Below are 56,086 nucleotides of genomic sequence, written 5' to 3'. Positions count from 1 at the left end.
CCATCTCAACTTCGCGCAGGGCGAGATGGCGATGTTCTCGACCTTCATCTCCTGGCAGCTGATGCAGTGGGGCATCCCCTACTGGGCCGCTTTCGTCATCACGCTGGCGCTCTCCTTCGTCGGCGGCATCGCGATCGAACGCATCCTGTTCAAGCCGCTGGCGAAGGCGCCGGTGCTGACCAACGTCGCCGGCTTCATCGCGCTGTTCGCGATCATCAACTCCTCGGCCGGCCTGATCTGGGACTTCACCATCAAGCAATATCCGACCCCGTTCGGCTCCTCGCCGTTCCTCGGCAGCCAGCTGATCTCGACCCACCAGGCCGGCATGATCGGCGTCACCGTGCTGCTGCTGCTCGGCCTGTATTTCTTCTTCCAGTACACGCGGATCGGCCTTGCCATGCGTGCGGCCGCCTCGGTGCCTGAATCGGCGCGCCTGGTCGGCATCAACACGAGCTGGATGATCGCGCTGGGCTGGGGCATGGCGTCCGCGATCGGCTCGATCGCCGGCATGCTGATCGCGCCCGTGGTGTTCCTGGAGCCCAACATGATGGGCGGCGTGCTGATCTACGGCTTCGCCGCGGCGGTGCTGGGCGGACTGACCAGCCCGTTCGGCGCCGTGGTCGGCGGCTTCCTGGTCGGCGTCTTCGAGAACCTCGCCGGCACCTACATCCCCGGCGTCGGCAATGAGCTGAAACTCCCGATCGCGCTCGCGCTGATCATCTCCGTCCTGGTCGTCAAACCCGCTGGTCTGTTCGGCCGGCACATCGTCAAGCGAGTTTGATCATGAGCGCAGCAGAAGAAGTCGTCGCCGAAGGCCACCAGGCGGTCGAGGCCGTTCCGAAGCGGGCCATGACGCTGGGCACCGGCACCTCGCTGGTGGTGCTGGCCGCGCTGCTGATCGCACCCGTCTTCGTCAAGAACTTCATCATCTTCCAGATGACGATGCTCCTGATCTACGGGCTCGCGGTGCTGGCGCTGAACATCCTGACCGGCGGCTCGGGCCAGTTCTCGCTCGGCCAGAGCGCCTTCTACGCCGTCGGCGCCTATACGACCGCGGTGCTGATGGAGCACTTCAACATCAACTACGCACTGACGCTGCCGGTCGCCGGCGTGGTCTGTTTCGGCTTCGGCTTCCTGTTCGGCCAGCCGGCGCTGCGGCTCTCCGGCGTCTATCTGGCGCTCGCGACCTTTGCGCTCGCCACCGCCATGCCACAGCTGTTGAAGCTGAACTTCCTCGAGCACTGGACCGGCGGCGTGCAGGGCCTCGTCGTCACCAAGCCCGATGCGCCGTTCGGCCTGCCGATGTCGCAGGACATGTGGCTGTACTACTTCACGCTCATCGTCGTGATCGCGATCTACATCTTCTCGGTGAACCTGCTGCGCTCCCGCTCGGGCCGCGCCTTCATGGCGATCCGCGACAACGAGATCGCGGCCTCCGCCATGGGCGTCGACGTCGCGCTGTACAAGACCCTGGCCTTCGGCGTGTCCGCCGCCATCACCGGCGTCGCCGGCTCGCTCGGCGCCATCGCGGTGCAGTTCGTGGCGCCGGACAGCTACACCATCACGCTGGCGATCTCGCTGTTCCTCGGCATGGTCGTCGGCGGCGTGGGCTGGCTGCCCGGCTCGATCGTCGGCGCCGCCTTCATCATCTTCGTGCCGAACATCGCGGAGGGCATCTCCAAGGGCCTCTCCGGCGCCGTGTTCGGCGTGCTCCTGTTCGCCGTCATCTACCTCGTGCCGCACGGCGCAAGGCAAGTCGCAATCCTGGGCCAGCAGCTCGCCGGAAGGCTCAGGAAGAACTGAAAACCCTCATAAGGTAAGGAGACCAAATTGTTTCTTGGAAGAATACTGCGAACCACCGCACTCGTAACGGCGGTCGCGACCCTCAGCTCCGGCGCAGCACTCGCTCAGAAGAAATACGACGCCGGCGCGTCCGATACCGAGATCAAGATCGGCAACATCATGCCGTACAGCGGTCCGGCGTCGGCCTATGGCATCATCGGCAAGACCGAAGAAGCCTATTTCAAGATGATCAACGACAAGGGCGGCATCAACGGCCGCAAGATCAACTTCGTCACCTATGACGACGGCTATTCGCCGCCGAAGGCCGTTGAGCAGGTCCGCAAGCTGGTCGAGAGCGACGAAGTGCTGGCCGTGTTCAACCCGCTCGGCACGCCTTCGAACAGCGCGATCCAGAAATACCTGAACGCCAAGAAGATCCCGCAGCTCTTCGTCGCGACCGGCGCCACCAAGTGGAACGACCCGAAGAACTTCCCCTGGACCATGGGCTGGCAGCCCTCCTACCAGAGCGAAGCGCAGATCTATGCGAAATGGCTGACGAAGGAAAAGCCTGACGCCAAGGTCGCGATCCTCTACCAGAACGACGATTTCGGCAAAGACTACCTCAAGGGCACCAAGGACGGGCTCGGCGCCAAGGCGGCGTCGACCATCATCATGGAGGAGAGCTACGAGGTGTCCGAGCCGTCGATCGACGGCCACATCGTCAAGATCAAGGCCGCCAATCCCGACGTGCTGCTGATCTATGCGACCCCGAAGTTCGCGGCCCAGACCATCAAGAAGACCGCCGAGCTCAGCTGGAAGCCGCTCCAGATCCTCACCAACGTGTCGATCTCGGTCGGCAGCGTGATGAAGCCGGCCGGCTTCGAGAATGCGCAGGGCGTGCTGTCGGCAGCCTATGCCAAGGACTCGACGGATCCGCAGTGGAGCAACGACCCCGGCATGAAGAAGTGGAACGAGTTCGTCGACAAGTACATGCCGGGGGCCGACAAGTCCGACACCAGCATGGTCTACGGCTATGGCGCCGCGTCGACGCTCGCCAAGGCGCTGGAAATGTGCGGTGACGATCTCACCCGCGCCAACCTGATGAAGCAGGCGGCGAGCCTGAAGGATTTTGTACCGGACACGCTGTTGCCCGGTGTCAAGATCAACACCGGCGCCACCGATTTCGCCCCGATCGCGCAGCTTCAGATGCAGCGCTTCAAGGGCGAGAGGTGGGAACTGTTCGGCGAGATCATCAGCGGCGACGTCGCCTCCGAGTGACACGCTGACGCAATAGTCCAGCCGCAAAGAAGCCCCCGCGATCGCTCGCGGGGGCTTTTTGTTGACGTCGGGCGTCAATCTTGTTCAATGCGGCGCCAATCCAGCCCGGGGTAGGAGAGCAATGACTGCCGTTCGTTTTCAGGTTGCGGCCATTTCGGCCGCACTCGCGTTGTGCACTGCGATGGCTGGCCCGGTGCTGGCGCAAAAGAAATACGACAGCGGCGCTTCCGATACCGAGATCAAGATCGGCAACATCATGCCCTATAGCGGGCCGGCCTCCGCCTATGCCGTGATCGGCAAGACCGAGGAAGCCTATTTCAACAAGATCAACGCCGAGGGCGGCGTCAACGGCCGCAAGATCAAGTTCATCTCCTACGACGACGGCTATTCGCCGCCGAAGACGGTGGAGCAGGCGCGCAGGCTGGTCGAGAGCGACGGGGTGCTCTTGATCTTCGGCTCGCTCGGCACCTCGACCAACGGCGCGATCCGCAAATACATGAACGAGAAGAAGGTGCCGCAATTGTTCGTGGCGAGCGGCGCCTCGAAGTGGAATGACCCCAGGCAATATCCCTGGACCATGGGCTGGCAGCCGAGCTACGCGAGCGAGGCGCGCATCTATGCCAAATACATCATGAAGGAGAAGCCGGACGCGAAGATCGGCGTGCTCTATCAGAACGACGATTTCGGCAAGGACTATCTGAAGGGGCTGAAGGGCGGCTTGGGGGCCAACGCGTCGATGATCGTGCTGGAAGAGGCCTACGACACCTCGGAGCCGGCGGTCGACGAGCATGTGGTGAAGCTGAAGGCCTCGGGCGCCGACGTCTTGATCAGCATCACCACGCCGAAATTCGCCGCCCAGGCGATCAAGAAAGCGGCCGAGATCAGCTGGCATCCGATCCACATCCTCTCCAACGTCGCGGCCTCGGTCGGCGGGGTGCTGGAGCCGGCGGGACTCGAAATCTCGCAAGGCATCCTGTCGGCCAGCTACACCAAGGACGGCTCGGACCCGCAATGGAACGCCGATGACGGCATGAAGAAGTTCTATGACTTCCTCGCGCAATACGATCCCAAGGCGAACAAGCTCGATGCCGGCGTGGTGTTCGGCTACGCCGCGGCCCAGACCATGGTGAAGGTGCTGCACATGTGCGGCGACGACCTCACCCGCGAGAACGTCATGAAGCAGGCCGCCAGCCTGAAGGATTTCGCGCCCGACACGCTGCTGCCCGGCATCAGGATCAACACCGCACCGGACAATTTCGCCCCGATCGAACAGCTCCAGATGATGCGGTTCAAGGGCAGGAAATGGGAGCTGTTCGGCGGCATCATCTCGAGCGAACTCGGGCAATGAAGCAGAACAATTCAAGATAGCTTCTTCTGCGCTAGGCAACTTCAGCGTAATTGGTTAACGGCGCGCGAAGTCTCACGCGCCGGAATATTCCGCACCGCTTCAAATAGATTGCGCGTCCTGCGACAGTTGTGCGGGGCGTTTTTCTTGCTGGCGGCGACGGATGGGTATTGAATGTACGACGGAGCGGCGCGCAACGATCGCTCCCAATCAAAAACAATCGACACATTCAAACCTGTTCTAGGGAGATCAAGATGCTTGCAATGCATGTGCGGTTGGGGGCCTTCTCGGCTGCCCTCCTGCTTGCTGCCGCCTTGTCCACGGCAGCATCGGCACAGAAGAAATACGACACCGGCGCATCCGACACCGAGATCAAGATCGGCAACATCATGCCCTACAGCGGACCGGCCTCCGCCTACGGCGTGATCGGCAGGACCGAGGAAGCCTATTTCCGCAAGATCAACGCGGAAGGCGGCATCAACGGCCGCAAGATCAACTTTATCAGCTATGACGACGCCTATTCGCCGCCGAAGGCGGTCGAGCAGGCGCGCAAGCTCGTCGAGAGCGACGAGGTGCTGTTGATCTTCCAGTCGCTGGGCACGCCGTCGAATTCCGCGATCCAGAAATACATGAACTCGAAGAAGGTGCCGCAGCTCTTCGTCGCTACCGGCGCCACCAAGTGGAACGATTCGCAGAACTTCCCCTGGACCATGGGTTGGCAGCCCAACTACCAGAGCGAGGCACGCATCTACGCCAAGTATATCCTGCAGAAGATGCCGAACGCCAAGATTGCCATCCTCTATCAGAACGACGATTACGGCAAAGACTACCTGAAGGGCATAAAGGAAGGGCTTGGCGCCAAGGCGGCTTCGATGATCGTCGCCGAAGAGAGCTACGAGACATCCGAGCCAACCATCGACTCCCACATCGTGACGCTGAAGGCAACCGGCGCCGATGTCTTCTTCAACATCACCACGCCAAAATTCGCCGCCCAGGCGATCAAGAAGAACGCCGAGATCGGCTGGCATCCGACGCACTTTCTCAACAACGTCTCGGTTTCGATCGGCAGCGTGATGAAGCCGGCCGGCTTCGAGGCCTCGCAGGGCATCGTCTCCTCGAACTACTACAAGGATCCGACCGATCCGCAGTGGAAGGACGATCCGGCGATGAAGGCCTGGAACGAGTTCCTCGACAAATACTATCCCGAAGCCAACCGCGCGGATTCGGCGGTGATGTACGGTTACATCGTCGCCCAGGGCCTTGTGCACGTGCTCAAGGCGTGCGGTGACGATCTGACGCGTGCGAACGTCATGAAGCAGGCGGCCAGCATCAAGGACTTCGAACCCGCCGGCGTCTTGCCGGGCATCAAGGCCAATACGGGCCCCACCGACTTTGCTCCGCTGTCCCAGTTGCAGCTCATGCGCTTCAAGGGAGAAAGCTGGGAGCTGTTCGGCGACGTCCTCAGCGGTGACGTCAGCGGCTGAGGACGACTACCAAAAGAGATGACTACTAAAGAAGCAGTCCCTGCGACGTCGTCGCAGGGGCTTTTTCTTGATGCTGCAACGCAAATCGTATTCAATTGCTGCCGCGTCGCCAAGAAATCCAAAAAAAGAATGACGCACACACATCAAGAAAATAGGGAGATTGGAATGCCCGCTGTCACCGGCAAATTTGCGGCCGCGTCCATTGCGCTCGCAGTCTTCGCAGCCTCGACCAGTGCCGCACTTGCCCAGAAAAAATACGATACCGGCGCGACCGACACCGAGATCAAGATCGGCAACATCATGCCCTACAGCGGACCGGCCTCCGCCTACGGCATCATCGGGCGGACCGAAGCCGCCTATTTCAAGAAGATCAACGAAGAGGGCGGCATCAACGGCCGCAAGATCAACTACATCAGCTACGACGACGCGTATTCGCCGCCGAAGACGGTCGAGCAGGCGCGCAAGCTGGTCGAGAGCGACGAGGTCCTGTTCGTCTTCAACTCGCTCGGCACGCCGCCGAACACGGCGATCCAGAAATACATGAACTCGAAGAAGGTGCCGCAACTGTTCGTCGCCACCGGCGCCACCAAGTGGAACGATCCGCAGAACTTCCCCTGGACGATGGGCTGGCAGCCCAACTACCAGAGCGAGACGCAGATCTATGCGAAGTGGCTCATGAAGAACAAGCCGGACGCCAAGATCGCCGTGCTCTACCAGAACGACGATTACGGCAAGGACTACCTCAAGGGCCTGAAGGACGGCCTGGGCGCGAAGGCCGCCTCGATGATCGTGATCGAGGAGAGCTATGAGACCTCCGAGCCGACCATCGACAACCACATCGTCAAGCTGAAATCGACCGGCGCCGACGTGTTCATGAACATCACGACGCCGAAATTCGCCGCGCAGGCGATCAAGAAGAACGCCGAGATCGGCTGGAAGCCGCTGCACTTCCTCAACAACGTCTCCGCCTCCGTCGGCAGCGTGATGAAGCCCGCCGGCTTCGAGAACGGCCAGGACATCATCTCGGCCGACTATCTCAAGGACGTATCCGATCCGGCATGGACCAATGACGCCGGCATGAAGGAATTTCTCGCCTTCATGACCAAGTACTTCCCGGAAGGCGACAAGCTCGACAAGGGCACCATCGTCGGCTTCGCCGTGGCGCAGACGGTGGTTCAGGTCCTGAAGCAGTGCGGTGACGATCTCACGCGCGAGAACATCATGAAGCAGGCCGCCAGCCTGAAGAACTTCCGCACCGAAGCGCTTCTGCCCGGCATCCAGATCAACACCGGTCCGAACGACTTCGCGCCGATCAGCCAGCTCCAGCTCGAAAGGTTCAAGGGCGAACGCTGGGAGCTGTTCGGTGACGTGATCAGCGCCGACGCCGGCGGCTAGCCGCCAGCAGGATCCAATTGCGCTAAGCCCCCCGCGAGCCGCTCGCGGGGGGCTTTTTGCTGCATGGCGATTATGATCACGCGATTGCACAATCGAATGATGGTAAACCCTGCTTACGCTTTCGCGCATGATACGGTAGGCAGGTGAACGGCGAATTCGCCGCCATCGCTTCAGTCTGCTCAAGGCCATCGTCATGACCGACCGACGTCCCCTGCTCCGCGCGCTCTACGACGCCGCCGTTGCCGCCGCGCATCCGAATACAATTCTGGCGCCGCATCTGCGGCCGGCGCCCAAAGGACGCGTGATCTGCCTCGCCGCCGGCAAGGGCGCCGGCGCGATGGCCGCGGCCGCCGAGCGGCATTATCTCGACGCGCTGAAGCTCGCGCCGGAGCGCCTCGTCGGCATCGCCACCACGCGCCACGGCTACGGCGTGCCGACCCGCCGCATCCGCGTGGTCGAAGCCGGTCATCCCGTGCCCGATGAAGCCGGCCTCAAGGGCGCGGCCGACACGCTCGCGCTCGCGGGCGAGGCCGGGCCCGACGATTTGCTTCTGGTGCTGCTCACCGGCGGCGGCTCGGCGAACTGGATCGCGCCGGTGGACGGCATCAGCTTTGCGCAGAAGCAGGCGGTCAACAAGGCGCTGCTGCGCTCGGGCGCGCCGATCGGCGAGATGAACGTCGTGCGCAAGCATCTGTCGCGCATCAAGGGCGGCCGGCTGGCGCGCGCCGGCAGGAACGCCGCCGAGATCGTGACGCTCGCGATCTCCGACGTGCCGCATGACGATCCCTCCGCGATCGCCTCCGGCCCCACCGTGCCCGATCCGACCACGCTGGCGGATGCGCGCGCGATCGTGGCCAGGTACAAGCTCGATATCGACGATGCCGTGCGCCGCGCGCTCGACGATCCCAACAACGAAAGCTGCAAGCCTGGTGATGCCGCCTTTGCGCGCGCGTCGTTCGAATTGATCGCGCGGCCCAAGCAGTCGCTCGACGCCGCGGTGAAGCTCGCGAAAGAGGCCGGCTACGAGACGATCGATCTCGGCGCCGATCTCGAAGGCGAGGCGCGCGAGGTCGCGGCCAGTCATGCCGAACTCGCGTTGCAGGCGCGCGCGCAGGGCAAGCGCATTGCGATCCTCTCCGGCGGCGAGCTCACGGTCACCGTGCGCGGCCAGGGGCGCGGCGGTCCGAACCAGGAATACGCGCTGGCGCTCGCCGCCCTGCTGAAGGACACGGCCGGCATCTCCGCGCTCGCGGGCGACACCGACGGCGCCGATGGCGGCGCCGGCCACCCCACCGATCCCGCAGGCGCGCTGATCGACGCGGCCACGTTTGCGAAGATGAAGGCGCTGGCGCTCCAGCCGCAGGCCTATCTCGACAACAACGACGCGACGACGTTCTTCGAGGCGACCGGCGATCTGCTGATGCCCGGCCCGACGCTGACCAACGTCAACGACATCAGGGTGATCCTGGTCGATTGAGGCGCCTGCCCCAACATCACTGTCATTCCCCGCGAAGGCGGGGAATCCAGCAGGCCGCGGCCTGTCGGTTCGATCACAAACGTCTCGGAGTACTGGATCGCCCGCCTTCGCGGGCGATGACAGCGGAGAATGAGGCCAGCCCCCTCAAAACTCGTTGGCGATCTTCGCGAGCATCCCGATCAGGGCTTCGCGGTTGGCCTGGCCGAGCAGGTCGTTGAGCCGCGCCTCGTGCTTGGTGGCGACGAGCTTTTTCGCCCGCGTCAGCACGGCCTTGCCCTTGTCGGTCAGAACCAGGATATGCGAGCGGCGGTCGTTGGTGGAGCGGATCCGCGCGCAAAGGTCGCGGCTTTCGAGATTGTCGAGCATGGCCACGAAATTCGGGCGCAGGATGCCGAGGGTGGAGGCGATCTCGGTCTGGTTACGCCCCGGGTTCTTCTCGACCAGCAGCAGCACGGAGAACTGCGCGGGCGTGAGCTGGAGCGAGGCCATGCAGCGCAAAAAGTTCTCGAACACCTTGAGCTGCGCCCGCTTCAGGACGTAGCCGAGCTGTTCGGAGAGCTCCCCGAGCTGGAGGGCTTCGGCCGCCCCCTGGGCCTCGGCCGCGTCCTTGCGGCCCTTGGCCGTGTCGGCAGGCTTTTCGGAGGACTTTTCAGCGGTTTTGGAAACGGTCATCGCCTCGTGCTCGTAATCCCGCTAAATTCGGGACGGGTCGCCCGCCACCCTTGAAGTTATATTTGATAATTGTTATGGACCATATCAAATATCGTCAGCGCATTTCAATGGCTGTGAGCGGACCATCCACCGCAATTGCGGAGACCGGTCCTTAATCTTTGAGGGGGAGCGTCCGGTCTTGAACACCACTATCATGCTGTTCCTGCTGCAGGACGGCATCACCAATGGCGCGATCTATGCGCTGCTCGGCCTCGCGCTGGTGCTGGTGTTCGCCGTCACCCGCGTGATCCTCATTCCCCAGGGCGAGTTCGTCACCTATGGCGCGCTGACCTATGCCTCGCTGGCCGCCGGCCAGATGCCGGGCACGGCCAAACTCGCGCTCGCCCTCGGCATCGGCGCCTTCGCCTTCGACCTGTTCGTGGCCCGCAAGGCGCTGCATGGCCGGCTGATCCTGCGCAGCGTCCTCACCAATATCGTGCTGCCCGGCATCGTGCTGGCGCTCACCGTTCATTTCGCCGCCCAGAAGCCGCCGGTGGCGATCTGCATCGCGCTGTCGCTGGTGATCGTGGCGATGATCGGTCTGTATCTCTACCGCATCGCGTTCCAGCCGCTGGCGCACACCTCCGTGCTGGTGCTGCTGATCGCGTCGGTGGGCGTCCACCTCGCGCTGCAGGGACTGGGCCTCCTGTTCTTCGGCGCCGAAGGCCAGCGCGGACCTGCCGTGCTGTCCGGCTCTTTCACCGCCGGCGCGCTGCGCTTCACCGGCCAGAGCATCACCGTCTACGGCATCACCATCGCCTTCATCGTCGGGCTCTGGCTGTTTTTCGGCCTGACGCTCTACGGCAAGGCGCTGCGCGCGACCGCCGTGAACCGGCTCGGCGCGCGGCTGGCGGGCATCCGCACCACGCTGTCCGGGCAGATCGCCTTCCTGCTGGCATCCGTCATCGGCGCGCTGTCGGGCATCATGATCGTGCCGATCACGACGCTCTATTACGACAGCGGATTCCTGATCGGGCTGAAGGGTTTCGTCGCCGCGATCATCGGCGGCCTCGTCAGCTACCCCCTCACCGCCGTCGCGGCGCTGGTCGTCGGCATCGTCGAGGCGTTCTCGTCCTTCTACGCCTCCAACTACAAGGAAGTGATCGTCTTCATGCTGCTGATTCCCGTGCTGCTGCTGCGCTCGCTCGCCGCGCCCGCGGTCGAGGAAGAGAAGGACTGACGCTAAGATGCAGAGCCGGATTCCCATCCTCGTCTTCGCGCTTGTCATGGCGGCGATCCCGTTTGTACCTGGCATGCCGCCGTTCTGGATCGTGCTGCTCGACAATATCGGCCTTGCCGCCCTGGTCGCGATGGGCCTCGTGCTGCTGACGGGCGTCGGCGGCCTCACCTCGTTCGGCCAGGCCGCCTTCGTCGGCTTCGGCGCCTACACCACCGCGGTGCTGTCGACGGGCTACGGGCTGTCGCCCTGGCTGACGCTGCCGTTGTCGCTCGTGGTCAGCGGATCGCTGGCGGTGCTGCTTGGCCTCGTCACCGTCCGCCTCTCCGGCCACTATCTGCCGCTCGGCACGCTGGCCTGGGGGCTCGGCCTGTTCTATCTCTTCAGCAAGCTGGAGTTCTTGGGCCGCAACGACGGCATCTCGGCGATCCCGCCGCTGTCGATCGGCTCGTACAAGATGCTCTCGCCCGGCTCGATCTATTACGCGATCTGGGTCGCCGTGATCCTCTCGGCCCTGCTCACGATGAACCTGCTGGACTCCCGCACCGGCCGCGCCATCCGGGCGCTGCGGCGCGGCCATGTCGCGGCCGAGGCGTTCGGCGTGCACACGCCGCGGGCAAAGCTGCTGGTGTTCATCCACGCCGCGGTGCTGGCCGGCCTCTCCGGCTGGCTCTACGCGCACCTCCAGCGCGCGGTGAACCCGACGCCGTTCGGCGCGCAGGCCGGCATCGAATATCTCTTCATCGCGGTGGTCGGCGGCGCCGGCTATGTCTGGGGCGGCGTGCTGGGCGCGGCGATCGTCGTGGTCCTGAAAGAGGTGCTGCAAAGCTATCTGCCGCTGATCCTGCCGGGCTCCGGCCAGGTCGAGACCATCGTGTTCGGCATCATGCTGGTGGCACTGCTCCAGCTCGCGCCCGGCGGCCTCTGGCCGTGGCTGATGGCGTTCCTGCCCGAGCCTACCCGTGGCAGGAAGCCGGACACCTCGCTGAAACTGGAGCAGCGCACCCGCTCGGCCGGCGAGGCCAGCGTCCTGCTCCAGGTCGAAAAGGCGCGCAAGCAATTCGGCGGCGTGATCGCGGTCAACAACGCCTCCTTCGACGTCCAGGCCCGCGAGATCGTCGCGCTGATCGGGCCGAACGGCGCCGGCAAGAGCACGACGTTCAACCTGATCACCGGCGTGCTATCGGCGACCTCAGGCTCGATCTCGGTGCTCGGCAAGAAGGTCGACAACGCGCCGCCGCAGGAGATCGTCAAGCTCGGCATCTCCCGCACCTTCCAGCATGTGAAGCTGGTTCCCGACATGACCGTGCTGGAGAACGTCGCGATCGGCGCGCATCTGCGCGGCCATTCTGGCCCGATCGCCTCGATGCTGCGGCTCGACCGTGCTGACGAGGCAAAGCTGCTCGCCGAGGCCGCCCGCCAGATCGAGCGCGTCGGCCTCACCGAGCAGATGCACCAGCTTGCAGGTTCGCTCTCGCTCGGCCAGCAGCGCATCGTCGAGATCGCGCGCGCGCTCTGTGTCGATCCGATGCTGCTGCTGCTCGACGAGCCCGCCGCGGGCCTCCGCCACATGGAGAAGCAGCAGCTTGCCAGGCTGCTGCGCGAATTGCGCGACGGCGGCATGAGCGTGCTGCTGGTCGAGCACGACATGGGCTTCGTGATGAACCTCGCCGACCGCATCGTCGTGCTCGATTTCGGCACCAAGATCGCGGAGGGCACGCCCGCCACGATCAAGACCAATCCCGAAGTGATCAAGGCCTATCTCGGAGTGGCGGCATGAGCGCGCTGTTGTCCGTCACCGACGCGCATGTCGCCTATGGCAAGGTCGAGGCGGTGCGCTCGGTCTCGCTCGAGGTCGGGGCGAACCAGATCGTCACCATCGTCGGCGCCAACGGCGCCGGCAAGACCACGCTGCTGTCCGCCATCATGGGCATCTTGCCGCTGAAGGGCCGCGTCGCCTTTGCCGGGCAGGATCTCGCGCGGCTCGACATCGAGGACCGCGTCGCGATGGGGCTCGGCCTCGTCCCGGAGCACCGCGAATTGTTCGTGACCATGAATGTCGAGGACAATCTCGAGCTCGGTGCCTTTCGCATCGAGCGGAGCAAGGCGAAAGCCTCGATGGAGCGGGTCTACACGCTGTTCCCGCGGCTGAAGGAGCGGCGCAAGCAGCTCGCCGGCACGCTCTCCGGCGGCGAGCAGCAGATGCTCGCGATGGGCCGCGCGCTGATGGGCGAGCCGAAGCTCTTGATGCTGGACGAACCGAGCCTCGGCCTCGCCCCGATCATCGTCGCCGATATTTTCCGCATCGTCACCGAGCTCCGCGCCAGCGGCGTCTCGGTGCTGCTGGTCGAGCAGAACGCGCAGGCCGCGCTCAAGATCGCGGACCAGGCCTATGTGATGGAGCTCGGCGAGTTCGTGCTCAGCGGCAAGGCCAGCGACATCGCCGCGAACGAACGCGTTGCGGCGAGCTATCTCGGCTTCCAGCACGAAGGCGCGAGCGTGCCGTAGATATCTCCTCTCCCTCTCCCCGTCCTTACGGGGTCGCGACGAGCTTCGCTCGCGCTGAGAGGGTTGGGGTGAGGGGCGGCATCCGCGCAGACGGTGATAGCCGAACTCGCGATCTCTCCTCCTCGTCATTGCGAGCGCAGCGAAGCAATCCAGAATTTTTCCGCGGAGGGACTCTGGATTGCTTCGCTGCGCTCGCAATGACGGTTTGGACGGAGCGGCCTTTAAATCGACAAAGGGCGACTCGCGGAGACTCCCCCTCACCCGGATCGCATCTTCGATGCGCTCCGGCCTCTCCCCGCACGCGGGGAGAGGCGAAGGGAAGCGCTCACCCTGCCGTCTCACCCTTCAACGCCGCCACCTCCGCTTCCAGCTCGGCGATCCGCTGATCCCTCGCCGCCAGCGCAGCCGCGACATCCGCCGCATCGAATTTCTGCGGAATGTGCTGCAGGCAGTTGGTGTCCCAGGCCGCGATCTTGAACAGGATCACCTGCTCGGGCCGCGCGCGGTATCCTTTGGGCATCAGCGACGTCGTCAGCGCATCATCGTCCTCGACCACGCGCGCCTCGCCCCAGATCTTCACCCGGCGGCGATGGGCGTAGTCCATCACGAAGATGTAGGCCTTGGGATTTTCGGACAGGTTTCCCTGCGTGATGTATTGCCGGTTGCCGGCATAGTCCGTGAAAGCCAGCGTCTGTTTGTCCAGCACCTTCAAAAAGCCCTTCGGGCCGCCGCGGTGCTGGATGTAAGGCTGGCCGTCCGCCGAGGCGGTGGCGAAATAGAAGCTGTTGGCTTCAGCGAGGAACGTTGCGAGGTTCTCGTCGACCTCGGTGCGCCAGCCGCGCTGTTCGGCCTGCGCATAGCCTTCGCGTGATCCCTTTCGGGTCTGGATCGATTTCACCGCCGGCGTGAACGCCACGTCGCTGGCGTAGGTGTGTGTTGCCGTCATCGGAAGTTCTCCTGGAATTCCGGCGCAAATCTGCGTCTTTCGAGCGTTAAGATGGCGACCTTCGGCTTTTAAAACAATCAGCCGGCTTGACACTTCATCATTGCAATATATGCAATAATGTCCATGGACCGCCTGGACGCCATGCACGTCTTCGTCACCGTCGCCGACCTGCGCGGCTTTGCGCCGGCGGCGCGCAAGCTGCACCTGTCGCCCTCGGCGGTGACGCGGCTGATCGCGGCACTGGAAGAGCATCTCGGCGCCCGGCTGTTGCAGCGGACCACGCGGCAGGTGACCCTGACCGACGTCGGCACGCGCTACCTGGAACGCGCCCGGCGCATCCTCGCCGATGTCGAGGAGGCTGACGGCTCGGCGCGTGAAGAGCGTAACCGGCCGAGCGGGCGGCTGGTGGTGTCGGCGCCGGTCGGCTTCGGCCGGCTGCATGTCGGGCCGGTCATGACCGCCTATCTCAAGCGCTATCCCGAGGTCGCCGGCGAATTGCGGCTGTCCGACCATCTCGTCAATCTCGTGGAAGACGCCGTCGACGTGGCGGTGCGGATCGGCCATCTCGCCGATTCCACGCTGGTGGCCCGCCAAGTCGGCGAGATGCGGCGCATCGTGGTGGCCGCGCCCAGCTATCTGAAGCGCCATGGCGAGCCGAAGACGCCGGAAGCGCTCGCCTCACACCAGACCATCCAGTTCGGCTCCGCCACCGGGTGGCGCTTCCCTCACGACGGCCGCGACATCGAGGTGACGCCATCGCCCCGTTTCATCAGCAACAGCGCGGACGCAGCGCTGCAATATGCCGAGGCCGGCGGCGGCGTGACGCGGGTGCTGGCCTACCAGGCCGCCGAGGGGCTCAAGCGCGGACGGCTGAAAATCGTGCTGGCGAAATACGAGCAGCCGGCACTGCCGATCCATGTCGTCTATCCGACCTCGCGCCTGCTCTCGGCCAAGGTGCGCGCGTTCATCGATCTCGTCGTGGAGACGGCGGAGTGGCGGTTCGGGTAAGCTCTCGTGTCCCGGACGCGCCGCGAAGCGGCGCAGAGCGGGACCCAGAAAGCCAGAGAGTAACTTGCGGATGGATGGGCCCCGGCTCTGCAGCGCACCGCTGAAGAAGCGTTGCGCTGCGTCCGGGGCACGAGACATCACCCCTTCTTCGGCACCACCCGAAACGTCCCGCTGGCGCGCGCGATCACGGTGTCGTCGGCCTTGATCAGGCACTGCGCGAAACAGATCGTGCTGCCGGTCTTGATCGCCTCGCCCTCGACTGCGAGCCATTGGCCGATCTCGGCGGCGCCGACAAAGTCGACCGACAACGAGATCGTCACGAAGGACGTCGTCCAGCCGGTCGCCTGTGCGCAGCTGTAACCCATGGCGGCATCGGCGAGCGCCGCGATCAGCCCGCCATGGATCAATCCGCGCGCGTTGGTGTGCGGCTTGGCTAGGCGCAGGCCGATGATCACGGCCTTGTCGGTCTTCTTCGAATAGAGCGGCTCCCAGGGATCGGTGAGGGGCGCTTTACGGAAATGCGGCTCGAAGCCGGCGGGAATGTCGGTGGAGGTCATGGCTGTCTCGCGTTGCTGGTTGCCAGCATTGAACGCGATGTTGATGACGGTTTCACCGCCTACAAAGTTTTAAACGGAATTTGCGCGGGTGTTTGAAATGGCCTCCGCTGTCATTGCGAGGAGCTCTTGCGACGAAGCAATCCAGACTGTCTCCTCGGAGGGTCTCTGGATTGCTTCGCTACGCTCGCAATGACGGAGTGTGCGGGGCCGCCACGTTCCCTAGAACGGCAGCCCCACATATTCTCCGAGAGCGAGGTCATCGCGGCCTGTGACTGCGTGACGTAGTCCAGCTCGGCGAGCTGGATGCGGGCGCCGATGGTGCCGGTATCAGGGAATTTGTGCAGCATCGAGGTCATCCACCAGGAGAAGCGCACGGCTTTCCAGACGCGCGCCAGCGCCTTGGCGGAATAGGCATCGATTCCGGCGCTGGACTTCTCGTCGTAGAATTCGCGCAGCGCGCTTGACAGATAATGCGCGTCGCTGGCCGCCAGGTTCAATCCCTTGGCGCCGGTCGGCGGCACGATGTGGGCGGCATCGCCGCACAGGAACATCCTGCCGAAGCGCATCGGCTCGGCGACGAAGCTGCGCAACGGGGCGATGCTCTTCTCGATCGAGGGACCGGTGACGAGGCTGTCGGCGGCCTCCTGGTCGAGCCGGCGCTTCAATTCGTCCCAGAAGCGGTCGTCCGGCCATTGGTCGACATGGTCGTCCAGCGAGCACTGCACATAGTAGCGGCTGCGCTTCATCGAGCGCATGGTGCAGAGCGCAAGGCCGCGGGCGTGGTTGGAGTAGATCAGTTCGGGGCTGACCGGCGGCGTCTCGGAGAGGATGCCGAGCCAGCCGAACGGATAGACCCGCTCGAACTCCTCGATCGCCGGAGCCGGGACACTGGCGCGGCTGACGCCGTGGAAACCGTCGCAACCGGCGATGAAGTCGCAATCGAGCGCGTGGGTGGCGCCGTCCTTGACCCAGGTTACGCGCGGGTGAGTGCCGTCGAAATCGTGCGGCTGCACGTCCTTGGCCTCGTAGACCGTATCGAGGCCGGCCGCCTTGCGCGCGTTCATCAGGTCGAGCGTGACTTCGGTCTGGCCGTAGATCATCACCGTCTTGCCGGTCGCGGCCTTCATGTCGATGCGATGACGGCGGCCGGAAAAGGCGAGCTCGATGCCCTCATGCACCAGGCCTTCGGCATGCGCCCGCACGCCGGCGCCGACCTGGTCGAGCAGCGCGACGGTTCCCTCCTCCAGGAGGCCGGCGCGGATGCGGCCGAGCACGTAGTCCGGGCTCTGCCGCTCCAGGATGACGTTGTCGATGCCGTAATCGTGCAGCAGTTGCCCAAGCAACAATCCAGCCGGCCCGGCCCCGATGATTGCGACTTTTGTCCGCAATACTTGCCCCTCCCGATCCTGTAGGCTTTCGTCGCGGCTCGCTTGTCGCGTCACGACGCGCAGGATAATTATACCATATAACGGTTGGGCAAAAGGGGACTGCCGGGCGCCGCCGACGGCGACAAATCGATGCAACATGGCTGACGTACAGGACGCGACAAGGCGCGCGCCAATTCCGGCTTGAACGCACCGGCCAATTAGATAACATGTTAATTAATGAGACCGGGCCATCGAAGCCCGCCGTCGAAAACCAGGGAGAGACGTGTGATGAGGAAAGCCTGTCTGGCTTTGTTGCTCGCAGCAAGCGTGACGCCCGCGTTCGCGCAGGACAAGACCTTCGATTTGAAGATCTCGCACTGGGTGCCGGCTTCGCATCCCCTCCAGAAATCGCTGGAAGACTGGGCGGCCGCGGTCGAGAAGGATTCCGGCGGCACCATCAAGGGCAAGGTGTTTCCGGCCCAGCAGCTCGGCAAGGCGTTCGATCATTTCGACATGGCGCGCGACGGCATCGCCGACGTCACCTACGTTAATCCCGGCTACCAACCCGGCCGCTTCCCGATCATCGGCGCCGGCGAATTGCCGTTCCTGATCTCGGATGCCAAGGGCGGCTCGATGGGGCTGGACGCCTGGTATCGCAAATATGCCGAGAAGGAGATGAAGGACGTCAAATACTGCCTCGCCTTCGTCCACTCGCCCTCGTCCTTCCACTCCCGCACCAAGAAGATCGTGGCGCCGGAAGACGTGAAGGGCCTGAAGATCCGCCCGGCGCACGCCACCATGGCGAACTTCGTCACCTCGCTCGGCGGCACCAATGTGCAGTCCTCCGCGCCCGAAGTGCGCGACATCATCGAGCGCGGCGTCGCCGACGGCGTCACCTTCCCCTGGGGCTCCCTCGTGTTGTTCGGCATCGACAAGGTGACCAAGTACGACATGGAGGCGCCGCTCTACACCACGACCTTCGTGTTCGTGATCAACAAGGACAAGTACAACGCGATGTCCGACAAGCAGAAGGCCGCGATCGACAAGAACTGCTCGGTCGAGATGGCCGGCGTGGTCGGCGAGCACTGGGGCAAGTTCGAGGATGCCGGCGTCGCCAAGGTGAAGGCGGAGTCGGACCACGAAGTCTACAAGCTGAACCCCGAGCAGACCGCCGCCTGGAAGAAGGCCGCCGAGCCGCTGGTCAAGACCTGGAGCGACGGCGCCAAGAAGGCCGGCGCCGATCCGGACGCGGCGCTGGCGGACCTGAAGGCCTCGCTGAAGAAGTACAACGCGCTGGCGGAGTAGCGCGTTGGCGGTCTCTTCTTCCCCCTCTCCCCGTTCTTACGGGGAGAGGGTTGGGGTGAGGGGCTGCTTCCGCAAAAATGGTGACAGTTGGACTCGCGGAGAGTCCCCCTCACCCGGAATCCGCGCTTACGCGCGCATTCCGGCCTCTCCCCGCACGCGGGGAGAGGCGAACGACCGCCTTTTGAGCCGAGAGCAGAATGACATCACGTAGGACACACCCATGAAGCGCGCCTGGATGGATCGCTTTATCGACACCATCGAATGGATCGCGGCCGGCTTCGTCGGCCTCGTCGCGCTCGACATCTTCGTGTCGGTGCTGCTGCGCAACACGCTGAACTATTCGATCCCCGACAGCTTCGACATCGGCCGCATGCTGCTCGGCATCCTGATTTTCTGGGGCATCGCCGCGACCTCCTATCGCGGCACCCACATCACGGTCGATCTGGTCTGGGGCAATGTCGGGCCGCGCTACCAGCGCTGGATCGACGTGTTCGCGACCCTGGTGCTGCTGTTCGTCGTCACGGTGCAGACCTGGACCCTGTTCGACAAGGTGCGCGGCACCTACAACGACAACGTCCAGACCTTCGACATGCACATGCCGACCTGGCCGTTCTTCGCGGTCGCCTGGATCGGCGACGTCTCGGCCGTGCTGCTGATCGCGATCCGCACCTACCGGCTGATCTTCCATCCCGAAGAAATGCACGATCCCAAGCTGAAGGCGACGGAGTAATCATGAGCACCGATGCCGTCGCCGTAATCGGCTTCGTTTCCCTGTTTGCGTTGATGCTGCTGCGCGTGCCCGTCGGCATGGCGATGGGCCTCGTCGGCGTCTGCGGCTTCTCTTACCTTGTCAGCGGAACGGCGGCGCTGAAGCTGGTCGGCCAGACCTCGATGCGCACGGTCACCGACTACACGTTCGGCGTCATCCCGATGTTCCTGCTGATGGGCTCCTTCGTCAGCAATTCCGGCATGAGCCGCGAGCTGTTCCGCGCCGCCAACGGCTTTGTCGGGCATTTGCGCGGCGGGCTCGGCATCGCCACCGTCGGCGCCTGCGGCGGCTTTGCCGCGATCTGTGGCTCCTCGGTAGCGACCGCCGCGACTTTCTCCGCCGTCGCCTACCCCGAAATGCGCCGCTTCGGCTATCCGCAGTCGTTCGCCACCGGCGTGATCGCGGCCGGCGGCACGCTCGGCGCGATGCTGCCGCCCTCCACCGTGCTGGCGGTCTACGGCATCATCACCGAGCAGGACATCGGAAAACTCTTCATCGCCGGCATCATTCCGGGCCTGCTGGCGATGACCATGTACATGATCACGATCGGCCTGATCGGATATTTCCGGCCGGACTTCCTGCCCAAGGGCAAGGTGCTGCCGTGGCGCGAGCGCTTTGCCGGGTTGAAGGAGATCTGGGCGCCGGTCCTGCTGTTCGTCTTCGTCATCGGCGGCCTTTACGGCCTGCCCTTCCTGCCGCGCTTCACGCCGACGGAAGCCGGCGGCGTCGGCGCCACCGGTGCCTTCATCATCGGCGTCGTGACCGGCCGGCTCGACCGCGAGAAGATTCTGGCCTCGCTGCTCCAGGCGACGCGGACCGCGGCCGCCGTGTTCACCGTGCTGATCGGCGCGCTGATCTTCGGCTATTTCCTCACGGTGACGCAGACCCCGCAGAAGGTGACGGAATTCCTCACCGGCCTTGGCCTTGGCCCCTACGGCGTGCTGGCGCTGATCATGGTGATGTATCTCGTGCTCGGCTGCCTGATGGACGCCATGGCGATGATCATCCTCACCGTGCCGATCATCTTCCCCGTCATCATGCATCTCGGCTTCGACCCGATCTGGTTCGGCGTCATCATCGTGATGACGGTCGAACTCGGCCTGATCCATCCGCCGGTCGGCATGAACGTCTTTGTCATCAAGAGCGTGGTGAAGGACGTCTCCTTCTCCACCATCTTCAAGGGCGTGATCCCGTTCGTGGCGACGGATCTGGTGCGGCTGGTGATCCTGATCGCCTTCCCGCTGCTGGCGACGTGGCTGCCGACGCGGATGATGGCGCATTGACGAGGTGAACTGATTGTCAGACGCGCGACGAGCTGCATTCCCCCTCTCCCCTTGTGGGAGAGGGTGGCTCGCCGCGCAGCGGCGAGACGGGTGAGGGGTCTGTCTCCGCATGCACACCTGCATTTGCGGAGCCAACCCCTCATCCGGCGCTTCGCGCCACCTTCTCCCACAAGGGGAGAAGGGAAAGCAGCGGCGTACTGCGAGAGATTGGAGATGACGTGATGACTACCCCCACCCTCGAAACCAAATACGTCTTCACCATCACCGCCCGCATCGGCGACGTCGTCACCGCCGGCGAGACCGGGATCGGCGTGCGCCGCATCATCCCGATCGTCGGCGGCGAGGTGAAGGGGGCTGTCAACGGCAAGGTTCTCCCCTTCGGCGCCGACTTCCAGACCATCCGCCCCAACGAGCTGATCGACCTCGAGGCGAAATACGCCTTCGAGGCCGACGACGGCGCCGTCGTCTATGTCGAGAACAAGGGCATCCGCTTCGGCCCGGTCGAGCTGTTGCAGAAGCTCAAGCGCGGCGAGGCAGTCGACCCGAAACTGATCTATTTCCGCACCGTGCCGAAGTTCGAGACGGGGCACGAGAAGTACCGCTGGCTGATGCAGCACATTTTCGTCGCTTCAGCCGCGCGCCACGCGGACCGCGTGGTGATCGACGTGCATCAGGTGATGTGAGCCGCTTGCTTTGCTCGTCGTCCCGGCGAAGGCCGGGACCCATACCGCGGAATCTATCGATTGCGGTTAGTAGGGGTACCGAACGACCAATCTTCGCCAAACCGCTCCCTGTGGTTATGGGTCCCGGCCTGCGCCGGGACGACATAGGGTATGGAGCGCCAGCTTCCGCACCTGATCGCTCCTTTCGGACCTCTCTGGCGGACATCCGGAGGCGCCCTAAACCCGCCCCCACCTTGACTCGCGCGAAATTCGTTATACAACATAACTATTCTGATAAGGACGCAAATGACACAGGGAAACGCCGAGACCGCTGACGCGGGCGCCTCCGGGCTGTTGAGGATCGAGAGGGCGGACCGGGTTCTGACCGTGGGCCTGAACCGGCCGGCCAAGCGCAATGCGCTCAATGACGGCATCATCCTGGAAATCGGCGAGTGTTTTGCGTCCCTGCCCGAGGATATCGGCGCGGTCGTCATCCACGGCATCGGCGACCATTTCTCCAGCGGTCTCGACCTGTCCGAACTGACGGATCACGACGCGACCGGCGGCCTGCTCCATTCGCAGATGTGGCACCGGGTGTTCGACCGCATCCAGTACAGCCGAGTGCCCGTGATCGCCGCGCTCAGGGGCGCCGTGATCGGCGGCGGGCTGGAACTCGCCTGCGCAGCCCATATCCGCGTCGCCGAGCCCTCGACCTATTTCGCGCTGCCGGAGGGGCAGCGCGGCATCTTCGTCGGCGGCGGCGGCTCGGTGCGGCTGCCGCGGCTGATCGGCGTTGCCAGGATGATGGACATGATGCTGACCGGCCGCGTCTATAGCGCGACCGAAGGCGCCTCCTACGGCTTTGCGCAATATCTCACGGAAGCCGGCAACGGGCTCGGCAAGGCGCTGGAGCTTGCGACCAAGATCGCCTCCAACGCGCTGCTGACGAATTTCGCCGTGCTCCAGGCACTGCCGATGATCGCGGAGGCCAATCCGCAGACCGGCCTGTTGATGGAATCGCTGATGGCGACGGTCGCGCAGAGCGACAAGGAAGCCAAGCGCAGGATCCGCGAATTCCTCGAGCACAAGACCGCCAAGGTGAAGCCAAAGTCATGAATGCACAGCCGTCCTCTTCCAGCACGGAGCGCGGCGCAAGCACTTTCCCGCTGCGGCCCATTTCGTTCGGCGATCCCGTCGTCAATATCGAACGGCGCGAGGACGGGACGATCTACCTGCGGCCGAAGCAGCCGCTGGGCGACTATCCCGTCCGCATCACCGACCGCCTGCATCATTGGGCGGCGACGACGCCGGACCGCGTCTTCATGGCCGAGCGCGAAGGCGGCCGCGGCTGGCGCAAGATCACCTATGCCGAGCTGCTCACCGCGAGCCGGCACATCGCCTCCGGGCTGATCCAGCGCGGCCTGTCGACGGAGCGGCCGGTGGTCATCCTCTCCGGCAATTCGATCGACCATGCGCTTCTGGCTTTCGGCGCGTTCTATGCCGGCGTTCCGTTCTGCCCGGTGTCGCCGGCCTATTCGCTGGTGTCGAAGGATTACGGCAAGCTGTCCTATCTGATGAAGCTCTTGACGCCCGGCCTCGTCTTCGCCGAGGACGCCGACAAGTTCGCCGACGCGCTTGCCGCCAATGTCTCGCTCGGCACCGAGATCGCAGCGTCCTGGGGCACCGTGCCGGGCCGCGACGTCACCCTGCTCGCCGATCTCATGGCGACGCCGATCCGCGGCGATCTCGACGAGGTCCACGGCAGGATCGGTCCTGACACGATCGCGAAGTTCCTGCTGACGTCGGGCTCGACCGGCAATCCCAAGGCCGTCATCAACACCCAGCGCATGATCTGCGCCAATCAGGTGATGCTGCGCGAGACGCTTGCCTTCCTCAAGGACGAGCCGCCCGTCATCATCGACTGGCTGCCCTGGAATCACACCTTCGGCGGCAACCACAATATCGGCCTGACGCTCTACAATGGCGGCTCGATGTATCTGGACGCCGGCAAGCCGATGCCCGGCGGCATCGAGGAGACCGTGCGCAATCTCCAGGAGATTTCGCCGACGGTCTATTTCAACGTGCCCAAGGGCTACGAATCGCTGCTGCCATACCTGCGCGACGACCAGGGCCTGCGCGCAAAATTCTTCGACCGGCTGCACGCGATGTTCTTCTCGGGTGCGGCGCTGTCGCCGTTCGTCTGGAACAGCCTCGACGAGCTCGCGGTGAAAGAAAAGGGATATCGCGTGCCGATGCTGACCGGCCTTGGCGCGACCGAGACCGCACCGTTCTTCATGTCGGTCAATCCGCGCACCAGCCGCTCCGGCCATGTCGGCCTCCCCGTGTCCGGCAACGACGCCAAGTTGGTGCCGAACAACGGTAAGCTTGAGGTCCGCGCCAAGGGACCGAACGTGATGCCCGGCTACTGGCGCCAGGCGGACATCACCGCAAAATCCTTCGACGAGGAAGGATTTTACAAGATGGGCGACGCGCTCAAGCCCGCCGATCCCGATGATCTCAACGCCGGCTTCGATTTCGACGGCCGCGTCAGCGAGGATTTCAAGCTCGGCAGCGGCACCTGGGTCAGCGTCGGCCCCCTGCGCGCGCGCTTCGTCGCGGCCTGCGCACCGCTGGTGCGCGACGTCGTCATCGCCGGCATCAACCGCGACGAGGTCTCCGCGCTGGTCGTGCTCGACCTCGACGGCTGCCGGCTGGTCAACCCGACGCTGCCGGCCGACGATCTCGTCGTCGCGACGCGCGACCGGCTGGTGCGCGAGGCCTTTCGCGAGCGCCTGACCAGTTTCCTCGGCTCGGCCACCGGCTCCTCGACGCGGATCACGCGCGCGATCCTGATGGACACGCCGCTCTCGATCGACAAGGGCGAGGTCACCGACAAGGGTTCGATCAACCAGCGTGCGGTGCTGGAACATCGCGGCGACCTGATCGAGGAGCTCTACGCTGCCAATCCATCGGACCGTGTGATATCGGTCGCCTGAGATGACAATTGGAATGAACCAGTCGGTGCTTCCTTCACCTCTCCCCGCTTGCGGGGAGAGGTCGAATTTGCGCAAAGCGCAAATTCGGGTGAGGGGGACTCTCCGCGAGTCTCACTCTCACGGTATTCGCGGAAGCAGCCCCTCACCCCAACCCTCTCCCCGTAAGAACAGGGCGAGGGAGCAGATCGGTCGATCCGGCCGCATCTGAGAACGATCGAAGGAGAACGCCATGTTGTTGAAGGATCAGGCAGCCATCGTTACCGGCGGTGCATCGGGGCTGGGCGCGGCGACCGCGCGAAAACTGGCGGCGCAGGGCGCCAAGGTCGCGGTGTGCGACCTCAATGCCAAGCTCGCCGAGACCGTTGCCGCCGAGATCAAGGGCGTCGCCGTGACTTGCGACGTCTCCGATGCCGCCTCCGCTGAAGCGGCGATCGCGCAGGCGACCAAGGCCCACGGCCCGGCGCGCGTGCTGGTCAATTGCGCCGGCATCGGCGTTGCCAAGCGCGTCGTCGGCCGCGACGGCCCGATGGCGCTCGCCGATTTCGACAAGGTGATCAAGGTCAATTTGATCGGCACCTTCAACATGCTGCGCCTCGCCGCGACCGAGATGTCCAAGCTCGAGCCGCAGGCGACCGGCGAGCGCGGCGTCATCATCAACACCGCCTCCGTCGCCGCCTATGACGGCCAGATCGGGCAGTCGGCCTATTCGGCCTCGAAGGGCGGCATCGTCGGCATGACGCTGCCGATCGCGCGCGAGCTCGCACAGTTCGGCGTCCGCGTGCTGACGATCGCGCCCGGCCTGTTCCTCACCCCGCTGCTCGCCAACCTGCCGCAGGAAGCCCAGGACTCGCTCGCGGCCGCGATCCCCTTCCCGCGCCGGCTCGGCAACGCCGACGAGTTCGCCGCACTCGCGCTGCACATGGTCGAGAATTCGTACCTGAATGGCGAGGTGGTGCGCCTCGACGGCTCGCTGCGCATGGCGCCGAAATAAGGCGCGCTCGATGTTCGTGAACCGGCGCGACGTACAGATCCAGTGGGGCGATTGCGACCCCGCCAACATCGTCTACTACCCGCGCTATTTCGCGATGTTCGACGATTCGACCTCGACCCTGTTCGAGGTCGCCGGCTTCTCGAAACAGGACCTGGTCCACAAATACGGCCTGGTCGGTATCCCCATGGTCGACACGCGGGCCAAGTTCTACATCCCCTCGACCTATGGCGACTGGATCACCATCGAGACGAAGATCGAAAGCATCAAGCGCTCGAGCTTCGAGGTGAAGCACAACGTCTACAAGGGTGACGCGCTCGCGATCGAGGCATTCGAGACCCGCGTCCTGGTCGGCCGCGACCCGGCCAATCCGGAGAAGCTGAAATCGGCACCGTTTCCGGCGGAAATGGTGACCAAGTTCACGGGGAGCTAAATCGCCGCATCACCAAAAGAGGGGGCTGAATTACCCCCCGATTTCTGCTTTCAAAGAAACACGTCAAGGGAGGAATAATAGATGAAACGCTTTTACCTGACCGCCGCCATCGCCGCGGCGACGCTTGCCCTGCCGGCCCTGCCCGCGCTGGCCCAGACCAGCGAAATCACCATCGGCATCACCACCACCACGACCGGCCCGGGCGCCGCCCTCGGCATTCCCGAGCGCAACGCGCTGGAATTCGTGCCGAAGGAGATCGGCGGTGTGCCGCTGAAGGTGATCGTGCTCGACGACGGCGGCGATCCCACCACCGCGACCACCAATGCCCGCCGCTTCGTGACGGAATCCAAGGCCGACATCATCATGGGCTCGGCGCTGACGCCGCCGACCATCGCGGTCTCCAACGTCGCCAATGAAGCCGGCATTCCGCATTTCGGCCTCGCGCCGTTCCCGATCACGCCGGAACGCATGAAGTGGTCGGTGGCGATGCCGCAGCCGATCCCGATCGTGGGCAAGGTGCTGTACGATCACATGAAGTCGAAGGGTGTGAAGACCCTCGGCTATATCGGCTACTCCGATTCCTACGGCGACCTCTGGTTCAACGATTTGAAGGCGCAGGCCGTGCCGATGGGCATGACCATCGCCGACGAGGAGCGCTTCGCCCGTCCCGACACCTCGGTGACCGGACAGGTGCTCAAGCTCGTCGCCGCCAATCCCGACGCGATCCTGGTCGGCGCCTCCGGCACCGCTGCCGCGCTGCCGCAGACCGAGCTGCGCGAGCGCGGCTATCAGGGCCTGATCTACCAGACCCATGGCGCGGCCAGCATGGACTTCATCCGCATCGCCGGCAAAGCGGCCGAAGGCGTGCTGATGGCCTCGGGCCCCGTGATGGATCCCGAGGACCAGCCGGACGAAGCCGCCACCAAGAAGCCGGGCCTTGCGCTCAACTCGGCCTATGAAGGCAAGTACGGCCCGAACAGCCGCAGCCAGTTCGCCGGCCATTCCTATGATGCCTTCGAGATCCTGAAGCGCATCATCCCGACCGCGCTGAAGACGGCCAAGCCCGGCACGCCGGAATTCCGCGAAGCCATCCGCCAGGCGCTGCTGTCGGAGAAGGAGCTGGCGGCGAGCCAAGGCGTCTACAACTTCACCGAAAAGGACCGCTACGGCCTCGACGAGCGCTCGCGCATCCTGCTCACGGTGAAGAACGGCAAGTACACGCTGGTGAAGTAAGCGCGACGCGAGTTTTGAGACGACGAGAGCCGGCCCAACGGGCCGGCTCTTTTGTTTTCAGTTCCAGACTCTCTGGTCGTCATGCCCGGGCTTGTCCCGGGCATCCACGTTCTTTGGACCCTGCCGCAAGGCGTGGATGGCCGAGACACGCCCGGCCATGACGATGTGGAAGCTCAGTGCCCCACACGCCGGCAATAGACGGACGCTAAGCCGCCTGCCGCAGCGGCGTCCAGGCGAACTCCGGATAGTAAGTGTCCATCATGCGGTCGACATAGGCGGTGAGGTTCGGGAAGCCCTCGGCCCGCTGCCGCAAGCCGGATTCGAAGAACGGCGACAGGATTCCGGCGAGCATGCCAAAGGCGGTGGCATCGACACCGCAGGGCTTGTTGCCCATCAGATAGGACTTGTCGCCGAGCTGCACCGAAAGCGCGAACAGCGAGCGCACGGCGAGATCGACGTCGTCGTCGGGCGCGTGACGGCCAAGGCCGGAGAGCAGATAGTTCTCGGCGACACGGAATTGCGCATCCTCGCGCAATTTTTCGCGATTGTGTTCCGGCGCGCCGTCGAAGAAATGCGACGGGCCCTTGGCGAAATTGACCGGATCGACCCAGCGCGCGCCGACCAGCGCCCAATAGACGTGATGCTCGATCATGCGCTCGAACGCCCAGGCCTGCGCGCGCTCGGCCAGCGACAGGCCGGCGTCGAAATCGAAGCCGTAGCGGCGCTCGATATGGGCGCGGATGAAGGTGGAATCGGCCACCGCCTCGCCGCCGTCGTCGATGAACGGCAGCTGCCCCTTGGGCGAAGCGGGCGGCATCGCGCGCTCCTTCCGGTAGGGCAGTCCCGCCATCTTGAGCTGCACCTCCGTCTTGGTGACGAAGGGGCTGATTTCCGGCAGGCCGAAGCCGGTGCCAAAGCCGTAAAGCGTGATCATGCGAGCTCTCCTGAACCTGCGAAAGTTGACGGAACCTAATGACGGGCTGCTGCCACCATGGTGGCAGCAGCCGTGATATCTTCTGCGAAACGGGCCCCTCGCCAGGCGCGGCCCATGACGTGGCGGACCAGCGCGTCCGCAGCCTGGATCAGCGAACGTGTCACCATGGTCGCGAGCGAAACGCGGAGGCCGACGACGGTGAGATCGAAAAACATGAGCCGGCTGAAGGCCAAAGCGTGCAGCATGGCCTGCGCCCGCCACAGCGGACCGGCCGAGCCGAAATGGGTTGGGACGATCATGGACAAATCCTCTTCAGTCGATGTGTTGTCCCGGTATAGAACCCCCCTGCTGCCAACATCCTGTCAGCATCCACGCGCCGGATTTTAAGCGGGCCGCGGTCAGGAATTTGGAAAGAGAATTGTCATGAGACGCGCCGACCGGCTGTTTCAGATCATCCAGGTGCTGAGGCGCACGCGTAAGCCGCTGACGGCGGATGCCATCGCGGCCGAGCTCGAGACCTCGAAGCGCACGATCTATCGCGACATCGCGACGCTGATCGGCCAGCGCGTGCCGATCCGCGGCGAGGCCGGCATGGGCTACATCCTGGAAAAGGGTTTTGACCTGCCGCCCCTGATGCTGACACCCGACGAGATCGAGGCGGCGGTGCTGGGCGCGCAATGGGTCGCCGGCCATGCCGATTCCACACTGGCGCGCGCGGCCGAAGATCTGATGGCCAAGATCGCCGACACCGTGCCTGAGCGCCTGCGCCCCTTCGTGCTGGAGCCCGCGAGCCGCGCGCGGCCGAGCTGGAACAGGGAGCCGGACCGCCTCGACATGGCGCGCACGCGCACCCAGATCCACGAAGGCAAGAAGATCATGCTGCGCTATCGCGACGAGCAGGGCCGCCCCAGCGAGCGCATGATCTGGCCGATCTCGGTCGGTTATCTCGAAGCGGTGCGCCTGCTCGCGGCCTGGTGCGAGCTGCGCAGCGACTTCCGCAGCTTCCGCACCGACCGCGTCGTGGACGCGACCTATCTCGACGAGAAATATCCGGAGCGGCGCGACGTGCTGCGCGCAAGATGGCGGCAAAGCCTGGTCTGGGGCCCGCCAAAGGACACGTGACGACGATGGACGAAACATCCCCCATCGACCTGTCGAGCTGCTGCCAGAGCTGCGGCGCCTGCTGCGGCTACTCGGAGAACTGGCCGCGGTTCTCGATCGAGAGCGACGAGGAGCTTGCGGCGATCCCGGAGGCGCTCGTCAATGCGCGGCAGTCCGGCATGCGCTGCGAAGGCGACCGCTGCTCGGCATTGCGTGGGGAGATCGGCAAAGAGACCGCCTGCGGCATCTACGCCGTGCGGCCGGAGGTTTGCCGCACCTGCATGCCGGGCGATGCCGAATGCGCGATGGCGCGGCGGAAGTTCGGGCTGCCGATGATCGCGAACTCTTAAGCGGGGACGGCTTCGCTGATCTCGTCGTCGAGCTCGTCATCGAGCGGCGCAAGCACCGAGAGCGGCTTGGTCGACAGCGTGATCGGCTTGCGGCCTCCCGACAGCGACGGCGAGGATTTGGCGACGCGTTCGCGTGACAGCGCGTAGAGCGTCGAGCCGACACGGCCGCCGTTCTCGATCAGGTCGCGCTCGCTACAGCTGCCTGCGATCGCGACCGCCAGCGAATGCAAATGGCTGCGGCGATAGCAGAACAGCGCCAGCTTCGCGCGTGCGTCAGGGGAAACACTCTCAACCAGCCTCGGCAGCCCGCTCTCGCTGGCGCGATACATCTCGCCAAGGAGCTCGTCGCGGACCGGGCAGAAATCGCTTTCAAAGGCATCGCGGCTTGAAAACATTGCAGTTCTCCCTCGTGTGGGAAGATGCAGCGCAATTCTCTAACGAAAGGTTAACCACCCGGGGCGGTAGTCACCCGGGGTGCTTGCGCGCAAGCCGCGAATCAGGACGCCGGAAGGGGGCCCGCGTGGGCAGCCGCGCATAATCTGGGAGGTGATCACCAGGCCTATCCGGCGTCATGCCCGGGCATAGCCGTCCGAAGGACGGCGTCGCTTCCGCTCGCCCATGTCCCGGCCATCCACGTCTGACCACGTGGCACGAAGACCGTGGATGCCCGGGACAAGACCGGGCATGACGACGGCCTGTGGATGCCGATAGGCGATGACCTGCGCCGAGGCCACCCGCCTCAGTTCGCCGCCATGAAGATGGAGAGGCCGAAGCCGGTCAGGTGATGGAGCGCCTGGTCGACGCCGATCAGGGTCCAGAACCAGGGATGTGCAAGGTCGACACTGAAATTGGCCGAGACGAAGCCCTTGGCCCGGTCGATCGTGATGTGGATCACGAAATCGATCAGCGCCACGAACCAGAATTTCGGCGCGACGATCAGGATCAGCGGCAGCGCAACCGCAAGGTGAATCAGGCAATGCACCAGGAGCGGCAGGGCCCAGCCGTGCTTCTGGTCCTTGCCATGTGCCATCCAGGCGGTCTGGAGGACGAAATCAGCGATGATGTGCTTGAACGTAAGCAACAACATCCAGCCAATGAGCGCCTCAACCGGAACCGCCGATGACATGGGTGGAAACGACAAAACTGACGCCCTCATTGACGTGACAAGAAAGATTGGAGCGTTCAGCGCAACTTCTTCTTGGGCCGGTCAAATCGCCGGGACCTCTGATTTATGACACCTCCCGCAGCGGAATGCAGCCGGGGGGAACCGGAAAATCGCCAACTGTGGCTAACTGGTGATAGGATGACCAATCGCCGCGCTGGCGTTGAGTAAGGTTACCTTCGGCTCGAAATTTGCATTCCGCGACCTTAGCGCTATCATTGTCGGTAGAGAATATCGTTCTTTTTTCAGGCGTTTACGAATTACAGGGCGCACGCAGCGATCAAATCCGCGAGCCCCCCGAGACAGAGAATAAGGCCAGAGTGCTGCCATGAGTACTGAAGGCCCGACCACATCGTCGGTCGAACCGCCGCCCCGGCGCCCCAAGGTGATCAAGACCAATCAGCAGCAAGTTCTGCTGTACGTCGTGCTGACCCTGCTGCTGTCGCTTGCCACCGTCTGGGCCGGCCGCATGCTGGTGCACAATTCGGAGACGCTGACCTTTGCCGTCGGCGCACCCAACAGCGACGAGGCGCTGTTCGCGGCCAAGCTCGCCGCACTCCTGAAGAACAACGCCTCGCGGTTCCGCATCAAGATCGTCAACAACCCTGACAATACCAAGGCGCTCGCCCAGTTCGACCGCAAGCAGGCCGATCTCGCGGTGCTGCGCACCGACGCCAAGGTGCCGCTGCGGGCGCGCACGCTCGCGATCCTCGAGCACGATCTCGTGCTCCTGCTCGGACCCGGCAACAAGAAGATCAAGTCGCTTGCCGAGCTGAAGAAGAAGAAGGTCGCAGTCCTCGCCGAGAACGAATCCTCGCTCGCCTTCGTCCGCAGCATCCTCGACATCCCCGACGGTCCGGACGCCGCGAAGGTCCAGATGGCGCCGCAGGGTGCAACGCTCGACAAGGTGCTTGCGCCGGGAAACGGCTTCGGTGCGGTGATCGCCATCGTCCACACCTCGAAAGCGGTGCGGGACAAGGCCTATGAGCAGATCGCCAAACGCGGCGGCTTCACGCTCAACGCAATCGACGAGACCAAGGCGCTGGCACGCAAATTCCCCGGCATTTCCGACGAGACGCTGACGGCCGGCACGCTGTCGGCCTCGCCTGAAATTCCCGACGACGATCTCGAAACGATCGGGCTCGAATGGCTGCTGGTCGCGCAATCCAGGATGTCGGCGACCACGGCGGGCGAACTGGCGCGAACCGTCTACGAGAACAAGTCCGCCCTCGGGCTCGACAGCGGCTTCGCCAGCAGGATCGAGCCGGCCTCCGTCGAGAAGGACGCCTATGTGATGGCGCATCAGGGCGCGGCCGATTACATCAACGACGACACCAAGTCGTTCATGGATAAATACAGCGACCTGATGTATCTCGGCGCCGCCGCGCTCAGCGTCATCGGCTCGATCTTCGCCGCGATCTACGCCAAGATCACCCGGATCGCGCCGGAGAAGGCCAGCGAGCTCTCCACCGCCATCCTCGACATCGGCGAGCGCATCGAGCACGCCCACTCGCTGGATCAGCTCGAATGTCTCCAGGACGAGCTGGAAGGCATCCTGCGCGGCGCGGTCATCGGCCTCCGGGACGGCACGATCAGTACCGACGGCCTCGACACCTTCAAGCTCGGCTACGAATTCGTCCGCGACGAGATCGGGATGCGTCGCGACTACTTGAAACGCCGTGCCGGCGAGATCGACAAGACCGCCCACGATGCCGGCTCTCCGCAGCACGACGACAGCAACGTCGTGGTGGTCAAGACCGCGCAGAGCGCTTGATCCGCCGGGCGGGCGCCCTCAGGGCGGGGCTGGCGGAAGCCTTGCTGGTGGATCAACGGCCGGCACTCTGGAACCCTCCCCATCCGCAACCGTTGGTTCCGGATACAACCGGAGAACGCGCCTTGCGTACGCTCCTCGTGATCTGCCTCCTGGGAATGCTGGCAGCGGTTGGTTATTTCGCTTATTTCGCGATGGCGGTCGAAGGCGAGCCGATCCCGACGGAAGGCTCTGTGGCCCTCGCGCTGGGGGCGGGATTTTCCGTCATCGTCGGCGTCGGCCTGATGGTCCTGCTGTTCTTCAGCAGCCGCCGCGGCTACGACGAGCCGCCACATTTCAGGTAGCGGCTCGGCCGGCTCCCGCACCCCGCCTTCGTCTCCCCCATTTGCCGCGGCCCGCGCCCGTCGTTGACGGCCTCGGCCCGGGCGGGCACTTTGGCAGCGAAGTCCCAGCCGGGACCGCAAAAGTCACCACCGAGCCGCCTTCCCGCATGTCCAAGCCGCTGATCTCCGCACTGGCCCAGTTCGTGGCCGCCACGGCCGGCCGCAACATGACCAAGGCGGCCTATGTGGCGGTCGGCGTCGGCGTGCTCAGCATGGTGCTGCTGACGGTCAACCCGGCCTATGAGACGGCGCCCCGCTGGGTCGATGCCCTGCTCTGGGCCTGCCTCGCCTATTTCGTGTTCGAATGGGTCGTCCGGCTGCGCCACATGAGGCGAACCGAGCGCCTTGCGCTGTACATGTCCTCCTCCGCCGGCATCGTCGATGCGATCGGAGCGCTGGCCGTGCCGGTCGCGCTGATGCTCGGCGTCGAGCTCCGGACGGCCTGGCTGCTCAGCGTGCTCTGGGTGCTGAAGGTGGTGCCCGGCATTCCGGGCCTGCGCCAGCTCCGCCGCGTCCTGGTGCTGGAATCGGGACCGCTGGTCAGCGTGCTCGTGATCTTCCTGATGGTGGTTTTCCTCGCCTCCGTCGCCGAATATTTCCTGGAGCGGGACGTGCAGCCGCAGACCTTCGGCAGCGTGCCGGCAGCGCTGTGGTGGGCGGTGGTGACCTTGACGACGACCGGCTATGGCGACGTCGTGCCGGTGACGCCTCTGGGGCGCATGGTGGCGGCGCTGGTGATGATCTCCGGCCTTGGCGTGTTCGGCCTCTGGACCGGTATCCTGGCAACCGGCTTTGCCGCGGAGACCCGGCGCGACAATTTCCTCAAGACCTGGGAATCCGTCAGCAAGGTGCCGTTCTTCGCAGCGCTTGGACCGGCGGCCATCGCCGACGTCACCCACATGCTGCGCACCATGGAGCTGCCGGCGCGCACCATGATCATCCGCAAGGGCGCACAGGGCGACTGCATGTATTTCATCGCCGCAGGTGAGGTCGAGGTCGACCTGCCGGGCAAGAAGGTGCAGCTCGGCGAAGGCGCCTTCTTCGGTGAGATGGCGCTGCTCGGCAACAACATGCGCGGCGCCAATGTCTCGACCACGAAGGTGTCGCGGCTCCTGGTGCTCGACCTCGTCGATTTCCGCGTGCTGATGGCGCGGCATCCGGATCTCGCCGAGACCATCGACGCCGAGGCGAAACGGCGCACGCTCGAAAACAAGTAAACGGAGACAAGAATGTCCGATACCGCCGAGGCGGCCAGCCGCCCTGTGCTCGACATCGACGGCGCACGCGCCACCATCCGCCTCAACCGTCCCAAGCATCTCAACCGGCTCCAGGCGGAAGATCTCGGCGAGCTCGTCAAACTGTTCGACCGGATCGAGGCCGATCCCGCGATCCGCGTGCTGGTGCTGACCGGAACCGGGCGCGCCTTCTCGGCGGGCTATGATCTGAATTCGGTCGCCGAGCGCGCGGTGAGCGCAAGCGAGCAGCAGAGCGCGGGCTCCGCCTTCGAGGTGGTCGTCAACCGGCTGGAGGATCTCGGCGTGCCGACGATCTGCCGGCTCAATGGCGGCGTCTATGGCGGCTCGACCGACCTCGCGCTCGCCTGCGATTTCCGCATCGGCGTCGACACCGCGGAGATGTTCATGCCGGCGGCGCGGCTCGGACTGCACTATTACAGGAGCGGCATCAAGCGCTACGTGACGCGGCTCGGCGTCGACAATGCGAAAAGGCTGTTTTTGACCGCGCAGAAGATCAGCGCGCCGGAGATGCTCCGGATCGGCTATCTCACCGCCATGGTGCCGGAGGAGACTCTCGACGAGGAGGTCGACAAGCTCGCCAACATCCTCGCCGGCAACGCGCCGCAGGCAATGCGCGGCATGAAGCGCGCCATCAACGAATTCGCCCGCGGTGAATTGGACGAAGCCGCCGCCGACCAGCGCCACCGCGACAGCATGCGCGGCGACGAGATCAAGGAAGGCATCAAGGCGTTCGGGGAGAAGCGAGCGCCAAAATTCTGATCAGGCTCGCTTCGACCGCATCGCGCGCACCTGCGTGAGCTTGGGATCGCGGACGAGCGTCTGGTAGCGTTTGCTGTCGATGGCGTAGATCGCGATCCGGCCCTCACTGTCGGCATGAACGCCCCAGCCGAAGCGCTTGCCCAGGCTCGACGCCCTCATGCACGCCTGCCCCCGGGAAAAGAACGCTTCGCGGGCCGCATGCTTCTCCGTTTTCGTCGCCTTCACGTCGAGCTCGCGTCCCGGCGCAGACGTCGCGAAGATCACGTCGTCGGATGTGTATTTGTAGGGCGTCTTGGCGATCATCCCGTATTGCAGGCACGCCACCGTCGGCTTCCCCGCGCGGAGCGGCGGCTCCTCGCCAGTACGCGCGGGACAGTCTTCAGCCACCTGGATGAAGGTGTTGAAGCAGTTGGTCGTGTGCATCGGCTTCATCATCTGCAACCCTGGTTCATTCAACCACCAGCAGCCGCGGCATGCTGCGCCGCCATCTCATCGTCGGCGGCATTGATCCGCTGGAACGCGGGACGCGAGGTCATGCGCTCGGCATAGCGAACGAATACATCCTTTTTCGGCACGATGCCAAACATCATGGTCCAGCTGAACGCGACGCCCCACAGGACGTCGGCGGCCGTCATGCGCTCGCCGAGCAGATACGGGCCCTTCGACAGCTGCGCCTCGAGCGCGCCGAGCATGGTGTCGTAATCGGCATAGGGCGATTGCGTGATCGGCGCCGGCTCACGCTGCATGAACTTGTCGATCAGGGCCGGCTCGAACGACGCGCCGTAATAGGCGATCCAGCGCAGATAAGGGCCGCGCAGCGGATCGTTCAACGCGGGCGTCAGCCCGGCCTGCGGAAACAGATCCGCGAGATAGATGGTGATCGCGACCTGTTCGGTCACCAGCGCCTCGCGATGGCGAATCGCCGGCACCTTGCCGAGCGGATTGATGGCGAGATAGGCGGGCTTACGCTGCTCGCCGGCCTTCATGTTGAGGACATGGAGCTCGTAGGGAGCCCCCAGTTCCTCCAGCAGCACCCGCGTGCCGGTGGCGCGGCTTTGCGGCGAATAATACAGCGTGATGCGGTTCGGATCGGTCATGGCAGGTCTCCTCGGGCGCCGTCTGGCGGTGCGCACCTTGTAGCGGCCCATACCTGACATCCTGTGTCAGGTATGGTTTAAGGGATCATGCGCGCGAGCCGGATGCTGTCGATCCTCACCACCCTCCAGGCCAGGGGGCAGGTCACCGCGCCTGAGCTCGCGGAAGCCTGCGAGGTGTCGGTGCGCACGATCTATCGTGACATCGACGCGCTCGCGGCATCAGGCGTCCCTATCTATGCCGACCGCGGCGCGGAGGGCGGCTATCGCCTGCTCGACGGCTACCGCGTGCGGCTGAACGGCCTGTCGCAGAACGAGGCGGAAGCGCTGTTCCTGACCGGGTTGCCCGGCCCTGCGGCAGCGCTCGGGCTGGATGCAGCGATGATCGCCGCGCAGAACAAGCTGATGGCGGCGCTGCCCGCCAATCTGCGCGAGGACGCCGGGCGGATGCAGGAGCGCTTTCATCTCGACGCCCCCGGCTGGTTCGGCGAGGCGGAAGAACCAAAGCATCTGCGCACCATCGCCGGCGCGGCCCTGCGCGGGACGCTGATCAAGATCCGCTACCAGAGCTGGCGCGCCGAAAAGCAGCGCCGCGTGGCGCCGCTCGGGCTCGTGCTGAAGGGCGGCAGCTGGTATCTCGCAGGGCAGGTCGACGGCAGCGTGCGCACTTATCGCGTCGCGCGCGTGCTCGATTGCACGGCGCTCGACGATCGCTTCAATCGTCCCGGCGATTTCGATCTCGCCGCCTATTGGCAGGCCGCGACGCTGCGCCTCGAGGCCGAGATGCATCCCAATGTCGCGGTCGTGCGGCTGTCGCCGTTCGGCGTCAAGCTGCTCGACGCGTTGAGCCAGCCTTACGTCAAGGCGCGCACGCAGATTGAAGACGCGGCCGACGCGGACGGCTGGCGTATCGCCAGAGTGCCGACCGGCAAGACGTCATGGCACGCCGCGGCCGAATTGCTGCGGCTCGGTCCCGAGGCCGAGGTGCTGGAACCCGCCGATCTCCGCGAGAAGATGGCCGAGCTGACGCAGGCAATGGCCACGCGCTATCGCGCGGCGCGGAAAGCATGACGGCGGCGCAGCTTGCCGCAGCCGACGAAACAATCCTGAAACACGATTCTCGGCCCGCGCCGTGAACGCATTCGCATTTCGCCCCGACGGAGATGCAGGGACACAACAACGGCCTTGCGCCATACTGGAGAATGAAGATGTTTCGTAAGCTTGCACTCGGTCTGATCGCTGCCGGCTCGCTCGGCGTTGCCGCCCTCGCCCCCACCGCCGCTTCGGCCCACGGCTTCCACCATCACTGGGGTCCCGGCTGGGGCTTCGGCGGAATCTACGTCAACACCGGCGTCAACAACTGCTACCAGGAGCGCGTCGTCCAGACCCGCCACGGCCTGCGCGTTCGCGTCGTGAATGTCTGCGCCTACGGGATCTACTGATACCTCGCGCCGTCGACAAAACCCCGGTCGTTCCGCGATCGGGGTTTTGCATTTGCCTAGCCGGCCTGCCGCTGGCGGCGAAACCAGGCCCAGGTCTCGCGCGTCGTCGCGATGTAGCCGCGGCCGCGATAGACGATCTCGCCGTCGACGATCTCGTTCAGCTTCGGCAAAGCGTGGAAGGGTATCGAGGGATAGGCGTGATGCTCGACGTGGTAGGGCATATTCCACGCGAACCATTTGACGATCGCGGCGGTGTAGGTGGTGCGCGTGTTCTGGAAGGCGCTGCGGGTGCGGTCGCAGCCGGTGTGCTCGGCATAGAGATAGGGCCGCAGGAAGAACTGCCCGATGACAAGCGGCACGATCCAGACCCAGAGCAGCAGCGCTGAGGAGAACCATAGCGAGAGCGCGAGCAGCAGCGCATAGAGCACAGCATAGGCGCGCGCCTCGCGCACGATGATGGCGCGCTTGTTTTCGGGAATCCAGGGCACCGTGACCTTGCCGGTGACGGCATGGCCAAGCATCAGCCGGAGACGGCCGGCGACCTGAAGCAGGCCGCTATAGGCGAGCGCAAGCTGCGTATCGGATTTCGGCTTCACGCCGACGATCAGCTCCGGATCCTTGTCCGGATCCTGGGTGTAGCGGTGATGGTCCCAGTGAAACAGGCAGTAATATTCGTAAGGCTGTCCGATGATGAAGGCCGAGGGATAGCCGACGGCGAGATTGAGGCCACGGCTCCTGAACGCGGTCTTGTGCGCGGTCTCGTGCAGCGCCATGAACAGGAAGGCGACGAGATAGCCCTGCACCGCCATCAGCGGCAGCGCCCACAACACGCCCCAGGCTGAAGAGACCTTCCAGACCAGCGCGCCGACCAGCACGACCAGGCCGTAATGGCTGAGGCTTTTCGCGGCCCCCCTGAGATTGGAGCGCTCGGACAATTCACGCAGCATCGCCGGCGTGAGCGGCTTCAGGCGGTGGCTCGGCTCTGAAACGGTTGCGTCAGTCATGATCGGGGCCTGCCTTACTTGCTGAGAAGCTCTGCGATCTCGGCCTTGAGGAAGGCCTGGTCGCGCGGATTGTTGACGGGGTTGCCGGCGCGATGGCCGTGGAGCGACGGGATCGGATGCAGCACCGCCGATTTTGCGTTGGCCAGCCGGCCGAGCTCGTCCTCGTTGTCGCGGACGTCGAAATAGCGATCGGTGGCGCCCGGCATCAACAGCATGTGCGCCTTGATCGCGGCGAGAGCCCGATCGAGATCGCCGCCGAATGCGCCGCAGCGGCTGATGTCGCCGCTCTGCCAGATGCCGATCTGCGCCAGCAGGTCGTTGGCATCGCGCCGCGCGAACGTCGCGTCCCACCCACGGACGAGATAGTCCTCGAGCGAGGTGAAACCGGCCTCGCGCCAGAGCTCTTCGCGATAGAAGCCGTGCGACATCGCCCAGCCGGCATAGACGCGCCCCATGGCCCGATAGCCGACGGTGGGCTTCTCGACGAAACGGCCGTCACGGAAGGCGGGATCGCCGGTCAGCGCGGCCTTCACGCTTTCGAGGAAAACATAATTATAAGGCGCACAGCGCGCACTGCCGCAGACCACCGCGGCGCGCTCGACCATCTCGGGATGAGAGGCGGCCCAGTGATAGGCCTGCATGCCGCCCATCGACCAGCCATAGACCAGCGCGAGCTTCGCGATGCCGAAGCGCCCGGTGAGGAGACGATGCTGGACCGCGATCGCGTCGTGATAGGTGAGCTCAGGGAACGGGCCAGCCGTATTCGACGGCGAGGACGACAGGCCGTTGCCGAACAGATTCGGGATGATGACGAAGTAGCGTTCGGGATCGAGCACGCCGCCGGGCCCGATCAGCCATTCGGTGTCGTAATGCTGCGCGCTGAACGAGGTCGGGTAGAGGATGACGTTGTCTTTGGCCGGGCTCAGCGCGCCGTAAGTCTTGTAGGCGAGCTTCATCGAGGGGAAGATGGCCCCGGACTGGAGCGTGACGTCGCCGGCCTCGAAGATCTCGTAGTCGCCCTGCGCCGTCATGCGTTCAACTCCGCTCATGCGGCCGCAGAACGCGCCGCGGAAATGGCGATGCATCGATCATGCCGGGCCGTTCACGCATCATTGCGCCACGCTTAATAACTGTACAAATAGTACATATATTAACAGGCGGCAAGATAAATCTGGTTGGCTCGCCGGCTCAGGCGATGGCCGCCAGATAGCGCGCGACAGACGCCGCGAATGCGGCCTTGGCCCCGGTGGCGATGTTGCGCCCCCACCAGGCGCCGTAGATGCGGTCGAAGGCGAACGGCTCGACTACGCCAGCAATCCGCCGCACCGCGGCGGCATTAAGCGGCATGTAGTTCGGATAGGAGTACATGAAGCTGACGAAGCGGCGGTCCATCGTCACCTGCGCGATGTCGCCGGTGAGCAGTGCCCCCTTGCCGTCCGCACCCTGCCGCCAGTGCAACATGGTCGCACCGGCGAAATGGCCGCCGCTGCGCAGCAGCACCACGTCGTCGGAGATGCGATGGCTGTCGTCGGTCCAGTGCACGATCGACGCGTGCGGTCGCGTCACCCATTCGCGGTCATCCGCGTGCAGATAAACCGGGATACCGCCGAAAGCCTCGCTCCAATCGGCGAGCGCGCCATAATAATGCGGATGCGAGATCGCGATCGCCTTCAGCCCGCCGAGCGAGCGCACATGCGCGATCGCCTCCGGCGTCGCCAACGGCACGCAATCCCATATCATGCAACCGTCTGCGAGCGGCACGAGCAAGGCGCGCTGGCCGATGGCGAAGCTCGGCTCGAGCGAGAGGCCGGTCAGGCCGAGATCGTCGCGCCAGACGACGCGGTGGCGTTCCGCCAACGCCTCGCGGGTGAGGAAGGTTTGCCCTTTCCAGCCGACGAATTGCCGCTCGTCCTCGCAGACCGGACAGGATTCGGGCGGATCTCCGCTGGCCGGGAATTGCGCGCCGCAGGTTTCGCAGGTCCAGAGGGGCATGGCCAGGATCCGAAAGAGGCCGGGACGGAGTGAAGTGACATTGCCCCGCGGACGCAGGTGGAGAGGAACCAACGTTGTCAACGCAGGTTACGTTCTGGTCCACGCCGGCGCAATTGGCCGGTCATCACGATCAGGTTTGCGCGAGATCCCATCGATCGGCAGGAACACGTTCAGCGTCTCGATGACATCTCGCCCCTCCCCACCCCGCATCTGGCCGCTGTTTGCACTCAACTTCTTCATGGCCGACATGCAGTCGGGCATTGGGCCGTTCGTCGGCGTATTCCTCCAGGAACGCGGCTGGGCGAGCGGGTTGATCGGCACCGCCATGACGATCGGCAATGTCGCGGGCATGCTGATCACGACGCCGATCGGCGGCTTCATCGATTCCAGCCGCAACAAGCGCCTGTGGGTCGTCATTCCCGGCATCTGCGTCGTTCTCGCATCCGCGATCATCCTGGTCTCGCAGAATTTCTGGGCGGTGACCTTCTCGCAGGTCGCGCAATCGATCGCGAGCGCCGCCATCGTGCCGGCGGTAACAGGCATCACGCTCGGCATCGCCAGGCAGAAGGGCTTCAATGCGCTGAACGGCCGCAATCAGGCGTTCAACCATGCCGGCAACATGGTGGGCGCCGCACTGTCGGGCTATCTCGGCTACAGATTCGGTTATGTCTCCGTGTTCGCGCTGGCGGCCCTGTTCGGGGCCATCGCGATCGCCTGCGTGCTGATGATCCCGGCGAAAACGATCGACGATCGCGCCGCGCGCGGCAGCAAGGAGGACGATCCGGACAGCGCGCCTGACGCGCTCACGATGCTGCTCAAGCACAGGCCGCTGCTCGTGCTGGCCCTGGCGCTCGCTCTGTTCCACCTCGGCAACGCCGCCATCGTGCCGCTCTATGGACTTGCGGCGGTGGCCGAGGGCCAGGCCAACGGTCCGAGCTTCGTCGCGACCACCGTCGTGATCGCGCAGGGCGTGATGATCGTGACGTCGCTGATCGCGATGCAGGCGGCAAGCAAGCGCAATTATTGGCCGATTATTCTCGTCTCCTTCATGTTCCTGCCGGTCCGCGGCGTGCTCGCCTTCTTCGTCACGGGATGGTGGGGCGTCGTGCCGATGCAGGTGCTCGACGGCATCGGCACCGGGCTCCAGACGGTTGCCGTCCCCGGCATGGTCGCCCGCTCGCTCAACGGCACCGGCCGCATCAATCTCGGCCAGGGCGCCGTGATCACCGTGCAGGGCGTCGGCGCAAGCCTGAGCCCCGCGCTCGGCGGCTGGATCGCGGAGTGGATCGGCTACGGCCCGACCTTCCTGCTGCTCGGCGGCTTCGGCCTCGCTTCGATGGCGCTGTGGCTCGCGTTCGGGGCTGCGGTGAAGAAGTATTGAGGCCAGCCGCCGGGCGGAGGTCACGGCGCCAACTGCTTTTGCGATCCGGGCACGCCAGGCTGCGGCACCTGGTCGCGGTCTCAACGCGTCATCGCGAGTGGCTTATCACGCAATCCGGCGCTTTTGCCGCTTGCGGCGCATCGGTCCGAAGATACAACCTGCGACATATCGCAACGAACTTTTCCTTTTCGATCGATGACCCAGCCTCAACTCTCGTTCGATGGCGACCCGAACGGCCAGGACTATGAAAGATGGCGCGAGCAGTTTTGCCGCCAGGTGGCGAACGTCGATTTCGTGCCGGTCGGGGAAGGACGCGTTCACCGGACCATTGCGCCGGCCATTCTTCCCCGCCTCAGACTCTCCGCCTCGTTCGGCACGCCGATGTCTTTCGTGTCATTGGGGACGAACGACGAATTGGTGATTACGATGTCGCCCAATTCGGCGTTGAGCGGGGCCATGGGAAAACGCCCGCTGGAGATCGCCGCCGGCGACATCACGATCGGCGACCCCTCGATCAAGGACGCCTGCATCACGCAGGTCACGCATGGCAATTTCCAGACCGCGCTGCTGCCGCGCAAGGCGCTGCTGCGCGCGTGCCCGAATGCCGAGGACCTGATCGCGCAGTCGATCCCCGGCGCCAATCCGATCACGTCGATGTTCCTGCGATATTACGATCTCGCGCATGCTTATGCCGACAAGCTCGCGCCCGCGGAGCTCGACGCGGTCTCCCAGCATTTGTTCGACCTCGCCGTGCTGATGATCGGCGCGCGCGGCGATGTCGCCGAGGAAGCGCGCATGCGCGGCCTTGCGGCGGCGCGTTTCGAAACCCTCAAATCCGACATCCTGGCGCAGCTGGACAACCCCGCGCTGTCGCTCACCGTCCTTTCAGCCGCGCACCGGATCAGCCCGCGCACGATCCAGTTGCTGTTCGAGCAGGCCGGCATCACCTATAGTGGGTTCGTGCTGGAGCAGCGATTGCTGCGCGCCGAGCGGCTGCTTCGAAATCCAAATTTGCGCACGCGCAAGATCATCGAGATCGCGCATCTTGCCGGATTTCACGACGTCTCCTACTTCCATCGCGCGTTTCGCCGCCGCTTCGGACGGACACCGGACGATGTCAGGAAGCTGGCCGGCGACGTCGGCTAGACGCCGCCGCGATGCTGCCGCGACGACTGTTCAAGCCGAGCCGGGGTGTCACCACTTCGCCCGCCCTCACGTCCCGAAATTCTTCTGGATCGCCTTGTCGAGCGTCTCGCCGCCGACGAAACGCTGGCGCAGCTCGCGCTTGAGCAGCTTGCCGCTCGGGTTCTTGGGCAGCGCGTCGACGAAGATGACCCGCTTGGGCACCTTGAAATGCGCCATCTGGCCGGCGCAGTGCTTGATCACGGACTCCTCGTCGAGCTTCTCGCCGCTCTTGACCACGACGATCGCGGTGACCGCCTCGATCCAACGCGGATCGGGCAGCCCGACGACGGCAACCTCGGAGACTGCCGGGATGCGATAGACCATCTCCTCGACCTCGCGGCTCGCGACATTCTCGCCGCCGGTCTTGATCATGTCCTTGACGCGGTCGACCACGGTGATGTGGCCCTCTTCATCGACGGTGGCGAGATCGCCGGAGTGAAACCAGCCGCCGGAGAACGCCGCTGCGGTCTTGACGGGATCGTTGTAATAGCCGGACAGGAGGTGCGGCGAGCGGTGCACGATCTCGCCGACCTCGCCGACCTTGACGTCCTCCATCGAGGTGTTGACCACACGCGTCTCGACGTTCAGCACCGGCTTGCCGGCCGAGCCGGCCTTGCGCAGCTGGTCCTCGGGGCGCAGCACGGTCGCGAGCGGCGCGATCTCGGTCTGGCCGTAGAAATTCCAGAATTTTACGGCGGGCAGGCGGCGCTGCAACTCGAGCAGGACTTCCACCGGCATGATCGAGGCGCCGTAATAACCCTTCTGCAGCGTCGATAGGTCGGTCTTGTCGAAATTGGGCGAGCGCAGCATCGCAATCCAGATCGTCGGCGGCGCGAAGAAGGACGTGATCCTGTGCGCCTGGATCAGCGCCAGGATGTTGTCGGCGGTCGGCTTGCCCGTGATCACGCCGGAGGCGCCGAGATAGACTTGCGGTCCCAGGAACACGTCGAGCTGGGCACAATGATAGAGCGGCAGCGCATGCACGAACTTGTCGTCCACGCTCATGCCGCCGTCGATGATGCAGCTGACATATTGCCACATCACCGCTTCGTGGGTCAGCATCGCGCCCTTGGGCAGCGACTCCGTGCCGCTGGTGTAGACGATCTGCGCGAGGTCGCGGCTGTCGACCGACGCCTCCAGGAACGAGCCGTCGGCATGAAGCAGATCGTCGAAGGTGGTGAGGCCGGCCGGCGCGGTGGCGGGATCCTCGCCCGGCAGCCAGATCATCTTCTCGACCGCACAGTCCTTGGCCGAGGCGGCACGCGCGGGCTCGACGAAATCAGGTCCGGTCGCGAGCAGCTTTGCGCCGGAGCTCTTCAGGATGAAATTGATCTCGTCCGGATTGAGCATGAAGTTGATCGGCACCAACACCGCGCCGATTCGCGCCACCGCGAAGCGCAGCGCGGCAAAGGCGTGCGAGTTGCGCGAGAGCACGGCGAGGCGATCGCCCTTCTTGACGCCGAGGCCAAGCAGGCCGCGGCCGAGCCGGTTGCAGATCGCGTCCATCTCGGCGAACGTCCAGCTCACGCTGCCGCAGCTCACTGCGAGCTTGTTCGGATCGCGGCCCGCCGAACGGCGCAGGAGATCGCCGATGGAATGCTCGCGCGCCTTCGAGATGGTGGCTGCGATGTCGCCGGTCATGTGTCCCTCCGTTTGATGTCTTTGTTTGTTGATTACTGAATCTTCGCGGCGCTATCTGCGCCGGGCCGCCTGCGCGTGCTCCATGTACATGTGCTCGACCGACCGATCGAGCGAGGCGATCTTCTCGAAGCCGCGCCGCCAGTCCTGCAAGTGCCGGCGGGTCCAGAGCACGCCGGCCTCGCGGTCGCGGCGGCGGATCGCATCGATCAGATGTCGGTGCGCGGCGACGAGGCGCGGGCCGCCTTCGGCCACGCCCGTCACGATCATCTCGGTGGTCGGATAGAACAGTTGCGCCGCGGGCTCGCGCGCGAGTTGGAGCACGCGGTTCTGCGAGGCCTTGGCGACCAGCACGTGGAATTCGGCATCGCATTCGGCGAGCGCCGCGGGATCGCCGACCACCGCCTCGCTGCGCGCGAGATTGTCGGTGAGCTCGGCGATGTTCTCGTCGGTCGCCCGCTCCACCGCGCCCTCGATGCTGGCGACCTCCAGCGTCATCGAAGCCTCGTAGAGCTCGCGGAAGGTCACCTCGTGCAGCACCAGCGCGCGGCTGAGACGGCTCGCAAGCTTGGTGTAGCGCGGCAGGCAGGCGTGCAGGCGGCGCGAAGAATCGCGGCTGATCAGCCCGCCCTCCTCCAGCACGCGAATGCCCTCGCGAATGGTCGAGCGGTTGACGCCGAACTGCCGCACCAAATCGTGCTCGGTGCCGATGGGGTCGCCCGGCTTGATGCGGCCATTGACGATCTCGCGCTCGATGGCGTCGGCGACCTTCTGATAGGCCGGCGCGACATCGATCGGACGGAACAGTGGCGCTAAAGGCAATCTGGCCTCCAATGGCGATTGTCCGACAAACTATAGGGACGTCTCAGGAACGCGTCAAACTGCGTCATAGATGCCGCAGATGCAACAAATTGACTCCTGCGGAACCCGCCCCTAACTTTGTCGGACAAAGGGACAGGATAGTCCCCGCAGAAGAGGAAACGTATCCATGAGACCTATCGCAGCACTCGTGTCTGCGGCCGGCCTGCTGTCGGCTGCCCTGATCGTCCCCGCTTCCGCCCAGCAGACCCCGCTCAAGATCGGCGTGCTCTCCGACTTCTCCTCGGTCTATTCCGACATCGGTGGCATGGGGAACGTCGAGGCCACCAGGATGGCCATCGAGGATTTTGGCGGGCAGATGTTCGGCAAGCCGATCGACATGGTCTCGGCCGACGTGCTCAACAAGCCCGACATCGCCTCCACCATCGCCCGCAAATGGTGGGAGACCGAGGGCGTCGACATGATCATCGACCTGCCGACCTCGGCCACCGCGCTCGCGGTGATGGAGCTGTCGAAGCAGTACGAGAAGATCATGATCGTGACGGATGCGGCGAGCTCCGACATCACCGGCAAGTCCTGCTCGCCCTACACCGCGCACTGGACCTACGACACCTATGCCAACGCCCACACCGTCGGCAGCGCCATCGTCAAGAACGGCGGCGACACCTGGTTCTTCCTCACCGCCGACTACGTGTTCGGCCATTCGGTCGAGCGCGACACCGGCGACGTCGTGAAGGCCGCCGGCGGCAAGGTGCTCGGCAGCGTCAAGCATCCGCTCAACACGGCGGACTTCTCGTCCTTCCTGCTCCAGGCCCAGGCCTCCAAGGCCAAGATCATCGGGCTTGCCAATGGCGGCGGCGACACCATCAACGCGATCAAGCAGGCCGGCGAGTTCGGCATCGTCGCCGGCGGCCAGAACCTGGCGGCGATCGTGATGTTCATCTCCGACGTGCACAGCCTGGGGCTGAAGCTCGCGCAGGGGCTGATCATCACGGAGGCCTATTACTGGGACCTCAACGACAAGACCCGTGCCTTCGGCAAGCGTTTCCTGGAGCGCGTCAAGCGCATGCCGACGATGAACCAGGCCGCGACCTACAGCGCGACGCTGCATTACCTCAAGGCCGTGCAGGCCGCCGGCACCAAGGACACCAAGACCGTGATGGCCAAGATGCGCGAGCTGCCGGTGAAGGATGCCTTCACCGACAATGGCACGCTGCGCGAGGACGGCCGCATGGTCCACAGCATGTACCTGTTCCAGGTGAAGAAGCCCGAGGAATCCAAGGGCCCGTGGGACTACTACAAGCTGCTCGCCGAAGTCCCGGCCGACCAGGCCTTCCGGCCCCTGAAGGATGGCGGCTGCCCGCTGCTGAAGTAACGCCTTGCGCTCGTCGTGGACCTGCCTTCCGTTGCGGGGCGGGTCCACGACATTGCATTGCACGCAAAAAAACGAGCGAGCGCTCTCTCAGAAAATTCTCGGCCGCCCACTTTCCCGACGGCCACTCTCTGCGCTAGGAATGACGACAAGGGTGTAAAGCCCACGCCTGGATCAACAACAACGCCAAAGATCCGGGAAGAAATTTGGGGAGGCAGCGTGAAGCTCGCGCGCCGACGACCTTGGACGAACGCGTTCTCGACGGAAGCGCTGTGCACGCGCATTCTGGAGCGTCACCGCGACTCCATCCGCGTCCAGAAGCCACGTCTCGCCGTCGCAAATCTCGCGCGCATCATCGGTGCAACCCTCACGCTCTCCAACAAGCAGGGCTTTCACGCCACGACGCTGCGCCAGCTCGCGGAAGCCTCCGGCCTCAGCATGGGCGGCCTCTATACGTATATCGACAGCAAGCCCAGGCTCCTGTCGATGATCCTCGGCGAGGTCGCGGCAACGGCGACCGAGGTGCTGACGGCGCCTCCCGACGACGTCAGGAATGACGCCCACAAGCACCTCGACTGGATCATCGCAACCCACATCCGCATGAGCGAGGCGATGCAGCCCTGGTTCGTCTTCGCCTTCATGGAGGCGAAGTCCTTTCCGCCGGCGGAACGTCAGCGCGCGATCGACATGGAAGCCATGACCGAAAAGATCATCGCCGACGTCCTCAGGCAGGGCGTCGCCAGCGGCGCCTTCACGATCGACCATGTCGGGCTCACGGCGTCGTTGATCAAGCCGCTGCTCCAGGACTGGTACGTCAAGCGCGCCAAGTACCGCAAACGCGGCACGTCGATCGACGGATACATCGATGGTGTCGGCAGCTTCGTGGGCGCCGCCTTGTCGAGCGGCGGCCGCGCCAACGGGCGAACGTCCGGCAGGGCAGGCCTGAGGCCAAAGCAGCTGGCGCACCCATAGTCCGCAGGAAGGACCAGGCGATGAAGCGTTTCCGGTTCAATCAGCAAGAGATCGTCTTCGCCGTCTTCGCGCTGCTGTTCCTCGTGTTCTCGATCTTCCTGCGCGGCTTTCTCTCGCCGGAGAACATGCTGACGCTGCTCCAGAACGTCTCCGTGCTCGGCATCCTCGGCCTTGCCATGGCGATCGTCGTGATCGGACGCGGCATCGACATCTCGCTGATCGCGGCGCTTGCGGTACCGCCGGGGCTGGTCTTGCAGATGGTGCAGAACGGCCACTCGCTGCCGGCCTCGCTTTTGACCGCCGTGCTGCTGACGGTTGCCTTCGGTCTCGTCAACGGCTGGCTGATCGCCTACGCCGAGGTTCCTTCGTTGTTCGCGACGCTTGCGACCGGCTTGCTCCTCGCCGGTCTCGGGCAGGCCGTATTGTTCCAGCTCGACGTCGTACAGTGGAGCTCCGGCATGGACGGCTTCGAGCGGCTCGGACAGGGCACGATCCTCGGCATCCCGACGTCGATCATCATGTTCGCGATCGCCTGCATCGTGGTGGCCTTCCTGCTGCGCCAGACGCGCTGGGGCGCCTATATCTACGCGATCGGCGACAACCCTTTCGCCGCGCGCGTCACCGGCATTCCCTCCCGCCCGATCATCGTCCTGCAATATGTGATCGCCGCCCTGATCGGCTGCTTCGCCGGCCTCGTGATGGCCGCATCCGTCAACTCGATGCCGACCCGCATCTTCAACTCCACGCTCATCTACGACGTCATTCTGGTCGTCGTGCTCGGCGGCATCGGGCTGTCGGGCGGTCGCGGCGGCGTCCTGAACATCGTGATCGGCACGCTCCTGATCGGCACGATGCTCAATGGCATGACCATCATGGACATCTCCTACGCCGGACAGAATCTCATCAAGGGCGTGGTGCTTCTCCTCGCCGTCATCACCGATTCCTTCCTGAATCCGCGCAACGAGGAGACGGCGCAACAGGGCGATATCTGACCGACCCAACAAATAACGACGACAACCACAACCAAGGAGGAAGCAATGAAGCATCTCGGCAGCCCGACAAAGGCCATCGTTGCCGCACTGGGCCTTGCGGCCATGACCGCACCGGCTTTGGCCCAGCAGGGCCTCGACGAGCCGTTCCAGAAGCCGTTCAAGGAAGCCTTGGCCGGCAAGACCGTGGCCTATGTTCCGGTCGCGATGAACTTCGACCTCACCGAGGGCTGGTATGCCGGCCTGAAGAAGGAGCTCGAGCCGTACGGCGTCAAGTTCGTGATCCGCGATGCCAACTGGAACACCAATGCCGGCGCGCAGGCGGTCACCTCCCTCATCACGGAGAAGCCGGCGGTGATGGTGGTGCACAATCCGGACGTGCAGACCTATGCCAAATTGCTCCAGCGCGCCGAGAACGAAGGCATCTACGTCATCCAGATCAACATGGGCTCTGCCTATCGGAGCTCCGCCTTCGTCGGTGCCAACTGGGTCGAGATCGGTGAACGCCAGACCGAAGGCGTGGTCAAGGCCTGCGAGGGCAAGTCGAACAAGATCGCGATCATCCAGGGCGCGCTGTCGGCGGCCGCCAGCGCCTATACGCTCAAAGGCGTCGAGAACGTGCTCGCCAAGCATCCCGAGATCAAGGTGGTGTCGAGCCAGGCCGCCGATTGGGACGCCGCCAAGGCCAAGGCGATCACGCAAACGGTGCTGAAGCAGAATCCCGATCTCTGCGGCATCGTCGGCTTCTGGGACGGCATGGATATCGGCACGGCGGCGGCCGTGAAGGAAGCCGGTCTCACCGGCAAGGTATTCCTGGCCACCTCGGGCGGCGGCGAACGCAAGGGCGCGTGCGAGCTGGTGAAGACGGGCGCGTTCGATCTCAACATGAGCTACGACGTGCCGACCCAGGCGGCACAGATGGCAGGCACCATCAAGTGGCTGCTGTCGTCGGGCATCAAGCCCGGCTCCGTCAAGGGCTCGGAATACACCACGCTGATTCCGATCACCAAGGAGAATGCCGACAGCCAGACGGCCTGCTGGAATCTCGGCGACCTCAAGAAATAGTTCGACGCTGACGCTCGAGGTCTCTTGGGCTGTGCAGCCCAAGGGACCTCGCTCCCAACATCTTCCATGCCGAGCTGGAATGCCGATGCGCGACACCCTGACAAGCCTGCGTTACCGCTACTGGCCCGATCATCTGCTCGGCGAAATCCTGTCCAAGCGATGGACCGAGACGGCCATCCCGGTCATCCTGCTCCTGATCGTCGGCCTCGCGCTCAGTCGGTCCATCGATAACTTCCTGTCGCCGGCGAGCCTCGCCGACACCGCGCGCCAGGCCGGAGAGATCGGCTTCATCGCGCTCGGGCTGGCGCTGGTCGTCATCGTCGGCGGCATCGATCTGTCCGTCGGCTCGATCTTCGCCCTGACGGATTTCTGCGCGCTCTATCTGCTCGACGTGCTGGGCTGGCCGGTCCCGGCGGTGGTGGCCGCAACGCTGCTCTGCGGTGCACTGCTCGGCGCCGTCAACGGCGTCCTGATCGGATATCTGCGGCTGCGCGCCTTCATCACCACGCTGATCACCCTGATCATCTACCGCTCGGCCTACGACCTTCTGATCCAACGTTACTCCAACGCCATCGCGTCCGCCTTCCCCGACATCCCGTCCTGGGATTTCATCGGCGGCGGCAGCATCTTCGGCATCCCGACCGTGGCGCTGGTCTATGTCGTCATCGCCATCTTCGGCCATATCTTCATGACGCGGCTGCGGCCGGGCTGGCACATCACCGCGATCGGCGGCTCGCGCCGCTCGGCGTACAATTCCGGCATTCCCGTCCGTCGCACGATCGCGCTCTGCTACGTCGCAAGCGGCGTGCTGACCAGCATCGGCGCGCTGTTCTTCGCGTCCCGGCTCGGCACCGTCGGCGGCGACATCGGCGTCGGCCTCGAGGTGATCGTGCTGACCGCGACCGTGCTGGGCGGCATCACGCTCGGCGGCGGCAAGGGCTCGGTCGCCAAATCCGCGGTCGGGGTCCTGATCGTGCTCCTGATCACCAATGGCCTGACGACCATGAACGCGCGCGGCGGCGTCAACCGGATGGCGCTCGCCGGCATCCTGCTCGTCGCCGCAATGGTCGACATCCGCTGGCAGAAGAACCGCACCCGCATCATCAGCAAGGTCTATGTCGCGCCCACCTATCACGCGCTGCCGCCGCCTCCCCCGACCGAGATCGGGCAAGGCGGCCCGTTCGAGCAGAACGACAAGCTGCGTAACGTCGAGTCGATCGGCCTCGGTCGCATCGAGGCGCCGGAGGACGTCATTCTCGATCGCCACGACAACCTCTATGCGGGCTCGCGCCACGGCGACATCATCCGCTTCCTCGCCCCCGACTATCAGAAGATGGAAGTGTTTGCCCATATCGGCGGCCAACCGCTCGGCATGGCCTTCGATCGGCAAGACAATCTCTATGTGTGCATCGGCGGCATGGGGCTCTATCGCATCAAGCCTGATGGCACCGTGGAAAAGGCGACCGACGAGACGAACCGCAGCATGCGTTCGGTCAACGACGACAGCCGCCTGCGGCTCGCCGACGACCTCGACATCACCGACGACGGCCTCATCTTCTTCTCGGAGGCGACCGTGCGCTACGAGATGGACGAATGGCCGATCGACGGCCTCGAGGCACGCGGCAACGGCCGCATCATCTCCTACGACATCAAGACGGGCGCGACGCGCACCGAGCTGCGCGGCCTCAAATTCCCCAACGGCATCTGCGTGGCCAGCGACGGCCAGTCGATCCTGTTCGCCGAGACCTTCGGCTGCTCGATCAAGCGCTATTGGTTCGCAGGACCGAAGAAGGGCGCGGTCGAGGTGGTGATGGACAACCTCCCCGGCTACCCCGATAACATCAACCTCGCCTCCGACGGCAATTACTGGCTGGCGCTGGTCGGCATGCGCAGTCCCTCGCTCGACCTCGCCTGGAAGATGCCCGGCTTCCGGCGCCGCATGGCCAAGCGCGTGCCGGTCGACGAATGGCTGTTCCCGAACATCAACACCGGCTGCGTGGTCAAGTTCAACGAGCAGGGCAAGATCGTCGAATCGTTCTGGGATCTGCACGGCGAGAACCACCCGATGATCACCTCGATGCGCGAGCATCGCGGCTATCTCTATCTGGGCGGCATCCTCAACAACCGGATCGGCCGCTACAAGCTCGACAACGCCGATCCGAACTTCGTGCAGTATGACAAGCGGTGGGGGAAGCTGTCGTGATCGCGGCCGTCAGGGAATTCGCCAACCGCTTTCTCGGGCGCGGCGACGCCACCATCACCGTGCCGTCCTTCGACGGCGCGTTGAAGCCGAACCAGAAGCTGGAATCCGCCGACACCTTGCTGACGTGCGAGGCGCCGGAGGACCTCGCCACCGACGGCCGCAACCTCTTCATCGCGGACGGTCAGCGGCTGATGTGCCTGAATGGCGGCTCGGCCTCGCAAGTCCGCACCTTCGATCGACCGATCTCGGCATTGTGTGTCCTTCCCGGTGGCGGCCTTGCCGTGGCGCTCGGGGGACGCGAGGTGCGTCTTTACGCAAGCCCTGCGGCCGAACAGCCAGGCGCGACGTTTGCCGACGCCGCCTTCAATGCCGTCAACGCGCTCGCGCCGGCGGGCGACAACACGTTGATTGCGACGGACGGCTCGGCGACATGCGGCGTCGACGACTGGGCGCGCGACCTGATGGAGCTCAACCGGAGCGGCCGCGTGTTCAGGCTGGATCCCGGCAGCAAATCCGTGACGCCGCTGGCCCAGGGGCTCGGTCATGCCTTCGGCGCCTGTGCGCACGGCAACGGCGTGCTGATCAGCGAGAGCTGGCGCCACCGCCTCGTTCTGGTGACGCCCGGCGCATCGCCGCGGATCGTGCTCGCCCACCTGCCCGTCTATCCGTCGCGACTGACGAAAGCCTCAGGTGGCGGCTACTGGCTCACCGCCTTCACCGCGCGCACCCAGCTCATCGAGTTCGTGTTGCGCGAGCCGGCCTACCGGCGCCGCATGATGGCCGAGATCGATCCGGCCTACTGGGTCGCGCCACGCCTGCGCTCCGGCATCTCGTTCAAGGAGCCGATGCAGGGTGCGCACATCAAGACCATGGGCGTCATCAAGCCGTGGGCGCCGCCGCGGTCCTACGGGCTCGTCATCCGCCTCAACGCCGATGGCCAGCCGCTCTATTCGCTGCACAGCCGGGTTGACGGCGTCAATCACGGCATCGTTGCCGCCATCGAGATGGGCGACGACCTCGTCCTGATCGCCAAGGGGCCAGGCCGCGTCCTGCGACTGCCGCTGGCCGGCCTTGCCGAGGAGTTTTGCCAATGAGCGACGTCATGCTCTCGCTGCGCAAGGCGACAAAACTCTACGCCGGCGTGCCTGCCATCGACGGGGTCGACTTCGACCTGCGCCGCGGCGAGATCCACGCCCTGGTCGGCGAGAACGGCGCCGGCAAATCGACGCTCACCAAAGTCATGGCCGGCGTGGTGACGCTGACCTCGGGCGCCATGACGATCGACGGCGCGGACGTCGCACCGAGGACGCCGCTGGAGGCGCGCAATCTCGGCATCGCCATGGTGTTCCAGGAGAACAGCCTGGTGCCGACCATGACGGTGGCGCAGAACCTGTTTCTCGGGCAGGAGAAGTTCTACAACCGCCTGCGCGGCATCTACATCGCTGCGCAGCAGTTCCTGCAATCGCTCAATTTCGACGTCACGCCGACCGCCACCGTGAGCGGCCTTGGAGCTGCCAAGAAGCAGATGGTGGAGATCGCCCGCGCGGTCCTGCATCGCGCCAAGGTCATCATCTTCGACGAGCCGACCGCGTCGCTGACGCCGGAGGAGAAGAAATACTTCTTCGACCTCGTCCGCGACCTCAAAAAACGCGGAGTCTCGATCGTCTTCATCTCGCATGCCCTGGAAGAGGCCTTGCTGCTCGCCGACCGCATCACGGTCCTGCGCGACGGCAAGCATGTCGTGACCGACGACGCCGCCAAGTTCGACCGTGCCGCGATCGTACAGGCCATGGTCGGCCGCGACCTGTCGAACACGCTCTACGGCGCGCGCAAGCGCAGCGTGCGGCCGGCCGGCGCGCGCGTGCTCACGGTGCAGAACCTGAAAATGGCGCCGATGGTGAAGAACAATTCGCTGTCGGTGTTCGCAGGGCAGATCACCGGCGTGTTCGGCCTCGTCGGGGCCGGCCGCACCGAGACGTTCAAGATCGTCTCCGGCGTGCTGAAGCGCGACTTCTTCCACGGCGGCGAGATCCTGCTGCACGACAAGCCGGTGCGCTACCGGGTGCCGGCGCCGGCGGTCAAGGCCGGCATCGCCTATGTCACCGAGGATCGCAAGGTCGAGGGTTTCTTCGAGACATCTTCGATCGCGCGCAACATCTATCTCGGACTTCTGTCAAAGTTTCCCAAGGGCCGCATGATGCTGTCGCGGCGGGAGACCGACAGCATCGGCAAGACCTGGATCGAGAAGCTCAGGGTTCGCGCCATCGGCGACCACGGCAGGGTGGTCGAGCTGTCCGGCGGCAATCAGCAGAAGGTCGTGATCGCCAAATCGCTGGTGCAGGAGCCCGATCTGATCATCTTCGACGAGCCGACCCGCGGCGTCGACGTCGGCGCCATCGTCGAGATCCACGAGCTGATCAACCAGCTCGCCGACGAGGGCAAGGCCGTCGTGGTCATCTCGTCCTATTTACCCGAGATCATGGCTCTCTCCGACCGAATCCTGGTCTCACGCCAGGGCAAGGTCGTGGAGGAATTCTCCGCGCTGGACGCGACTGAGGAAAGGATCATGTACGCGGCCATCCACTAGGCGCCGCCGGAGCGCATCAGGCCAGTCGACTGCCTGAACCTTGGGCAGAGGCAACGGTCGCGCAATCTGATCTGCATCAAGCTGCGCTGCAAAAATCGCGGCAATGTTGGGCCAGCCTCGGCTGCGCGGCTTCCACCTCGGAGGCATCCGTAGCGGCCGGGCGTTCGTGTCTCAACATGTGGGCGCCGCGGCGCGGCGTTGTGAACAGATGAACTTCACTCCGGGTCGCGTCGTCGCCGCGATCGCCATCCTCCTCGCGGGCGGCGGCTATTACTACTGGCAGCACCGCGATTCCAACACGCTGCCGGCAGGCTTCGCCCGCGGCAACGGCCGCATTGAAGCGGTCGAGATCGACATCGCCACCAAGACGCCGGGCCGGATTCGCGAGATCCTGGTCAATGAAGGTGATTTCGTGAACGCCGGCCAGGTTCTGGCGCGGATGGACACCGAGCAATTGCAGGCGCAGCGCCGCCAGGCCGAAGCGCAGCTCCAGCGCGCGTCCATCAATGTCGAGACCGCGAAGAGCCTGGTGAACCAGCGCGAGGCCGAGCGCAAGGCTGCGGAGGCCGTGGTCGACCAGCGCATCGCGCAGCTCGACACCACCAGCCGCAAGCTCGATCGCTCCGAGCAATTGATCAGGACGAATACGGTGTCGCAACAGGTGCTGGACGACGACCGCTCCGCCAACGCAACCGCCAAGGCGGCACTTGCCGCTGCCCAGGCCCAGGTCGCAGCCTCCGAGGCCGCGATCAGCTCCGCCCGCGCCATGGTGATCGATGCCGGCGCCTCGGTTGACGCCGCCAAGGCCGCGATCGAAAGCATCAACGCCGACCTCGACGACAGCGTGCTGAAGGCGCCGCGCGAAGGCCGCGTGCAGTATCGCGTCTCGCAGCCGGGCGAGGTGCTCGCGGCCGGCGGCCGCGTCCTCAACATGGTCGATCTCGGCGACGTCTACATGACGTTCTTCCTGCCGACAGCGGATGCCGGCCGCGTCGCGATCGGCGCCGAGGTCCGCCTCGTGCTCGACGCCATCCCGCAATACGTGATCCCCGCCAAGGCCACCTTCGTCGCCGACGTCGCGCAATTCACGCCCAAGACCGTCGAGACTGAGGAGGAACGCCAGAAGCTGATGTTCCGCATCAAGGCGCATATCGCGCCCGAGCTGCTGCGCCAGCACATCGAGCATGTGAAGACCGGCCTGCCCGGCATGGCCTATGTACAGCTCGATCCGGCCGCGCAATGGCCCGACAATCTCAAGATCAAGCTGACCCGATGAGCGCGACTGCCGCAGCCGACGCAACGGCCGGGCCCGGCAGCGTGGTGCATCTCGAAGGCGTGGGCCTGAGCTACGGCAAGACCCGCGCACTGGATGGCATCACGCTCGACCTGCCATCCGGCGGCATGATCGGATTGATCGGACCCGATGGCGTCGGCAAATCCAGCCTGCTCGCGCTGGTCGCCGGCGCGCGCGAGATCCAAGAGGGACGCATCCACGTGCTCGGCGGCGACATGGCGAGTTCGCGCCATCGCCGCACGGTCTGTCCTGATATCGCCTATATGCCGCAGGGGCTCGGCAAGAATCTGTATCCGACGCTGTCGGTGTTCGAGAACATCGACTTCTTCGGCAGCCTGTTCGGGCACGACAAGGCGGAGCGGAGCAGACGGATCGCAAGCCTTCTGCGCGACACCGGACTCACCCCTTTCGCCGACCGCCCGGCCGCAAAGCTCTCCGGCGGCATGAAGCAGAAGGTGGGCCTGTGCTGCGCCCTGATCCACGATCCCGAGCTGCTGATCCTCGACGAGCCGACGACGGGCGTCGATCCCTTGTCGCGGCGCCAGTTCTGGGAGCTGATCGCCTCGATCCGCAACAGCCGGCCCGGCATGAGCGTGATCGTCTCGACCGCCTATATGGAGGAGGCCGCG

At 64.7% G+C, this 56,086-nt stretch carries 54 protein-coding genes and 1 pseudogene (2 of these 55 running past the window's edge); 39 read left to right on the top strand and 16 right to left on the bottom strand.

Annotated elements, in window-relative coordinates; genetic code table 11:
• From BM118_RS20860 to BM118_RS20830, 7 genes are all read left to right on the top strand, one after another.
• A protein-coding gene (locus tag BM118_RS20860; RefSeq protein ID WP_092187356.1) for a branched-chain amino acid ABC transporter permease crosses the window boundary here: on the top strand, positions 1-781 show its 3' portion. It extends 98 nt beyond the left edge of the window; 781 of the gene's 879 nt are visible here — the last part of the coding sequence; its start codon lies off the left edge, out of view; it ends in the stop codon at positions 779-781.
• Positions 782-783: 2 nt separating this feature from the next.
• Positions 784-1,803, top strand: a complete 1,020-nt coding sequence (locus tag BM118_RS20855; RefSeq protein ID WP_092187355.1) for a branched-chain amino acid ABC transporter permease — start codon at positions 784-786, stop codon at positions 1,801-1,803.
• A gap of 27 nt (positions 1,804-1,830) precedes the next feature.
• The gene (locus BM118_RS20850) at positions 1,831-3,060 is read left to right on the top strand and encodes an ABC transporter substrate-binding protein (RefSeq protein ID WP_092187354.1); all 1,230 of its coding nucleotides are present in this window, start codon (positions 1,831-1,833) and stop codon (positions 3,058-3,060) included.
• A gap of 121 nt (positions 3,061-3,181) precedes the next feature.
• The gene (locus BM118_RS20845) at positions 3,182-4,408 is read left to right on the top strand and encodes an ABC transporter substrate-binding protein (RefSeq protein WP_092187353.1); all 1,227 of its coding nucleotides are present in this window, start codon (positions 3,182-3,184) and stop codon (positions 4,406-4,408) included.
• 251 nt (positions 4,409-4,659) lie between these two features.
• Entirely contained in the window at positions 4,660-5,889 is a 1,230-nt protein-coding gene (locus BM118_RS20840; protein ID WP_092187352.1) for an ABC transporter substrate-binding protein, read from the top strand.
• A 165-nt stretch (positions 5,890-6,054) separates the two neighbouring features.
• A complete protein-coding gene (locus BM118_RS20835; RefSeq protein WP_092187351.1) occupies positions 6,055-7,284 on the top strand; it encodes an ABC transporter substrate-binding protein in 1,230 nt (409 codons plus the stop codon).
• A gap of 193 nt (positions 7,285-7,477) precedes the next feature.
• Positions 7,478-8,761, top strand: coding sequence for a glycerate kinase type-2 family protein (locus BM118_RS20830; RefSeq protein ID WP_092187350.1), 1,284 nt, complete (start codon positions 7,478-7,480; stop codon positions 8,759-8,761).
• A gap of 144 nt (positions 8,762-8,905) precedes the next feature.
• Here BM118_RS20830 and BM118_RS20825 read toward each other — a convergent pair whose 3' ends face one another.
• Positions 8,906-9,433: a MarR family winged helix-turn-helix transcriptional regulator gene (locus BM118_RS20825; protein ID WP_092187349.1), complete on the bottom strand. Its 528-nt coding sequence runs from the start codon at positions 9,431-9,433 to the stop codon at positions 8,906-8,908.
• A gap of 178 nt (positions 9,434-9,611) precedes the next feature.
• Here BM118_RS20825 and BM118_RS20820 point away from each other — a divergent pair, with 178 nt between their 5' ends.
• Genes BM118_RS20820 through BM118_RS20810 form a run of 3 tightly spaced genes read left to right on the top strand, consistent with a single transcriptional unit; the run spans position 9,612 to position 13,157 of the window.
• Positions 9,612-10,652 (top strand): branched-chain amino acid ABC transporter permease, encoded by a 1,041-nt coding sequence (locus BM118_RS20820; RefSeq protein WP_177234508.1) that lies wholly within the window; start codon positions 9,612-9,614, stop codon positions 10,650-10,652.
• A gap of 7 nt (positions 10,653-10,659) precedes the next feature.
• The gene (locus BM118_RS20815) at positions 10,660-12,429 is read left to right on the top strand and encodes a branched-chain amino acid ABC transporter ATP-binding protein/permease (protein WP_092187347.1); all 1,770 of its coding nucleotides are present in this window, start codon (positions 10,660-10,662) and stop codon (positions 12,427-12,429) included.
• Positions 12,426-13,157 (top strand): ABC transporter ATP-binding protein, encoded by a 732-nt coding sequence (locus BM118_RS20810; protein ID WP_092187346.1) that lies wholly within the window; start codon positions 12,426-12,428, stop codon positions 13,155-13,157. The genes BM118_RS20815 and BM118_RS20810 overlap by 4 nt, the downstream gene beginning before the upstream one ends.
• Positions 13,158-13,482: 325 nt before the next feature.
• Here BM118_RS20810 and BM118_RS20805 read toward each other — a convergent pair whose 3' ends face one another.
• Positions 13,483-14,103 (bottom strand): pyridoxamine 5'-phosphate oxidase family protein, encoded by a 621-nt coding sequence (locus tag BM118_RS20805; protein WP_092187345.1) that lies wholly within the window; start codon positions 14,101-14,103, stop codon positions 13,483-13,485.
• 123 nt (positions 14,104-14,226) lie between these two features.
• On the opposite strand from BM118_RS20805, the gene BM118_RS20800 reads away from it, so the two are divergent.
• Positions 14,227-15,111, top strand: coding sequence for a LysR family transcriptional regulator (locus BM118_RS20800; RefSeq protein ID WP_092187344.1), 885 nt, complete (start codon positions 14,227-14,229; stop codon positions 15,109-15,111).
• 137 nt (positions 15,112-15,248) lie between these two features.
• On the opposite strand, the gene BM118_RS20795 is transcribed toward BM118_RS20800, so the two are convergent.
• Together BM118_RS20795 and pobA are read right to left on the bottom strand one after the other, a co-directional pair.
• Complete coding sequence (locus BM118_RS20795; protein WP_092187343.1) at positions 15,249-15,668, bottom strand: PaaI family thioesterase; 420 nt, start codon at positions 15,666-15,668, stop codon at positions 15,249-15,251.
• Positions 15,669-15,887: 219 nt separating this feature from the next.
• Positions 15,888-17,056, bottom strand: a pseudogene (gene pobA, locus BM118_RS20790) (4-hydroxybenzoate 3-monooxygenase).
• Between the two features lie 267 nt (positions 17,057-17,323).
• Here pobA and BM118_RS20785 point away from each other — a divergent pair.
• The 9 genes from BM118_RS20785 to BM118_RS20745 all read left to right on the top strand — a co-directional run bounded on the left by BM118_RS20785 (position 17,324) and on the right by BM118_RS20745 (position 26,704).
• Positions 17,324-18,340, top strand: coding sequence for a TRAP transporter substrate-binding protein (locus tag BM118_RS20785; RefSeq protein ID WP_092187342.1), 1,017 nt, complete (start codon positions 17,324-17,326; stop codon positions 18,338-18,340).
• A 220-nt stretch (positions 18,341-18,560) separates the two neighbouring features.
• Positions 18,561-19,070, top strand: coding sequence for a TRAP transporter small permease (locus BM118_RS20780; RefSeq protein ID WP_092187341.1), 510 nt, complete (start codon positions 18,561-18,563; stop codon positions 19,068-19,070).
• A gap of 2 nt (positions 19,071-19,072) precedes the next feature.
• A complete protein-coding gene (locus BM118_RS20775) occupies positions 19,073-20,392 on the top strand; it encodes a TRAP transporter large permease (RefSeq protein ID WP_092187340.1) in 1,320 nt (439 codons plus the stop codon).
• A gap of 221 nt (positions 20,393-20,613) precedes the next feature.
• A complete protein-coding gene (locus tag BM118_RS20770; RefSeq protein ID WP_092187339.1) occupies positions 20,614-21,075 on the top strand; it encodes a DUF3237 domain-containing protein in 462 nt (153 codons plus the stop codon).
• Between the two features lie 285 nt (positions 21,076-21,360).
• Complete coding sequence (locus tag BM118_RS20765; protein ID WP_092187338.1) at positions 21,361-22,170, top strand: crotonase/enoyl-CoA hydratase family protein; 810 nt, start codon at positions 21,361-21,363, stop codon at positions 22,168-22,170.
• Complete coding sequence (locus BM118_RS20760; RefSeq protein WP_092187337.1) at positions 22,167-24,050, top strand: feruloyl-CoA synthase; 1,884 nt, start codon at positions 22,167-22,169, stop codon at positions 24,048-24,050. Before BM118_RS20765 ends, BM118_RS20760 begins: the two co-directional genes overlap by 4 nt.
• Positions 24,051-24,279: 229 nt before the next feature.
• Complete coding sequence (locus tag BM118_RS20755; protein ID WP_092187336.1) at positions 24,280-25,041, top strand: SDR family NAD(P)-dependent oxidoreductase; 762 nt, start codon at positions 24,280-24,282, stop codon at positions 25,039-25,041.
• Between the two features lie 10 nt (positions 25,042-25,051).
• Entirely contained in the window at positions 25,052-25,471 is a 420-nt protein-coding gene (locus BM118_RS20750; protein ID WP_092187335.1) for an acyl-CoA thioesterase, read from the top strand.
• Positions 25,472-25,552: 81 nt separating this feature from the next.
• A complete protein-coding gene (locus BM118_RS20745) occupies positions 25,553-26,704 on the top strand; it encodes an ABC transporter substrate-binding protein (RefSeq protein WP_092187334.1) in 1,152 nt (383 codons plus the stop codon).
• Between the two features lie 205 nt (positions 26,705-26,909).
• On the opposite strand, the gene BM118_RS20740 is transcribed toward BM118_RS20745, so the two are convergent.
• Both BM118_RS20740 and BM118_RS20735 read right to left on the bottom strand, forming a co-directional pair.
• Positions 26,910-27,638: a glutathione S-transferase family protein gene (locus tag BM118_RS20740; RefSeq protein WP_092187333.1), complete on the bottom strand. Its 729-nt coding sequence runs from the start codon at positions 27,636-27,638 to the stop codon at positions 26,910-26,912.
• Positions 27,639-27,673: 35 nt separating this feature from the next.
• Positions 27,674-27,937 (bottom strand): hypothetical protein, encoded by a 264-nt coding sequence (locus BM118_RS20735; RefSeq protein WP_092187332.1) that lies wholly within the window; start codon positions 27,935-27,937, stop codon positions 27,674-27,676.
• Between the two features lie 124 nt (positions 27,938-28,061).
• On the opposite strand from BM118_RS20735, the gene BM118_RS20730 reads away from it, so the two are divergent.
• Both BM118_RS20730 and BM118_RS20725 read left to right on the top strand, forming a co-directional pair.
• Positions 28,062-28,760, top strand: coding sequence for a helix-turn-helix transcriptional regulator (locus tag BM118_RS20730; RefSeq protein WP_092187331.1), 699 nt, complete (start codon positions 28,062-28,064; stop codon positions 28,758-28,760).
• Between the two features lie 5 nt (positions 28,761-28,765).
• Complete coding sequence (locus tag BM118_RS20725; protein ID WP_177234507.1) at positions 28,766-29,089, top strand: YkgJ family cysteine cluster protein; 324 nt, start codon at positions 28,766-28,768, stop codon at positions 29,087-29,089.
• On the opposite strand, the gene BM118_RS41520 is transcribed toward BM118_RS20725, so the two are convergent.
• Both BM118_RS41520 and BM118_RS20715 read right to left on the bottom strand, forming a co-directional pair.
• A complete protein-coding gene (locus BM118_RS41520; RefSeq protein ID WP_177234506.1) occupies positions 29,086-29,484 on the bottom strand; it encodes a hypothetical protein in 399 nt (132 codons plus the stop codon). The two genes, BM118_RS20725 and BM118_RS41520, sit on opposite strands and share 4 nt — an antisense overlap.
• 344 nt (positions 29,485-29,828) lie before the next feature.
• The gene (locus tag BM118_RS20715) at positions 29,829-30,176 is read right to left on the bottom strand and encodes a DUF3307 domain-containing protein (RefSeq protein ID WP_177234505.1); all 348 of its coding nucleotides are present in this window, start codon (positions 30,174-30,176) and stop codon (positions 29,829-29,831) included.
• A 403-nt stretch (positions 30,177-30,579) separates the two neighbouring features.
• Here BM118_RS20715 and BM118_RS20710 point away from each other — a divergent pair, with 403 nt between their 5' ends.
• The 4 genes from BM118_RS20710 (at position 30,580) to BM118_RS20695 (ending at position 34,420) form a co-directional block, all read left to right on the top strand.
• Positions 30,580-32,025, top strand: coding sequence for a TAXI family TRAP transporter solute-binding subunit (locus tag BM118_RS20710; RefSeq protein WP_092187328.1), 1,446 nt, complete (start codon positions 30,580-30,582; stop codon positions 32,023-32,025).
• A 122-nt stretch (positions 32,026-32,147) separates the two neighbouring features.
• The gene (locus tag BM118_RS20705; RefSeq protein WP_092187327.1) at positions 32,148-32,366 is read left to right on the top strand and encodes a hypothetical protein; all 219 of its coding nucleotides are present in this window, start codon (positions 32,148-32,150) and stop codon (positions 32,364-32,366) included.
• 146 nt (positions 32,367-32,512) lie between these two features.
• Complete coding sequence (locus BM118_RS20700) at positions 32,513-33,622, top strand: cyclic nucleotide-gated ion channel (RefSeq protein WP_092187326.1); 1,110 nt, start codon at positions 32,513-32,515, stop codon at positions 33,620-33,622.
• Positions 33,623-33,634: 12 nt separating this feature from the next.
• Positions 33,635-34,420 carry an enoyl-CoA hydratase/isomerase family protein gene (locus BM118_RS20695; RefSeq protein WP_092187325.1) on the top strand — a complete coding sequence of 262 codons (786 nt, stop codon included), beginning with the start codon at positions 33,635-33,637 and terminating at the stop codon, positions 34,418-34,420.
• Here BM118_RS20695 and BM118_RS20690 read toward each other — a convergent pair whose 3' ends face one another.
• Complete coding sequence (locus BM118_RS20690) at positions 34,421-34,855, bottom strand: DUF6157 family protein (protein ID WP_177234504.1); 435 nt, start codon at positions 34,853-34,855, stop codon at positions 34,421-34,423.
• A 17-nt stretch (positions 34,856-34,872) separates the two neighbouring features.
• Positions 34,873-35,517: a glutathione S-transferase family protein gene (locus tag BM118_RS20685; protein ID WP_092187324.1), complete on the bottom strand. Its 645-nt coding sequence runs from the start codon at positions 35,515-35,517 to the stop codon at positions 34,873-34,875.
• Between the two features lie 87 nt (positions 35,518-35,604).
• Here BM118_RS20685 and BM118_RS20680 point away from each other — a divergent pair, with 87 nt between their 5' ends.
• Together BM118_RS20680 and BM118_RS20675 are read left to right on the top strand one after the other, a co-directional pair.
• Positions 35,605-36,585, top strand: a complete 981-nt coding sequence (locus tag BM118_RS20680; RefSeq protein ID WP_092187323.1) for a helix-turn-helix transcriptional regulator — start codon at positions 35,605-35,607, stop codon at positions 36,583-36,585.
• A gap of 137 nt (positions 36,586-36,722) precedes the next feature.
• Entirely contained in the window at positions 36,723-36,956 is a 234-nt protein-coding gene (locus BM118_RS20675; RefSeq protein ID WP_027543365.1) for a hypothetical protein, read from the top strand.
• Positions 36,957-37,012: 56 nt separating this feature from the next.
• On the opposite strand, the gene BM118_RS20670 is transcribed toward BM118_RS20675, so the two are convergent.
• The 3 genes from BM118_RS20670 to BM118_RS20660 all read right to left on the bottom strand — a co-directional run bounded on the left by BM118_RS20670 (position 37,013) and on the right by BM118_RS20660 (position 39,952).
• Positions 37,013-37,960: a fatty acid desaturase gene (locus BM118_RS20670; RefSeq protein WP_092187322.1), complete on the bottom strand. Its 948-nt coding sequence runs from the start codon at positions 37,958-37,960 to the stop codon at positions 37,013-37,015.
• A gap of 14 nt (positions 37,961-37,974) precedes the next feature.
• Positions 37,975-38,991, bottom strand: a complete 1,017-nt coding sequence (locus tag BM118_RS20665) for an alpha/beta fold hydrolase (protein WP_177234503.1) — start codon at positions 38,989-38,991, stop codon at positions 37,975-37,977.
• Positions 38,992-39,148: 157 nt separating this feature from the next.
• Complete coding sequence (locus BM118_RS20660) at positions 39,149-39,952, bottom strand: MBL fold metallo-hydrolase (RefSeq protein ID WP_092187320.1); 804 nt, start codon at positions 39,950-39,952, stop codon at positions 39,149-39,151.
• A gap of 181 nt (positions 39,953-40,133) precedes the next feature.
• Here BM118_RS20660 and BM118_RS20655 point away from each other — a divergent pair, with 181 nt between their 5' ends.
• Complete coding sequence (locus BM118_RS20655) at positions 40,134-41,333, top strand: MFS transporter (protein ID WP_092187580.1); 1,200 nt, start codon at positions 40,134-40,136, stop codon at positions 41,331-41,333.
• 317 nt (positions 41,334-41,650) lie between these two features.
• Here BM118_RS20655 and BM118_RS42360 read toward each other — a convergent pair whose 3' ends face one another.
• The gene (locus BM118_RS42360; protein ID WP_244550191.1) at positions 41,651-41,791 is read right to left on the bottom strand and encodes a hypothetical protein; all 141 of its coding nucleotides are present in this window, start codon (positions 41,789-41,791) and stop codon (positions 41,651-41,653) included.
• Here BM118_RS42360 and BM118_RS20650 point away from each other — a divergent pair.
• On the top strand, positions 41,790-42,479 hold the full coding sequence (locus BM118_RS20650; RefSeq protein ID WP_244550190.1) for an AraC family transcriptional regulator: 690 nt from the start codon (positions 41,790-41,792) through the stop codon (positions 42,477-42,479). The genes BM118_RS42360 and BM118_RS20650 overlap by 2 nt on opposite strands.
• Before the next feature lie 66 nt (positions 42,480-42,545).
• Here BM118_RS20650 and BM118_RS20645 read toward each other — a convergent pair whose 3' ends face one another.
• Positions 42,546-44,159 (bottom strand): acyl-CoA synthetase, encoded by a 1,614-nt coding sequence (locus tag BM118_RS20645; RefSeq protein WP_092187318.1) that lies wholly within the window; start codon positions 44,157-44,159, stop codon positions 42,546-42,548.
• A 51-nt stretch (positions 44,160-44,210) separates the two neighbouring features.
• Positions 44,211-44,978: a FadR/GntR family transcriptional regulator gene (locus BM118_RS20640; RefSeq protein ID WP_092187579.1), complete on the bottom strand. Its 768-nt coding sequence runs from the start codon at positions 44,976-44,978 to the stop codon at positions 44,211-44,213.
• A gap of 166 nt (positions 44,979-45,144) precedes the next feature.
• On the opposite strand from BM118_RS20640, the gene BM118_RS20635 reads away from it, so the two are divergent.
• The 9 genes from BM118_RS20635 to rbbA form a co-directional block, all read left to right on the top strand.
• On the top strand, positions 45,145-46,350 hold the full coding sequence (locus tag BM118_RS20635) for an ABC transporter substrate-binding protein (RefSeq protein WP_092187317.1): 1,206 nt from the start codon (positions 45,145-45,147) through the stop codon (positions 46,348-46,350).
• A 216-nt stretch (positions 46,351-46,566) separates the two neighbouring features.
• Entirely contained in the window at positions 46,567-47,319 is a 753-nt protein-coding gene (locus tag BM118_RS20630) for a TetR/AcrR family transcriptional regulator (RefSeq protein WP_092187316.1), read from the top strand.
• A gap of 20 nt (positions 47,320-47,339) precedes the next feature.
• A complete protein-coding gene (locus BM118_RS20625; RefSeq protein WP_092187315.1) occupies positions 47,340-48,311 on the top strand; it encodes an ABC transporter permease in 972 nt (323 codons plus the stop codon).
• 45 nt (positions 48,312-48,356) lie between these two features.
• Positions 48,357-49,373, top strand: coding sequence for a sugar ABC transporter substrate-binding protein (locus BM118_RS20620; protein WP_092187314.1), 1,017 nt, complete (start codon positions 48,357-48,359; stop codon positions 49,371-49,373).
• Positions 49,374-49,452: 79 nt separating this feature from the next.
• Positions 49,453-51,576: an ABC transporter permease gene (locus tag BM118_RS20615; RefSeq protein ID WP_092187313.1), complete on the top strand. Its 2,124-nt coding sequence runs from the start codon at positions 49,453-49,455 to the stop codon at positions 51,574-51,576.
• Positions 51,573-52,670: a hypothetical protein gene (locus tag BM118_RS20610; protein WP_177234502.1), complete on the top strand. Its 1,098-nt coding sequence runs from the start codon at positions 51,573-51,575 to the stop codon at positions 52,668-52,670. The genes BM118_RS20615 and BM118_RS20610 overlap by 4 nt, the downstream gene beginning before the upstream one ends.
• Positions 52,667-54,163: a sugar ABC transporter ATP-binding protein gene (locus tag BM118_RS20605; protein ID WP_092187311.1), complete on the top strand. Its 1,497-nt coding sequence runs from the start codon at positions 52,667-52,669 to the stop codon at positions 54,161-54,163. Before BM118_RS20610 ends, BM118_RS20605 begins: the two co-directional genes overlap by 4 nt.
• A 208-nt stretch (positions 54,164-54,371) precedes the next feature.
• Complete coding sequence (locus tag BM118_RS20600; RefSeq protein ID WP_177234501.1) at positions 54,372-55,439, top strand: HlyD family secretion protein; 1,068 nt, start codon at positions 54,372-54,374, stop codon at positions 55,437-55,439.
• Positions 55,436-56,086 carry the 5' end (the start) of a ribosome-associated ATPase/putative transporter RbbA gene (gene rbbA, locus BM118_RS20595; RefSeq protein ID WP_177234500.1) on the top strand. 2,121 nt of this gene lie beyond the right edge of the window, so 651 of the gene's 2,772 nt are visible here — the first part of the coding sequence; the start codon lies at positions 55,436-55,438; its stop codon lies off the right edge, out of view. Before BM118_RS20600 ends, rbbA begins: the two co-directional genes overlap by 4 nt.

The organism is Bradyrhizobium sp. cf659, from assembly GCF_900113725.1.
GTDB lineage: Bacteria > Pseudomonadota > Alphaproteobacteria > Rhizobiales > Xanthobacteraceae > Bradyrhizobium.
Note: the sequence above shows the minus strand (reverse complement) of the source record. Positions and strands in the feature narration are given on the sequence as shown.

Coding starts and splice junctions, on each gene's coding strand:
- BM118_RS20690 (WP_177234504.1), bottom strand. CDS start 34,855: ATGATGAAGCCGATGCACACGACCAACTGCTTCAACACCTTCATCCAG.
- BM118_RS42360 (WP_244550191.1), bottom strand. CDS start 41,791: ATGGCCCCGCTCAACGCCGAATTGGGCGACATCGTAATCACCAATTCG.
- BM118_RS20725 (WP_177234507.1), top strand. CDS start 28,766: ATGGACGAAACATCCCCCATCGACCTGTCGAGCTGCTGCCAGAGCTGC.
- BM118_RS20795 (WP_092187343.1), bottom strand. CDS start 15,668: ATGACCTCCACCGACATTCCCGCCGGCTTCGAGCCGCATTTCCGTAAA.
- BM118_RS20660 (WP_092187320.1), bottom strand. CDS start 39,952: ATGCCCCTCTGGACCTGCGAAACCTGCGGCGCGCAATTCCCGGCCAGC.
- BM118_RS20780 (WP_092187341.1), top strand. CDS start 18,561: ATGAAGCGCGCCTGGATGGATCGCTTTATCGACACCATCGAATGGATC.
- BM118_RS20635 (WP_092187317.1), top strand. CDS start 45,145: ATGAGACCTATCGCAGCACTCGTGTCTGCGGCCGGCCTGCTGTCGGCT.
- BM118_RS20815 (WP_092187347.1), top strand. CDS start 10,660: ATGCAGAGCCGGATTCCCATCCTCGTCTTCGCGCTTGTCATGGCGGCG.
- BM118_RS20700 (WP_092187326.1), top strand. CDS start 32,513: ATGTCCAAGCCGCTGATCTCCGCACTGGCCCAGTTCGTGGCCGCCACG.
- BM118_RS20650 (WP_244550190.1), top strand. CDS start 41,790: ATGGGAAAACGCCCGCTGGAGATCGCCGCCGGCGACATCACGATCGGC.
- BM118_RS20785 (WP_092187342.1), top strand. CDS start 17,324: ATGAGGAAAGCCTGTCTGGCTTTGTTGCTCGCAGCAAGCGTGACGCCC.
- BM118_RS20670 (WP_092187322.1), bottom strand. CDS start 37,960: ATGACTGACGCAACCGTTTCAGAGCCGAGCCACCGCCTGAAGCCGCTC.
- BM118_RS20810 (WP_092187346.1), top strand. CDS start 12,426: ATGAGCGCGCTGTTGTCCGTCACCGACGCGCATGTCGCCTATGGCAAG.
- BM118_RS20805 (WP_092187345.1), bottom strand. CDS start 14,103: ATGACGGCAACACACACCTACGCCAGCGACGTGGCGTTCACGCCGGCG.
- BM118_RS20800 (WP_092187344.1), top strand. CDS start 14,227: ATGGACCGCCTGGACGCCATGCACGTCTTCGTCACCGTCGCCGACCTG.
- BM118_RS20840 (WP_092187352.1), top strand. CDS start 4,660: ATGCTTGCAATGCATGTGCGGTTGGGGGCCTTCTCGGCTGCCCTCCTG.
- BM118_RS20710 (WP_092187328.1), top strand. CDS start 30,580: ATGAGTACTGAAGGCCCGACCACATCGTCGGTCGAACCGCCGCCCCGG.
- BM118_RS20745 (WP_092187334.1), top strand. CDS start 25,553: ATGAAACGCTTTTACCTGACCGCCGCCATCGCCGCGGCGACGCTTGCC.
- BM118_RS20685 (WP_092187324.1), bottom strand. CDS start 35,517: ATGACCGATCCGAACCGCATCACGCTGTATTATTCGCCGCAAAGCCGC.
- BM118_RS20835 (WP_092187351.1), top strand. CDS start 6,055: ATGCCCGCTGTCACCGGCAAATTTGCGGCCGCGTCCATTGCGCTCGCA.
- BM118_RS20740 (WP_092187333.1), bottom strand. CDS start 27,638: ATGATCACGCTTTACGGCTTTGGCACCGGCTTCGGCCTGCCGGAAATC.
- BM118_RS20645 (WP_092187318.1), bottom strand. CDS start 44,159: ATGACCGGCGACATCGCAGCCACCATCTCGAAGGCGCGCGAGCATTCC.
- BM118_RS20775 (WP_092187340.1), top strand. CDS start 19,073: ATGAGCACCGATGCCGTCGCCGTAATCGGCTTCGTTTCCCTGTTTGCG.
- BM118_RS20715 (WP_177234505.1), bottom strand. CDS start 30,176: ATGTTGTTGCTTACGTTCAAGCACATCATCGCTGATTTCGTCCTCCAG.
- BM118_RS20625 (WP_092187315.1), top strand. CDS start 47,340: ATGAAGCGTTTCCGGTTCAATCAGCAAGAGATCGTCTTCGCCGTCTTC.
- BM118_RS20605 (WP_092187311.1), top strand. CDS start 52,667: ATGAGCGACGTCATGCTCTCGCTGCGCAAGGCGACAAAACTCTACGCC.
- BM118_RS20735 (WP_092187332.1), bottom strand. CDS start 27,937: ATGATCGTCCCAACCCATTTCGGCTCGGCCGGTCCGCTGTGGCGGGCG.
- BM118_RS20655 (WP_092187580.1), top strand. CDS start 40,134: ATGACATCTCGCCCCTCCCCACCCCGCATCTGGCCGCTGTTTGCACTC.
- BM118_RS20830 (WP_092187350.1), top strand. CDS start 7,478: ATGACCGACCGACGTCCCCTGCTCCGCGCGCTCTACGACGCCGCCGTT.
- BM118_RS20730 (WP_092187331.1), top strand. CDS start 28,062: ATGAGACGCGCCGACCGGCTGTTTCAGATCATCCAGGTGCTGAGGCGC.
- BM118_RS20680 (WP_092187323.1), top strand. CDS start 35,605: ATGCGCGCGAGCCGGATGCTGTCGATCCTCACCACCCTCCAGGCCAGG.
- BM118_RS20760 (WP_092187337.1), top strand. CDS start 22,167: ATGAATGCACAGCCGTCCTCTTCCAGCACGGAGCGCGGCGCAAGCACT.
- BM118_RS20600 (WP_177234501.1), top strand. CDS start 54,372: ATGAACTTCACTCCGGGTCGCGTCGTCGCCGCGATCGCCATCCTCCTC.
- BM118_RS20615 (WP_092187313.1), top strand. CDS start 49,453: ATGCCGATGCGCGACACCCTGACAAGCCTGCGTTACCGCTACTGGCCC.
- BM118_RS20750 (WP_092187335.1), top strand. CDS start 25,052: ATGTTCGTGAACCGGCGCGACGTACAGATCCAGTGGGGCGATTGCGAC.
- BM118_RS20665 (WP_177234503.1), bottom strand. CDS start 38,991: ATGACGGCGCAGGGCGACTACGAGATCTTCGAGGCCGGCGACGTCACG.
- BM118_RS20620 (WP_092187314.1), top strand. CDS start 48,357: ATGAAGCATCTCGGCAGCCCGACAAAGGCCATCGTTGCCGCACTGGGC.
- BM118_RS20765 (WP_092187338.1), top strand. CDS start 21,361: ATGACACAGGGAAACGCCGAGACCGCTGACGCGGGCGCCTCCGGGCTG.
- BM118_RS20770 (WP_092187339.1), top strand. CDS start 20,614: ATGACTACCCCCACCCTCGAAACCAAATACGTCTTCACCATCACCGCC.
- BM118_RS41520 (WP_177234506.1), bottom strand. CDS start 29,484: ATGTTTTCAAGCCGCGATGCCTTTGAAAGCGATTTCTGCCCGGTCCGC.
- BM118_RS20825 (WP_092187349.1), bottom strand. CDS start 9,433: ATGACCGTTTCCAAAACCGCTGAAAAGTCCTCCGAAAAGCCTGCCGAC.
- BM118_RS20845 (WP_092187353.1), top strand. CDS start 3,182: ATGACTGCCGTTCGTTTTCAGGTTGCGGCCATTTCGGCCGCACTCGCG.
- BM118_RS20755 (WP_092187336.1), top strand. CDS start 24,280: ATGTTGTTGAAGGATCAGGCAGCCATCGTTACCGGCGGTGCATCGGGG.
- BM118_RS20855 (WP_092187355.1), top strand. CDS start 784: ATGAGCGCAGCAGAAGAAGTCGTCGCCGAAGGCCACCAGGCGGTCGAG.
- BM118_RS20675 (WP_027543365.1), top strand. CDS start 36,723: ATGTTTCGTAAGCTTGCACTCGGTCTGATCGCTGCCGGCTCGCTCGGC.
- BM118_RS20695 (WP_092187325.1), top strand. CDS start 33,635: ATGTCCGATACCGCCGAGGCGGCCAGCCGCCCTGTGCTCGACATCGAC.